The organism is uncultured Allobosea sp. (genome assembly GCF_945957345.1).
In the GTDB taxonomy this organism is placed as follows: Bacteria; Pseudomonadota; Alphaproteobacteria; order Rhizobiales; family Beijerinckiaceae; genus Allobosea.
Window position 1 is genome coordinate 55,258 of record NZ_CAMFKW010000002.1, and the last position, 55,367, is coordinate 110,624.

At 66.5% G+C, this 55,367-nt stretch carries 51 protein-coding genes and 1 pseudogene (2 of these 52 only partly in view); 30 read left to right on the forward strand and 22 right to left on the reverse strand.

The window, feature by feature from the left end:
• On the forward strand, nucleotides 1–2,028 hold the 3' portion of the coding sequence (locus tag Q0Q36_RS01215) for a bifunctional [glutamine synthetase] adenylyltransferase/[glutamine synthetase]-adenylyl-L-tyrosine phosphorylase (RefSeq protein WP_293794977.1). 927 nt of this gene lie to the left of the window's left edge; the window shows 2,028 of its 2,955 coding nt (coding positions 928–2,955); its start codon lies off the left edge, out of view; it ends in the stop codon at nucleotides 2,026–2,028.
• A 3-nt stretch (nucleotides 2,029–2,031) separates the two neighbouring features.
• On the opposite strand, the gene Q0Q36_RS01220 is transcribed toward Q0Q36_RS01215, so the two are convergent.
• The 3 genes from Q0Q36_RS01220 to Q0Q36_RS01230 form a co-directional block, all read right to left on the reverse strand.
• Nucleotides 2,032–4,326 (reverse strand): PAS domain-containing sensor histidine kinase, encoded by a 2,295-nt coding sequence (locus Q0Q36_RS01220; RefSeq protein WP_293794979.1) that lies wholly within the window; start codon nucleotides 4,324–4,326, stop codon nucleotides 2,032–2,034.
• A gap of 225 nt (nucleotides 4,327–4,551) precedes the next feature.
• Nucleotides 4,552–7,197, reverse strand: coding sequence for an aminopeptidase N (pepN, locus tag Q0Q36_RS01225; RefSeq protein WP_293794980.1), 2,646 nt, complete (start codon nucleotides 7,195–7,197; stop codon nucleotides 4,552–4,554).
• A gap of 77 nt (nucleotides 7,198–7,274) precedes the next feature.
• Nucleotides 7,275–8,720, reverse strand: coding sequence for a cation diffusion facilitator family transporter (locus Q0Q36_RS01230; RefSeq protein WP_293794982.1), 1,446 nt, complete (start codon nucleotides 8,718–8,720; stop codon nucleotides 7,275–7,277).
• 104 nt (nucleotides 8,721–8,824) lie between these two features.
• Between Q0Q36_RS01230 and Q0Q36_RS01235 the strand changes: the two genes are divergently transcribed.
• From Q0Q36_RS01235 to Q0Q36_RS01260, 6 genes are all read left to right on the forward strand, one after another.
• The gene (locus tag Q0Q36_RS01235; protein ID WP_293794984.1) at nucleotides 8,825–9,274 is read left to right on the forward strand and encodes a VOC family protein; all 450 of its coding nucleotides are present in this window, start codon (nucleotides 8,825–8,827) and stop codon (nucleotides 9,272–9,274) included.
• A 4-nt stretch (nucleotides 9,275–9,278) separates the two neighbouring features.
• Nucleotides 9,279–10,175: a PfkB family carbohydrate kinase gene (locus tag Q0Q36_RS01240; protein WP_293794986.1), complete on the forward strand. Its 897-nt coding sequence runs from the start codon at nucleotides 9,279–9,281 to the stop codon at nucleotides 10,173–10,175.
• Between the two features lie 107 nt (nucleotides 10,176–10,282).
• Nucleotides 10,283–10,600 (forward strand): hypothetical protein, encoded by a 318-nt coding sequence (locus tag Q0Q36_RS01245; protein ID WP_293794987.1) that lies wholly within the window; start codon nucleotides 10,283–10,285, stop codon nucleotides 10,598–10,600.
• 179 nt (nucleotides 10,601–10,779) lie between these two features.
• The gene (locus Q0Q36_RS01250; RefSeq protein ID WP_293794988.1) at nucleotides 10,780–11,667 is read left to right on the forward strand and encodes a DUF1003 domain-containing protein; all 888 of its coding nucleotides are present in this window, start codon (nucleotides 10,780–10,782) and stop codon (nucleotides 11,665–11,667) included.
• 73 nt (nucleotides 11,668–11,740) lie between these two features.
• Nucleotides 11,741–12,778 carry an ABC transporter substrate-binding protein gene (locus tag Q0Q36_RS01255; protein WP_293794989.1) on the forward strand — a complete coding sequence of 346 codons (1,038 nt, stop codon included), beginning with the start codon at nucleotides 11,741–11,743 and terminating at the stop codon, nucleotides 12,776–12,778.
• A gap of 110 nt (nucleotides 12,779–12,888) precedes the next feature.
• Complete coding sequence (locus Q0Q36_RS01260) at nucleotides 12,889–13,590, forward strand: urease accessory protein UreE (RefSeq protein ID WP_293794990.1); 702 nt, start codon at nucleotides 12,889–12,891, stop codon at nucleotides 13,588–13,590.
• 57 nt (nucleotides 13,591–13,647) lie between these two features.
• Here the strand turns inward: Q0Q36_RS01260 and uxuA are convergent, their stop codons facing one another.
• Together uxuA and Q0Q36_RS01270 are read right to left on the reverse strand one after the other, a co-directional pair.
• The gene (gene uxuA / locus Q0Q36_RS01265; protein ID WP_293794992.1) at nucleotides 13,648–14,844 is read right to left on the reverse strand and encodes a mannonate dehydratase; all 1,197 of its coding nucleotides are present in this window, start codon (nucleotides 14,842–14,844) and stop codon (nucleotides 13,648–13,650) included.
• Between the two features lie 45 nt (nucleotides 14,845–14,889).
• A complete protein-coding gene (locus Q0Q36_RS01270; protein WP_293794993.1) occupies nucleotides 14,890–15,585 on the reverse strand; it encodes a GntR family transcriptional regulator in 696 nt (231 codons plus the stop codon).
• 162 nt (nucleotides 15,586–15,747) lie between these two features.
• Here Q0Q36_RS01270 and Q0Q36_RS01275 point away from each other — a divergent pair, with 162 nt between their 5' ends.
• From Q0Q36_RS01275 to Q0Q36_RS01290, 4 genes are all read left to right on the forward strand, one after another.
• Nucleotides 15,748–16,938, forward strand: coding sequence for an extracellular solute-binding protein (locus Q0Q36_RS01275; protein ID WP_293794994.1), 1,191 nt, complete (start codon nucleotides 15,748–15,750; stop codon nucleotides 16,936–16,938).
• A gap of 91 nt (nucleotides 16,939–17,029) precedes the next feature.
• On the forward strand, nucleotides 17,030–18,097 hold the full coding sequence (locus Q0Q36_RS01280; RefSeq protein WP_293795102.1) for an ABC transporter ATP-binding protein: 1,068 nt from the start codon (nucleotides 17,030–17,032) through the stop codon (nucleotides 18,095–18,097).
• Nucleotides 18,094–18,984, forward strand: coding sequence for an ABC transporter permease (locus Q0Q36_RS01285; RefSeq protein ID WP_293794996.1), 891 nt, complete (start codon nucleotides 18,094–18,096; stop codon nucleotides 18,982–18,984). Before Q0Q36_RS01280 ends, Q0Q36_RS01285 begins: the two co-directional genes overlap by 4 nt.
• A gap of 4 nt (nucleotides 18,985–18,988) precedes the next feature.
• Complete coding sequence (locus tag Q0Q36_RS01290) at nucleotides 18,989–19,819, forward strand: ABC transporter permease (protein ID WP_293794997.1); 831 nt, start codon at nucleotides 18,989–18,991, stop codon at nucleotides 19,817–19,819.
• 39 nt (nucleotides 19,820–19,858) lie between these two features.
• Here the strand turns inward: Q0Q36_RS01290 and Q0Q36_RS01295 are convergent, their stop codons facing one another.
• Nucleotides 19,859–21,682: an ABC transporter ATP-binding protein/permease gene (locus Q0Q36_RS01295; protein ID WP_293794998.1), complete on the reverse strand. Its 1,824-nt coding sequence runs from the start codon at nucleotides 21,680–21,682 to the stop codon at nucleotides 19,859–19,861.
• A gap of 285 nt (nucleotides 21,683–21,967) precedes the next feature.
• Between Q0Q36_RS01295 and dusA the strand changes: the two genes are divergently transcribed.
• Together dusA and Q0Q36_RS01305 are read left to right on the forward strand one after the other, a co-directional pair.
• Nucleotides 21,968–22,981: a tRNA dihydrouridine(20/20a) synthase DusA gene (dusA, locus tag Q0Q36_RS01300; RefSeq protein WP_293795103.1), complete on the forward strand. Its 1,014-nt coding sequence runs from the start codon at nucleotides 21,968–21,970 to the stop codon at nucleotides 22,979–22,981.
• A gap of 331 nt (nucleotides 22,982–23,312) precedes the next feature.
• Entirely contained in the window at nucleotides 23,313–23,996 is a 684-nt protein-coding gene (locus Q0Q36_RS01305) for a hypothetical protein (protein WP_293794999.1), read from the forward strand.
• Between the two features lie 24 nt (nucleotides 23,997–24,020).
• Here the strand turns inward: Q0Q36_RS01305 and Q0Q36_RS01310 are convergent, their stop codons facing one another.
• The 6 genes from Q0Q36_RS01310 to Q0Q36_RS01335 all read right to left on the reverse strand — a co-directional run bounded on the left by Q0Q36_RS01310 (nucleotide 24,021) and on the right by Q0Q36_RS01335 (nucleotide 30,088).
• On the reverse strand, nucleotides 24,021–24,926 hold the full coding sequence (locus Q0Q36_RS01310) for an RDD family protein (protein ID WP_293795000.1): 906 nt from the start codon (nucleotides 24,924–24,926) through the stop codon (nucleotides 24,021–24,023).
• Nucleotides 24,910–25,866: a stage II sporulation protein M gene (locus Q0Q36_RS01315; RefSeq protein WP_293795001.1), complete on the reverse strand. Its 957-nt coding sequence runs from the start codon at nucleotides 25,864–25,866 to the stop codon at nucleotides 24,910–24,912. The genes Q0Q36_RS01310 and Q0Q36_RS01315 overlap by 17 nt, the downstream gene beginning before the upstream one ends.
• 98 nt (nucleotides 25,867–25,964) lie before the next feature.
• Nucleotides 25,965–27,278: a DUF58 domain-containing protein gene (locus tag Q0Q36_RS01320; protein ID WP_293795002.1), complete on the reverse strand. Its 1,314-nt coding sequence runs from the start codon at nucleotides 27,276–27,278 to the stop codon at nucleotides 25,965–25,967.
• Nucleotides 27,275–28,231, reverse strand: coding sequence for a MoxR family ATPase (locus Q0Q36_RS01325; RefSeq protein ID WP_293795003.1), 957 nt, complete (start codon nucleotides 28,229–28,231; stop codon nucleotides 27,275–27,277). Before Q0Q36_RS01325 ends, Q0Q36_RS01320 begins: the two co-directional genes overlap by 4 nt.
• Nucleotides 28,200–29,435 carry a DUF4350 domain-containing protein gene (locus tag Q0Q36_RS01330; RefSeq protein WP_293795004.1) on the reverse strand — a complete coding sequence of 412 codons (1,236 nt, stop codon included), beginning with the start codon at nucleotides 29,433–29,435 and terminating at the stop codon, nucleotides 28,200–28,202. Before Q0Q36_RS01330 ends, Q0Q36_RS01325 begins: the two co-directional genes overlap by 32 nt.
• Nucleotides 29,435–30,088 carry a hypothetical protein gene (locus tag Q0Q36_RS01335; protein ID WP_293795005.1) on the reverse strand — a complete coding sequence of 218 codons (654 nt, stop codon included), beginning with the start codon at nucleotides 30,086–30,088 and terminating at the stop codon, nucleotides 29,435–29,437. The genes Q0Q36_RS01330 and Q0Q36_RS01335 overlap by 1 nt, the downstream gene beginning before the upstream one ends.
• Before the next feature lie 556 nt (nucleotides 30,089–30,644).
• Here Q0Q36_RS01335 and Q0Q36_RS01340 point away from each other — a divergent pair.
• The gene (locus Q0Q36_RS01340; protein WP_293795006.1) at nucleotides 30,645–31,736 is read left to right on the forward strand and encodes a patatin-like phospholipase family protein; all 1,092 of its coding nucleotides are present in this window, start codon (nucleotides 30,645–30,647) and stop codon (nucleotides 31,734–31,736) included.
• 14 nt (nucleotides 31,737–31,750) lie between these two features.
• A complete protein-coding gene (locus Q0Q36_RS01345; RefSeq protein ID WP_293795007.1) occupies nucleotides 31,751–32,497 on the forward strand; it encodes an acetoacetate decarboxylase in 747 nt (248 codons plus the stop codon).
• A gap of 234 nt (nucleotides 32,498–32,731) precedes the next feature.
• On the opposite strand, the pseudogene Q0Q36_RS01350 reads toward Q0Q36_RS01345, so the two are convergent.
• From Q0Q36_RS01350 to nhaA, 4 genes and pseudogenes are all read right to left on the reverse strand, one after another.
• Nucleotides 32,732–32,821, reverse strand: a pseudogene (locus tag Q0Q36_RS01350) (oxidoreductase); the annotation flags it as partial.
• 5 nt (nucleotides 32,822–32,826) lie between these two features.
• The gene (locus Q0Q36_RS01355) at nucleotides 32,827–34,605 is read right to left on the reverse strand and encodes an ABC transporter ATP-binding protein/permease (RefSeq protein WP_293795008.1); all 1,779 of its coding nucleotides are present in this window, start codon (nucleotides 34,603–34,605) and stop codon (nucleotides 32,827–32,829) included.
• Nucleotides 34,606–34,639: 34 nt separating this feature from the next.
• Nucleotides 34,640–36,808 (reverse strand): glycoside hydrolase family 3 N-terminal domain-containing protein, encoded by a 2,169-nt coding sequence (locus Q0Q36_RS01360; protein ID WP_293795104.1) that lies wholly within the window; start codon nucleotides 36,806–36,808, stop codon nucleotides 34,640–34,642.
• Between the two features lie 263 nt (nucleotides 36,809–37,071).
• Nucleotides 37,072–38,973 (reverse strand): Na+/H+ antiporter NhaA, encoded by a 1,902-nt coding sequence (gene nhaA, locus Q0Q36_RS01365; protein ID WP_293795009.1) that lies wholly within the window; start codon nucleotides 38,971–38,973, stop codon nucleotides 37,072–37,074.
• Between the two features lie 296 nt (nucleotides 38,974–39,269).
• Here nhaA and Q0Q36_RS01370 point away from each other — a divergent pair, with 296 nt between their 5' ends.
• From Q0Q36_RS01370 to Q0Q36_RS01400, 7 genes are all read left to right on the forward strand, one after another.
• Entirely contained in the window at nucleotides 39,270–40,151 is an 882-nt protein-coding gene (locus tag Q0Q36_RS01370) for a PhzF family phenazine biosynthesis isomerase (RefSeq protein ID WP_293795010.1), read from the forward strand.
• 82 nt (nucleotides 40,152–40,233) lie between these two features.
• Nucleotides 40,234–40,578, forward strand: a complete 345-nt coding sequence (locus Q0Q36_RS01375; protein WP_265058558.1) for a metalloregulator ArsR/SmtB family transcription factor — start codon at nucleotides 40,234–40,236, stop codon at nucleotides 40,576–40,578.
• Nucleotides 40,579–40,633: 55 nt separating this feature from the next.
• Nucleotides 40,634–41,068: an SRPBCC domain-containing protein gene (locus Q0Q36_RS01380; RefSeq protein WP_293795011.1), complete on the forward strand. Its 435-nt coding sequence runs from the start codon at nucleotides 40,634–40,636 to the stop codon at nucleotides 41,066–41,068.
• Between the two features lie 84 nt (nucleotides 41,069–41,152).
• Nucleotides 41,153–41,905: a thioredoxin family protein gene (locus tag Q0Q36_RS01385; RefSeq protein ID WP_293795013.1), complete on the forward strand. Its 753-nt coding sequence runs from the start codon at nucleotides 41,153–41,155 to the stop codon at nucleotides 41,903–41,905.
• A gap of 94 nt (nucleotides 41,906–41,999) precedes the next feature.
• On the forward strand, nucleotides 42,000–42,722 hold the full coding sequence (locus Q0Q36_RS01390) for a DUF1428 domain-containing protein (protein ID WP_293795015.1): 723 nt from the start codon (nucleotides 42,000–42,002) through the stop codon (nucleotides 42,720–42,722).
• Nucleotides 42,723–42,823: 101 nt separating this feature from the next.
• On the forward strand, nucleotides 42,824–43,657 hold the full coding sequence (locus Q0Q36_RS01395; RefSeq protein WP_293795016.1) for a sulfite exporter TauE/SafE family protein: 834 nt from the start codon (nucleotides 42,824–42,826) through the stop codon (nucleotides 43,655–43,657).
• Between the two features lie 12 nt (nucleotides 43,658–43,669).
• Nucleotides 43,670–44,152, forward strand: coding sequence for a GNAT family N-acetyltransferase (locus Q0Q36_RS01400; RefSeq protein ID WP_293795017.1), 483 nt, complete (start codon nucleotides 43,670–43,672; stop codon nucleotides 44,150–44,152).
• A 135-nt stretch (nucleotides 44,153–44,287) separates the two neighbouring features.
• Here Q0Q36_RS01400 and Q0Q36_RS01405 read toward each other — a convergent pair whose 3' ends face one another.
• Together Q0Q36_RS01405 and Q0Q36_RS01410 are read right to left on the reverse strand one after the other, a co-directional pair.
• Nucleotides 44,288–44,464: a DUF1289 domain-containing protein gene (locus Q0Q36_RS01405; protein WP_293795018.1), complete on the reverse strand. Its 177-nt coding sequence runs from the start codon at nucleotides 44,462–44,464 to the stop codon at nucleotides 44,288–44,290.
• Complete coding sequence (locus Q0Q36_RS01410) at nucleotides 44,461–45,306, reverse strand: adenosylcobinamide-GDP ribazoletransferase (protein WP_293795019.1); 846 nt, start codon at nucleotides 45,304–45,306, stop codon at nucleotides 44,461–44,463. Before Q0Q36_RS01410 ends, Q0Q36_RS01405 begins: the two co-directional genes overlap by 4 nt.
• Nucleotides 45,307–45,409: 103 nt before the next feature.
• On the opposite strand from Q0Q36_RS01410, the gene cobT reads away from it, so the two are divergent.
• Complete coding sequence (cobT, locus tag Q0Q36_RS01415; RefSeq protein ID WP_293795105.1) at nucleotides 45,410–46,441, forward strand: nicotinate-nucleotide--dimethylbenzimidazole phosphoribosyltransferase; 1,032 nt, start codon at nucleotides 45,410–45,412, stop codon at nucleotides 46,439–46,441.
• A 127-nt stretch (nucleotides 46,442–46,568) separates the two neighbouring features.
• On the opposite strand, the gene Q0Q36_RS01420 is transcribed toward cobT, so the two are convergent.
• Together Q0Q36_RS01420 and Q0Q36_RS01425 are read right to left on the reverse strand one after the other, a co-directional pair.
• Entirely contained in the window at nucleotides 46,569–47,687 is a 1,119-nt protein-coding gene (locus Q0Q36_RS01420) for a D-alanine--D-alanine ligase family protein (RefSeq protein WP_293795020.1), read from the reverse strand.
• Nucleotides 47,688–47,774: 87 nt separating this feature from the next.
• On the reverse strand, nucleotides 47,775–49,298 hold the full coding sequence (locus tag Q0Q36_RS01425; protein ID WP_293795106.1) for a HAMP domain-containing sensor histidine kinase: 1,524 nt from the start codon (nucleotides 49,296–49,298) through the stop codon (nucleotides 47,775–47,777).
• Between the two features lie 87 nt (nucleotides 49,299–49,385).
• On the opposite strand from Q0Q36_RS01425, the gene Q0Q36_RS01430 reads away from it, so the two are divergent.
• The 5 genes from Q0Q36_RS01430 (at nucleotide 49,386) to Q0Q36_RS01450 (ending at nucleotide 52,202) form a co-directional block, all read left to right on the forward strand.
• Nucleotides 49,386–49,937, forward strand: coding sequence for a thermonuclease family protein (locus tag Q0Q36_RS01430; RefSeq protein WP_293795021.1), 552 nt, complete (start codon nucleotides 49,386–49,388; stop codon nucleotides 49,935–49,937).
• 96 nt (nucleotides 49,938–50,033) lie between these two features.
• Nucleotides 50,034–50,645: a glutathione S-transferase gene (locus Q0Q36_RS01435; protein WP_293795108.1), complete on the forward strand. Its 612-nt coding sequence runs from the start codon at nucleotides 50,034–50,036 to the stop codon at nucleotides 50,643–50,645.
• Nucleotides 50,645–51,112: a hypothetical protein gene (locus Q0Q36_RS01440; protein ID WP_293795022.1), complete on the forward strand. Its 468-nt coding sequence runs from the start codon at nucleotides 50,645–50,647 to the stop codon at nucleotides 51,110–51,112. The genes Q0Q36_RS01435 and Q0Q36_RS01440 overlap by 1 nt, the downstream gene beginning before the upstream one ends.
• The gene (locus Q0Q36_RS01445; protein ID WP_293795023.1) at nucleotides 51,112–51,579 is read left to right on the forward strand and encodes a hypothetical protein; all 468 of its coding nucleotides are present in this window, start codon (nucleotides 51,112–51,114) and stop codon (nucleotides 51,577–51,579) included. Before Q0Q36_RS01440 ends, Q0Q36_RS01445 begins: the two co-directional genes overlap by 1 nt.
• Nucleotides 51,576–52,202 (forward strand): uracil-DNA glycosylase family protein, encoded by a 627-nt coding sequence (locus tag Q0Q36_RS01450; RefSeq protein WP_293795024.1) that lies wholly within the window; start codon nucleotides 51,576–51,578, stop codon nucleotides 52,200–52,202. Before Q0Q36_RS01445 ends, Q0Q36_RS01450 begins: the two co-directional genes overlap by 4 nt.
• A gap of 9 nt (nucleotides 52,203–52,211) precedes the next feature.
• Here the strand turns inward: Q0Q36_RS01450 and Q0Q36_RS01455 are convergent, their stop codons facing one another.
• Nucleotides 52,212–52,595 carry a hypothetical protein gene (locus tag Q0Q36_RS01455; protein WP_293795025.1) on the reverse strand — a complete coding sequence of 128 codons (384 nt, stop codon included), beginning with the start codon at nucleotides 52,593–52,595 and terminating at the stop codon, nucleotides 52,212–52,214.
• Nucleotides 52,596–52,947: 352 nt separating this feature from the next.
• A complete protein-coding gene (locus Q0Q36_RS01460) occupies nucleotides 52,948–54,033 on the reverse strand; it encodes a TRAP transporter substrate-binding protein (RefSeq protein WP_265058573.1) in 1,086 nt (361 codons plus the stop codon).
• 187 nt (nucleotides 54,034–54,220) lie between these two features.
• Between Q0Q36_RS01460 and Q0Q36_RS01465 the strand changes: the two genes are divergently transcribed.
• Nucleotides 54,221–54,733 carry a GNAT family N-acetyltransferase gene (locus Q0Q36_RS01465; protein ID WP_293795026.1) on the forward strand — a complete coding sequence of 171 codons (513 nt, stop codon included), beginning with the start codon at nucleotides 54,221–54,223 and terminating at the stop codon, nucleotides 54,731–54,733.
• An 18-nt stretch (nucleotides 54,734–54,751) separates the two neighbouring features.
• Nucleotides 54,752–55,367 carry the 5' portion of an agmatinase gene (speB, locus tag Q0Q36_RS01470; RefSeq protein WP_293795110.1) on the forward strand. 443 nt of this gene lie beyond the right edge of the window, so only the first 616 of its 1,059 coding nucleotides appear in the window; the start codon lies at nucleotides 54,752–54,754; the stop codon falls past the right edge of the window.

Here is a 55,367-nt window from a genome sequence, read left to right on the forward strand (position 1 = left end):
TATTTCGACTTCGCCACCATCGCCGACATCCACGCGATGAAGCGCCAGATCCAGACCGTGAAGGGCCACGAGACCATTGCGGTGGCCGGTCATAACGTGAAGCTTGGCCGTGGCGGCATCCGCGAGATCGAGTTCTTCGTCCAGACACAGCAGCTGGTCTTCGGCGGTCGCCGTCCGGCCCTGCGCGGCCCGCGCACGCTGGACATGCTCGGCGAATTGACGACGGAAGGCTGGATCACGTCGCAGGCGCGCGACGAGCTCTCCGAATCCTATCGTTGGCTGCGCACCATCGAGCACCGCCTGCAGATGCAGGCCGACGAGCAGACGCAGACCCTGCCCAAAACGGCGGGCGATCTCGAAGCCTTCGCCCGCTTCTGCGGCTATCCCTCGACAGCCGCCTTCGGCAAGGCGCTGACGGCGCATGCGAAGCGTGTCGAAGGGCATTACGCCCTTCTGTTCGAGGAGGGGCCGAGCCTCGCCTCCGAGGCGGGCACGTTGAGCTTCACGGGCTCCGAGGCCGATCCCGAGACGATCGAGACGCTGGGCAAGCTCGGCTTCCGCGATGGGACGACCGCGGCGGAGACCGTGCGCGGCTGGCATTTCGGCCGCCGGCCCGCCGTCACCAGCGCCCGCGCCCGCGAGGTGCTGACGGAGCTGACTCCGGCCTTGCTCGTCGCGCTCGGCCGCACCGCCGATCCCGATGGCGCGCTTGCCCATCTCGACAATGCCTTCGTCCGCATGCCGGCGGCGGTCGAACTGCTGACGCTGCTGCGCTCGCATGACTCGCTGCTGACGCTCTTCGCCGAAATCCTCGGCAGCGCGCCGCGCCTTGCCAAGGTCGCGGCCCTGCATCCGCATGTGCTCGACGGCGTCATCGATCCCGCCTTCGGGCAGGCGGTGCTCGATGTCGCGGCGCTGGAGCGCCGCATCCGCAACTATGTCGGCTCGCCGCCGCCGAGCGTCGAGGACGGGCTCGACCGCCTGCGCGACGCGGCCCGGCAGGAGAATTTCCTGGTCGGGGCGCGGCTGCTCTCCGGCGTCTATCCGGCGCAAGGGGCGGGACAGGCCTATTGTGCGGTGGCCGAGGCTTGCCTGCGCGTCGCTTTCGCCGACACGCGCCGCTCCTTCACGGAAGACCATGGCGTGATCGAAGGGGCGCAGACTGTCGTGCTCGGCCTCGGCCGGCTCGGCGCGGGCGAGCTCACGCCCTCATCCGATCTCGACCTGATCCTGCTTTACGACCGGCCGGAGGACGCCGGCCCGAGTGACGGCGCCAAGAGCCTCGATCCCGTCACCTGGCATGTCCGCTTCACCCAGCGTCTCGTCGCGGCGCTGACCGTGCCGACACGACGCGGCACACTTTATCAGGTCGACATGCGCCTGCGCCCGACCGGCAACAAGAGCCCGGCCGCGACCCAGTTCGCCGGCTTCGAGGCCTATCATCAGGGCGAGGCCGAGATCTGGGAGGAGATGGCGCTGACCCGCGCGCGCGTCGTCGCCGGCGATGCCGAGTTGGCGAAGCGGGCGGAAGCCTCGATCCGCGCGATCCTCGCGCGCAAACGCGAGCCGGCCAAGGTCGCGGCGGCCGTCGCCGAGATGCGCGCGCTGATCGCCAAGGAGAAGGGCGAGAAGGACCCCTGGGACCTGAAGCTCGCGGCCGGCGGCATCACCGATCTCGATTTTCTCGCCCAGTTCCTGTTGCTGGCCTACGCCAGCGAGCATCCCGGCCTGATCGTCAACGACACGGCCTCCGTCTTCACGGCGGCAAAGGCTGCAGGATTGTTGTCGCAAGGGGATGCCTCGGCCTTGCTGGAGGCGCATCGCCTGATTGGCGACGTCCAGCTCTGGCAACGCTTCACCGTGGAAGAGGCTTTCGATCCCAAGGCCGTGCCGCCCCGGGTACTGCGCCGGATCGCGACCGCGGTCGGCCGGCCCGATGCGAAGGTTCTGAAGGCGGAGCTGGACGAGGTCCGCTCCGGCGTACGGGCGATCTTCACCCGCATCCTGGCGAAGGCGAAGGCTGGTTGAGCCTCACGCCGCCTGCGCGGTGACGCGGCTGGCGCCGCCGTCGAGCGGCAGGTGGACCATGACGATGGTGCCGGCGCCCATCGCCGAGCGGAGCCGAAGCGAGCCGCCATGCAGCTCGGTGAGCGAGCGGGCGATGGCGAGACCGAGCCCCGAGCCCTTGTAGCTGCGCACCAGATCGCCCTCGACCTGCTCGAACGGCCGGCCGACGCGGTCGAGCTTCTCCTTGGGGATGCCGATGCCGGTATCCTCGATGAAGATGTTGAGCGCGCCGGGAACATGGCGGGTGCGGACCGCGATCCGCCCGCCTTCCGGGGTGAACTTGGCGGCGTTGTCCAGGAGATTGCCGAGGATTTGGTAGAGCGCGTGCGGATCGGCCTCGATATGGGTGTCGAGCGGGCCTTCGATGGCGAGCACGAGCTGCTTGCGCTCCACTTCCGGCTGGACTTTTTGCAACGCCTGGTCGAGCACCGGACCGAGTGCGATTTCGGCCTTTTCCAGCCGCATCCGGCCGGATTCGATGCGGGACATGTCGAGGATGTCGTCGATGATCCCGAGCAGGTAGCCGCCGCTGGTGCGGATGTCGCGGACATAGTCGGTGTACTTCTCGCCGAGCGGGCCGAACAGGCCGTTCTCCATGATCTCGGAGAAGCCGATGATGGCGTTGAGCGGCGTGCGCAGCTCATGGCTCATATTGGCGAGGAACTCGGACTTGGCGCGGTTGGCGCTCTCGGCGACGGCCTTCTGGTCCAGGTAGCGCTCGGCCAGTTCGGCGAGCTGCTGGGCCTGGGCCTCGAGCTTCTGGCGCGAGGCCTTGAGATCGGTGACATGCATCAGGAGCTGGTGCTCGGACTGGGTCAGCCGCTCTTCCTGCTGCTTGAGCTTGGTGATGTCGGTGCCGACCGAGACCGAGCCGCCATCCTTGGTGCGGCGGCCGTTGATCTGCAGCCAGCGGCCATCGGAGAGGCGGGCCTCGTAGGAGGCGCCGGAGGTGCCGCGCTGGACCCGCATCGGCTCGCGGTCGATCTGCGGCTGGGCGGAGCGCTCCATGATCTCGTCATAGGAGGCGCCGGATTGCAGGGCCTCGGCGGGGAGCTGATGAAGCTGCTGGTACTTGGCGTTGCAGAGCACGAGGCGATTGTCGGCATCCCACAGCACGAAGGCTTCCGAGATCGCCTCGACGGCGTCGCGCAGGCGGGCATCGGCGGTGGCGGTGCGCTCGGCCATGCGGCGCTGCTCGGAGATGTCGACGACGATGCCGACGAGATGGCGCGAGCGGGTGCGGCGGTCGATCACCAGCTCGGCGCGGGCCTTGAGCCAGATCCACTCGCCGGTGGCGGAGCGGACGCGGAACTCGCGGTCGAGATGGTCGGCCTCGCCGCGGCTGACCGCGTCGGCGAGCGCATAGAGGTCGACATCCTCCCGGTTGATGAAGCTCGAAACCTCGCCGAACGACATGTACTCGCCGGCGCGATCGTAGCCGAGCAGCGCATACATCGAGTCCGACCAGTAGATCCGGCCGCGAGCGAGGTCCCAGTCCCATAGGCCGCAATGGCCGCGGTTGAGGGCCGTGTCGATGCGCTCGCGCACGCAGTCGCAATCCTGGTCGGCGGCGCTCGCCCGCTTCGACTGGAACATGAAGGCGAGCGTGGTGACGCAGAGCACGAGACCGGCGGCGCCGAACAGCAGGATCAGGCCGGAGCGGCGAAGCTGCCAGGTGGAGAGCGCCTGCGAGATCGGCTGCAGCACGGCGACCTGCCCGAGCGGGGCGGCAAGATTGCGCACGCTGGCGAAGACATCGGCGCCGTTCGGCAGGGTGATGCGCATCACGCCTGCGCGGTCGCCGAACACGGTGAGCGGCTGTGTCTGGCCCAGGAAGTCGACGAGCGTGCGCTGGGTCTGGCCGATCACCGGCTCGCTGGCGATGACGCGGCCATCGGCGCCGCTGACATGGACGAAGCGACCATGCGCGGCAAGGTGGCGGGTGGTCAGGGCGGCGAGGACGGCCGCCGGTTCGCGGCCTGCCAACGTCGCGGCATCGAGCTCGCGGGCGACCAGCGCCGAGACGAGGTCCATGTCGCCGGCCGCGTCAGCGAGGGCATCCTCGCGCATAGCCGAGGACTGCATCAGCGCGCCGGCGCCGAGCAGGATCAGGAAGAGCCCGACAAACGCGGGGATAACGGTGCGAAAGGCGGGTTCGAAGCTTTCGAACCGATGATACAACGGGTGCGTCAGCGACCGCGCTACACCCAGAATCGTATCGGCGCGCACAGGTGCGCAGCCCGCGTTGGCACGCGACATGCCCGGTCCCCCTTCGGAACATTACCGTCAGTAAGATCGGGAGACGTGCCGCATCCCCGCGAATCACTGTCAGTTGAATCCGAGCGCCTCCGTTTGTCTAGCCCTGAGTTGAGTCAGGAGTGTCGAATTCTCCTTTAGGTTGTAGTGCTTATCGCGATGAATCCTGCGCGGGTAATGAAACGTTAATCTTTTGGACAGGTCGGCGTTAACCATTCCGGAGAGCGCTCAGGCGAGCGCTCTTTCGGCGATGTCGGCGACGTCCCGCGACAGGTTCGGCAGGCGCGCGACAGTGCTCAAAGCCTCCTGCGCGAGGCGCTTGCGGCCGGGTTCCAGCATGCGCCAGCTCTTGAATGAGCCGAGCAGGCGCGAGGCGACCTGCGGGTTGGTCTTGTCGAGCGCGACGACGATATCGGCGACGAATTCGTAGCCCGCGCCATCGGCCCGGTTGAACTGGGTGAGGTTCGCCGCGAAGCCACCGATCAGCGCCCGCACCCGGTTGGGATTGCCGAGCGAGAAGGCCGGGTGCTGCATCAGCTTCTTGACCCGCTCCAGCGTGCCGGGCTCGGCGATCAGCGCCTGGGCCATCAGCCACTTGTCGAGCACCAGAGGCTCGCTTGCATAGGTCTGGGCAAAGCGCGCGATCAGCGCCTCGCGGCGTTCGCCGGGGATGAGTGTCATGGCTGCCAGCGCCGCAAGCCTGTCGGTCAGGTTGTCGCCGGCCGCGAACTGCTCTTCGCAAAGATCGGCAGCGTCTCCCGGAGCGGCAAGCGCCGCAAGCCCCAGCAGTTCGTTGCGTAGCGCCCGCCGCCCGGCCGAGGCCGCATCGGGACGATAGGCGCCGCTTGCCGCGAGAGCCCCGCGCAGGCCCGGCAGATCGCCGAGCAATGCCTTGCCGATCGCGCTCGACAGTTTGCGATGAGCGGCGAAGATCGCATCGGGATCGACATCCCCGCCGATCTCGCGGGCGATGTCGGCAGGCGCCGGCAGCCGCAGGACCTGTGCGGCGAAGGCCGGGTCGGACAGGGCATCGGCCGTGAGGAAGCCTCGCAGCGCGTCGCCGAGCTTGCTGGCCGTCGCTGTCAGCGCATTGGCATCGGCGCCGGGCTTGCCGGCGGCCACGAGCACGCGCGTCGCGACGCTCTGGAGAGATTGCCAGCGATTGAAGGAATCGCTGTCGGCCGAGAACAGCCGCAGCAGGTCGCTGTCGGACAGGTCGAGATCAAGCCGCGCCGGGGCCGAGAAGCCGCGCATCAGCGAGGGGATCGGCGCTTCCGCGACATCCTCGAAGGTCACCGACAGCGACGGCTGGTCGAGCACGACGAGCCCATCGCCTGCATAGGCGTTCGAGGCCGTCTTCAGCGGCAGGTCGCCCTTCGCGCCGACGAGGCCGAGCTTGATGGGCAGCACGACAGGGTGCTTCTCCGTCTGACCGGGCGTCGGTGGCGTGCTCTGCGCCAGGTCGAGCGTGTAGCGCTTCGCCGCGGCATCATAGCGCCCGGAGGCAACGATGGTCGGTGTGCCCGCCTGTTCGTACCACCTGGCGAAATGGTCGAGGTTCTGGCCGGAGGTTTCGGCGAAGCAGGCGAGGAACTCCTCGATCGTTGCCGCCGTGCCGTCGCAGCGTTCGAAATAGAGGTCCATGCCGCGCTTGAAGGCGTCGTCGCCGATCAGGACCTTGAGCATGCGGATGACTTCCGCGCCCTTCTCGTAGACGGTCGGCGTGTAGAAGTTGTTGATTTCCTTATAGGCGCGCGGCCGGACGGGATGGGCGAGGGGACCGGCATCCTCCGAGAACTGGGTCGAGCGCAGCGTGCGGACATCGGCGATGCGCTTCACCGGGCGCGAGCGCTCGTCCGAGGAGAATTCCTGGTCGCGGAAGACGGTGAGGCCTTCCTTCAGGCAGAGCTGGAACCAGTCGCGGCAGGTGATGCGGTTGCCGGTCCAGTTGTGGAAATACTCATGCGCGATGATCGCCTCGATCGAGGCGTAGTCGCCGTCGGTCGCGGTTTGCGGATCGGCCAGAACGTATTTGTCGTTGAAGATGTTGAGACCCTTGTTCTCCATCGCCCCCATGTTGAAGTCGGACACGGCGACGACATTGAACACGTCGAGATCGTAGTTGCGGCCGAAGACCTGCTCGTCCCAGCGCATGCAACGCACCAGCGAATCCAGCGCCCAGCCGGCGCGGTCGGCCTTGCCGGGCTCGACATAGACGGCGAGCTCAACCTTGTGGCCATCAGCGGTGAGATAGTCCTGCCGGACATGGTCGAGCGCGCCGCCGACCAGCGCGAAGAGATAGGCCGGCTTGGGATGCGGATCGTGCCAGACGGCGAAATGCCGATCGCCGCCGGGCAGTTCGGCGGCCGCGACGAGGTTGCCGTTGGAGAGCAGCACCGGCGCGTCCGCCTTCGCGGCCTCGAGCCTGACGGTATAGACGCTCATCACGTCCGGCCGGTCGAGGAAATAGGTGATGCGGCGGAAGCCGTCCGCCTCGCATTGCGTGCAATAGACCTTCGACGAACGGTAGAGCCCCATCAGCTTGGTGTTGGCGGAGGGGTCGAGTTCGGTCTCGATCGTCAGGGTGAAATCGTGCGGCGGCGGATTCGGGAACGTCAGCGCCTGTGGCGTTACGGTATAGGCGCCGGCGTCGAGCGGCTTGCCGTCGATGGCGAGCGATTTCAGCACCAGTTCGTCGCCGTCGAGCTTCAGCGGCGCGCCGGGCTGCCCCTCCGGATTGGGGCGTAGCGCCAGCAGGGCGCGGACCCGCGTCTTCTGCGGATGCAGGCTGACATCGAGATCGACCGTGTCGATCAGCCAGTCGCTGGGGCGGTAATCCTCGAGGCGGATCAGCGGGGCGTCTTCGGTACGCATGGAATCCCTGATGGCAAAGGTCAGGGAGCGTATGTAGCCCTTGCCGGGCGCCGTCGGAAGCCTCGCCGGCTTGGGCCTCAGTTGCCGGCCGGAACCGCGGGCTCCGCATGGCTCACGAGCCGGCAGACCTGCGGGCGGGCAAGGCGCACTGCGCGCTCGATCGCGTCGACCGCATCATGCACGGCGGCGACGTTGAGCGCCGGGTCAACGCGGCAATGGTAGTTGACCACGAGCCCCTTGGCGGTCTGTCGCACGCGCACGCTGTGGATGTCGTGGATCGGCCCCGCGACCTTCGCAGCCTCGCCCGCGAGCGCCTTGCCGATATCCTCGACGGTTTCCCAGGCGGCGTTGTGTCCATGGGGCTGGCCGGTCTCCATCGGCTCGATATGGGTCTCGACCTCGGTCTCGCCGCCGAATTCGGCCCGGATCGCGCTTTCCAGTCGGGTCGCGATCTCATGGGCGTCGCCGAGCGGCAGGCTCTGGTCGACCTCCATGTCCAGGCTGACCGAGAGCTTGTCGCCGATCGAGTGGACGGTGACGTGATGCACCGGGATCTTCAGTTTCAGCGCGATCAGCAGCACGCGCTCCAGTGCCGTTTCGTCGTCGACCTGCACGGGATCGGCGGTGATCGTGATCTCGGCCCCGGGCTCGGCCTTCAGCAGGGCGTCGGCAAGCTGGGCCTTGATCGCGACCACTCGGTCGAGCGGCAGCGTCCGTGAGACGCTGATGCCGATCTCGCCATGGACGCGCCCTCCCGCCGGGCGCACGCGCAGCCAGTTGATGCCGACGACGCCGGACACGCCGCGCGCAACCTCGCGCAGGGTCTCGCTGACACCTTCGGGCGCTGCATCCATCAGCGTATCCAGCACGCGCCGGGCGAGGCGATAGGCCGAGAAGGCGGTATAGGCCGCAATGGCGAAGGCCGCGGCGGTATCGGCGCGCTCGAAGCCGTACCAGATGCCGACGAGGCCGACGAGCACCAGTGTCGAGCCGATGAAATCGGCCGAGAAATGCGTGGCCTCGCCGGCAAGCGCCTCGCTGCCGGTCTCCTTGGCGACCTTGGTCAGCGAGCGCCAGCGGATGGCGTCGACGATCATCGAGAGCACGAGCACGCCGATGACGAGCGGCGTCACCTCGACATGCGCGATGACATTGGTCCAGAGCCGGTTGCCGGCCTCCCACAGGATCGCGCCGGCGAGCGTGAACAGGATGGCGGTTTCGACCAGCGCGGCGAGCGCCTCGACCTTGCCGTGACCGTAATGGTGTTCCTCGTCCGCCGGCTTGTCGGAAACCCGCACGGCGAACCATGTGAACAGCGTCGAGCCGACATCGACCAGCCCTTGCAGGGCGTCGGTGAGCAGGGCGAGCGAGCCGGAAATGATCGCACCGACGATCTTCGCCGCCGTCAGCAGGATCGTCGCCATCACCGAAAGGATCGCGGCGCGCTGCTTGATCTGCGCGATCTGGGCGGGCGTGGCGCGCACGGCCGATGCCGTCGCCGGCCCGTCTTGCGTTGTCGTCATGGCGCGTCCTGTTCAGATGGCTTGGCGAGTTGGTCTGGAGTGCCGATGCTCTTGCCTGATTTGGGAAACGGATCAACCCTGCCGCCCCTCAACGAGGAAAGACGATGCGATATCTCCACACCATGGTGCGCGTGACCGATTTGGATCAGGCGCTGGATTTCTACGTCAACAAGTTCGGGCTGGTCGAAACCCGCCGCATCGAGAACGAGAAGGGCCGCTTCACGCTGGTCTTCCTCGCGGCTTCCGACGATCTGGCCGAGGCGAAGGCCGGCGCTTCGCGCGGCCGGCCGACGCTGGAGCTGACCTATAACTGGGACCCGGAGAACTACACCGGCGGCCGCAATTTCGGCCATCTCGCCTATGAGGTCGACGATATCTACGCGACCTGCGACAAGCTGATGAAGGCTGGCGTCACCATCAACCGCCCGCCGCGCGACGGCAACATGGCCTTCATCCGCTCGCCCGACAACATCTCGATCGAATTGCTCCAGAAGGGCGATCCGAAGCCGCCGGCCGAGCCGTGGGCGAGCATGCAGAACACCGGGAGCTGGTGAGGTCTTGGTCGGCGTCTTCTGCCTGGGCATCGCGACGCTGGACTATGTCTACAGCGTCGAGACCATGCCGACGCGCGGCGAGAAATACCGCTCGCGCGGTCTTGCCGTCGTCGGCGGCGGCTGCGCCGGCAATGCCTCGGTCGCGATCGCGCGTCTCGGCGGTGCCTGCTGGCTGGTGACGCGCCTTGCCGATGATCTGACCGGCGACCAGATCGTCGCCGATCTCGAATCGGAAGGCGTCGACACGGCCTTCGCCCGCCGCGTCGCGGGGCTGACTTCTCCGGTCTCGGCCATCCTCGTCGATGCCGAGGGCGAGCGCATGGTGATCTCGCATTCCGACCCGGCGATGCCTGAGGATGTCGACTGGCTACCTGCAAGCTTGCCGAAAGGCGCAGGCGCCGTGCTTGCCGATACGCGCTGGGGGGAGGGGGCGCTCGCCGCCCTGAAGCTCGCCCGCGCTGCCGACGTGCCGGGTGTGCTCGACGGAGACCGCCGGCCGCCGCATCCCGATCTGGTGGGCACGGCGAGCCATGTCGCCTTCAGCCAGCAGGCCTTGCGCGAGATCTCTGGCGAAGAGGACCCGCGCGCCGGCCTTGCCAAGGTCGCGGCCGGTGTCCCGAGTTGGCTTGCGGTCACGCTCGGCAAGGAGGGCGTCCTGTTCATGGACGGCGGCGAGGTCCGGCACAGCCCGGCTTTCGCCGTCGAGACGGTGGATACGCTCGGCGCCGGCGATGTCTGGCACGGCGCCTTCGCGCTGGCGTTGGCCGAAGGGCAGGCCGAGCCGGCAGCGATCCGCTTCGCCTCCGCGGCGGCTGCGATCAAATGCACACGCTTCGGCGGCCGCAGCGGTGCGCCGAAACGTGACGAGGTCGAGCGTTTCCTGGCGCAGGCCGGCTCCTAGCCCGTTCAAAAGCTCTGCTCTCTCCAACGTCGCGCAGTCGTCATGCGCGTCGGGCATCTGACCCGGCGCGCGCTGCCGCGCATCGGTCGAGCTCAGGAGAGAGCATCATGCTGGCGATCCAGGGTCTGAAGTGCATCTATGATACCACGGGGAAGGGTTGGTCGATCGAACTCGTCCTGCGGGCCGATGGTGAGGAGGCCGTGCGCCGCTTCGATGTCGAGGGGGCCGAGGATGCCGAATTGCTGATCGAGGCCTTCGAGGATTCCTCGGCCAGCGCCTTCGATCCGGAAACCGGCGAGATCGTCTTCGGTTACGAATATCTCGACCTCGACGAAGTCGATGAAGAGGACGAGGACGGCGAGGAAGCCGACGAGGATGAGGAAGACGAGGCGGAGTCCGATGAGGATAACAAGCCCAAGGCTTGACGCGTAGGCTTCCTGCCGGGCGGTTTCGCTCCGGCTATGACGATGAGCCCGGAGAGGTGGCTGCCTCGCCGGGCGAGCACGTTGCGGCGGTTGCCATAATTCGGACTTTTGGGTGCTGGTATCCGCGCAAAGATCAGATGCAATCTGCACGATGTGCTGGACGCGAAGACGGACAGGGAATGACACAGGAACAGGATGAAGATCAGGTCGCGGAGGCGCCATCGGCCGCTCTCGCGACCTTGGCCGAGAAGGCGAGCGTCAACGGCGCGGCCAGCAAGAAGCGCGGCGTCTGTGCGGTAAGCGGCCAGGAGATGGCGCGAAAAAACCTCATCGAGATCGGCACCTTGCGCCCGGCTCTCGTCGACCATATCCGCGCCGACTTTCCCGATCTGCCGGACCACGCGCTGATCAGCCTGAAGGAGCTCGCGCGCTACCGCACACGTTATGTCGAGGAGATCCTGCGCGAGGAGCACGGCGAATATTCCGACCTCGACCGCGAGGTCGCCGAGAGCATCGCCCGGCAGGAAACCATCGCCGAGAACACCGAGGACGATTTCGAGGAGCACCGCACGCTCGGCGAGAAGCTCTCCGATCATCTCGCGAGCTTCGGCGGCTCCTGGGCCTTCCTGATCAGCTTTGGTTTCGTGCTGGTTATCTGGATGGCGATCAATGCCCTGATGGGCGAGGCCAAGGCCTTCGATCCCTATCCCTTCATCCTGCTGAACCTCGTGCTGTCCTGCCTCGCGGCGGTGCAGGCGCCGATCATCATGATGAGCCAGAAGCGGCAGGAATCGAAGGACCGCCTGCGCTCGCTCAACGACTACCAGGTCAATCTCAAGGCGGAGCTCGAAATCCGGCACCTGCACGAGAAGATGGACCATCTCGTCACGCGGCAATGGCAGCGCCTCGCCGAAATCCAGCAGGTTCAGCTCGAAATGCTGCAGGAGGCGCAACTGCCGAAGGTGCGGGCGAAGCGGCGCAAGAAGCCCGCGGTGAAGAAGAAGCGCACGAAGCCGGTCGAGGCGCTCGCCGCTCCCGCGCCCGACAAGCCGGAGGGCGAGGCTTAGCCGCCCTCCGCTTGACTCGCCTCCCGCGCGCCGGTCTTTTCGTCGGCAAACGAATCTGCCCGGGAGGATGAGGATGATTGCTCCGCGTTTTGTGCCGATTGGCGCGCTTTTCGCAGGTCTGGCGCTCACGGCGGCCGCGCAGCCGGCCTTCGCTCAGGGCCAGGTGACCGTCTATTGCTCGATCCTCGAGGAGCAGTGCCGCGAGGGTGCGGCGATGTTCGAGAAGGCGACCGGCATCAAGGTCGCGATGATCAGAAAGAGCACCGGCGAGGTCTATGCGCAGGTGAAGGCCGAGGCCAGCAATCCGCGTGGCGACGTCTGGTGGGGCGGGCCGGGCGAGCCGCATCTCCAGGCGGCCGACGAAGGCCTGCTCGACGAGTACAAGTCGCCGAAGCTGCCGGAACTGCATGACTGGGCGCAGCGCCATGCCGAGCAGTCGAAGTTCCGCACCAACGGCATCTATCTCGGCGCGCTCGGCGTCGGCTACAACACCGAAGTCCTGAAGAAGAAGGGCATCGCACCGCCGAAATGCTGGGCAGACCTGCTCGATTCCAAGCTGCGCGACGAAGTCCAGATCGCCGATCCCAGCTCCTCCGGGACGGCCTATGTCTTCCTCGCGACGACGGTGCAGCGCCTCGGCGAGGAGAAGGGCTTCGAGTTCCTCAAGAGCCTGCACAAGAACATCAGCCAGTACACCAAGTCCGGCATCGCCCCGGTCAAGGCCGCGGCACTCGGCGAGACGGCTGTCGGCATCGCCTTCATCCATGACATGCTGACGCAGAAGCTGCAGGGCGCGCCGATCGAAACGGTCGCTCCCTGCGAAGGCACCGGCTACGAGACCGGCTCGGTCTCGATCATCAAGGGCGGCAAGAACCCCGAAGCCGCCCGCAAATTCGTCGATTTCACACTCTCGCCCGATGCCCAGAACATCAACGCGAAGCTGAAGATCAATTCGATCCCGTCGAACAAGAACTCGCTGCTTTCGCCGGACGCGCCGAAATTCGCCGAGATGAAGCTGATCGACTACGACACCCCGCGCTGGGGCTCGCCGGCCGAGCGCTCGCGCCTGCTCAAGAAGTTCGACACCGAGGTCAAAGCACTGCCGCGCTGACCGTCTCTGCGACATTCGAGCTTGGTAGCACGGCCCCCGGTTTGTGCTACTAAGCTGCGATCCGGGCTCGGGCGCGTCGCGCTCGGCCTCAAGCCATGGGATCGCCACCGATGCTCCGCGCCACCTCCGTTCTCCGCAAGGCCGCCGTCAAGGCCGAGCGCGTCGTCGATACGCTGCCGCTGGGCCATCGCGATCGTGCGATCAATGGCGTGAGCGTCCGCGCGACGGGCGGGCTGGAATTCGCGATCTCGCTCGACAAGGCGACGATGCTGAACGACGGCGACGCACTGAAGCTGGAAGATGGCACGCTCGTCCAGATCAAGGCCGCGCCGGAAAGCCTGCTGGAAATCCGCGCCGAGAACCCGCTGCGACTGGTGCGCCTCGCCTGGCATCTCGGTGGCCATCACGTCCCCGCCGAGATGACGGCGGATGCCCTCTATGTCCCGAACGATGCCGCGCTTGGCGAATTGGTGCGGGGGCAGGGCTGCGCGATGACGGTGGTCGAGCGTCCGTTTCAGCCGGAGGCGGAGGTGCATCACCACGCCCACGGCGACGATTGCGGCTGCGGGCACGACCATCATCATCATGGCCACGACCATCACGATCATCATCATCATGGTCATGACCACGGTCATCACGACCACGGTCATGATCATGCGCACAAGCACGACCATGATCACAAGCACCAGCATATCCATGGCGAGGGCTGTGGCTGCGGCCATGACCACGACCATCACGGCCACGGCCACCACGATCATGGGCACGGTCATGGTGCCGCGCATGGCCACAAGGGCCACTCCCACGATCACTGAGCCAGCAAGCGTCGCGGAATTATTGCAAAGGCGGGCCTGAGGCCCGCCTTTCGCGTCTCAGGCCGCGTAGCCCTTGACCTGCGCCAGTGCGGTCATGACGCCGCGGAGTTCCGCGAGGCCGCGCAGGCGCCCGACGGCCGGGTAGCCCGGAAAGCTGCCCTTGCCGACATCGTCTAGCAACTCATGGCCGTGGTCCGGCCGCATCGGGATCTGCCAGGCGGCAAGGCCGGCAGCCTTGCGGCGCTGCTCCTCGGCCATCAATGCATCGACGAGCGCGACCATGTCGGTATCGCCGCCGAGATGTTCGGCCTCCATGAAGGAGCCGTCCGGGTCCTTGGCGACGTTGCGCAGATGCGCGAACCAGATCTTGTCGGCAAAGCGGCGCGCGATCTTGGGCACGTCGTTCTTCGGGTTGGCGCCGAGCGAGCCCGAGCACAGCGTCAGCCCGTTCGCCGGCGATTCGACCGAGCCGAGGATGTAGGCGATGTCGTCCTCGGTCGAGCAGATGCGCGGCAGGCCGAACAGCGAGCGCGGCGGGTCGTCCGGGTGGATGCACATGCGGATGCCGACTTCCTCGGCGGTCGGGATGATCGCCTCCAGAAAACGCTTCAGATTGGCGCGCAGCTTGTCATGGGTCATGCCGGCGTAGCGCTCGAGGATGCGGGCGAGGCCAGGCAGGTCGTAGCGGTCGAAAGCGCCGGGCAGGCCGGCCATCACGCTGGATAGCAAGCGGTCGCGATCGGCCTGCGAAGACTTCTCGAACCAGGCCCTGGCCTTGTCCATCACCTCGGCGGAATGGCCCTCGTCGGCGCCCTTGCGCTTCAGCATGAAATGATCGAGCGCGACATATTCATGCAGGTTGAAGCGCAAAGCCGTGCCGCCGCCCGGCAATTTGTGGGCAAGCTCGGTGCGGGTCCAGTCCAGCACCGGCATGAAATTATAGCAGATTACCTCAAGGCCGCAGGCGGCGAGGTTGCGCATCGACTGGCGATAGTTCTCGAAGATGGTTTCGAGATCGCCTTCGCCGATCTTGACGCTCTCATGGATCGGCAGGCTCTCGACCACCTTCCATTCCAGGCCAAGGCTCTTGTCGGCGCGGACGATCGCCTGGCGCTTCTCGATCTCCTCGACGCTCCAGACCACGCCATAGGGGATCTGGTGCAGCGAGTTGACGATGCCGGTCGCCCCGGCCTGCCGGGCCTGCGCCAGAGTCACGACATCGTCCGGCCCGAACCAGCGCCAGCATTGTTCCATGGTCTAATATCCTTGTGAGAGATGTCGCTGTGCCGGAGAGCGGTGTCAGGGGTCTTCGTGGGCGAGGCGGGAATCGTCGAAGGCGTCCGCATGGTCCTTCGCGATCGTGTCGATCGTCGCGAAGACGGTGCGCAGATGCGCGCGCATGGCGGCCTCCGCGCCTTTGGCGTCATGCTTCATCACGCAGGCGGCGATGATCCTGTGCTCGTTCAGGATCACCTCGGACCAGGATGGCGTCTCCAACGAGAGGCAGCGGACGCGGTCCATCTGGGCTTTCATGCCCTCGATCATGCTCCAAACGGCGCGGTGCCCCGCGATGCGCGAGATCTCGGCATGGAACACCTCGTCTAGGCGGAAGATCTCGGAGCGATCCCCGCGCCGGACAGCCTCTGCCTGCTGCTCGACCTGCGCGGCGAGCCGGCGGCAATCGGCTTCGCCGATGCGTTGCGCGGCCAGCACCACGGTGCGGCATTCCAGTGTCTCGCGCACGAACTGGCTGTCATGGACGGCGGCAAGGTCGATCGGCGCGACGAAGGTGCCGACCTGCGGGACGGCGACGAGGAAGCCCTCGTCGACCAGCCGCTTGAACGCCTCGCGGACCGGCGTGCGGCTGACGCCGAAGCGCAGCGCCATCCGCGCCTCCGACATCGATTCGCGCGGTTTCAGCGCGCCACTGATCACGTCGCTGCGCAGAACACTGTAGATCTGGTCGGTGCTATGTCGGGTTGCAGGGTGGGCCATTGCCAAGCTCTCGACGACTAGTATACTAGGATACTGATCAACCGGGGGCTGCGTCAACTTGGCAGGTTTCCGGTGCGAGGGGCGGGGCCGGATCGGAACGGTCGAGCCAGCGCAACATAACAATAAGCTCGCAAGCGGGCATCCGCATCTGGAGGAGAAATCATGACTCACGACAGCATCAATCGGCGTCATTTCATCGGCGGTGTCGCCGGTCTCGGCGTCGCAGCCCATGCACCGGGTGTGTTCGCGCAGCAGCTCAAGCTGCCGGCGTCCCCGCTCACGATCAGCGTCATCGACGTCGGCGGCGCGCTCGCTCTCGTGCAGACGCCGCTGGAGAACTACCCGAAGGCCAATCCCAAGGCCGTCTCGCGCATGGTCTTCACCAAGGCCCCGGCGCCCGAACTGCCCGCGAAGATCAAGGCCCAGCAGGCTGCCGGCCGCCTCGACATCGACATGGTCATCGGTGGCCTGGACGTGCTCTCGGCCGGCATCGAGCAGAAGCTCTGGGTCGACCTGCTGCCGCGCCTGCAGGCCGAATTGCCGAAGCCGGAAGATATCTATCTCAAGCCGGCACTCGCCATGCACAATCTCGGCCAGGGCCAGGGCATGGCGATGGTCTATTATCCGTCCGGCCCGCTGCTCGAATACATGCCGGACCGCGTCAAGCAGGTGCCGACCACGGCGGAAGAGCTGCTGGCCTGGACCAAACAGAACAAGAACCGCTTCTTCTACGGCCGTCCGGCCAATTCCGGCCCCGGCCGTACCTGGATCATGGGCTTGCCTTATCTCCTGGGTGACAAGGATCCGAAGGATCCGGAGAAGGGCTGGGACAAGACCTGGACCTATCTCAAGGAGCTCGGCGAGAACATCGAGTATTACCCTGCCGGCACCGGCCAGACGATGAAGGAGCTCGGCGACGGCTCGCGCGACATCATCATCTCGACCACCGGCTGGGACATCAATCCGCGCGTGCTCGGCATTGTGCCGAAGGAAGCCAAGATTCAGGCGCTCAAGGGTTTCCACTGGGTCACCGACGCTCAGTACATGATGATCCCGAAGGGCGTCTCCGACGAGAAGCTCAACGTGCTGCTCGACGTGATCCGCCACATGCTGACGCCGAAGCAGCAGGCCTACACCTATGACGAGGGCTATTTCTATCCGGGCCCGGCGGTGAAGGATGTGCCGCTCTCGATGGCGCCGGAATCCAGCCAGAAGGCCATCGCCGAGTTCGGCCGGCCTGAATACGACAAGCTGATCGCCGACAACCCGATGGAAACCCCGCTCAACCCGGACAAGATGGTCATCGCCTTCCGCATCTGGGACGAGACGGTCGGCGGCGCCAAGAAGAAGTAAGTCCGGTTGCGGCGGCGGGCTTGTGCCTCGCGCCCAGGCCCGCCGCCGGTTCCTTCGACCCCGTTCTCAGATCCATCCGGAAGCCATGACCATCAACGCAGCCTCGTTCCGCGAGCTCAAGCTCGATCGTCTGAGCCGTGACTTCGGCACCCATAACGCGCTCAAGGACGTCTCGCTGACGATCGGCAAGGGCGAGTTCATCGCGCTGCTCGGCCCGTCCGGCTGCGGCAAGTCGACGACGCTGAACCTGATCGCGGGCCTGCTGCCGGCGACCGGCGGCGGCATCTGGCTCGACGACAAGCGCATCGACCCGCTGCGGCCCGAAGAGCGCGGCTTCGGCATGGTCTTCCAGAATTATGCCCTGTTCCCGCATATGAGCGTGAACAAGAATATCGGCTTCGGCCTGAAGATGCGCGGCATGCCCAAGGCCGAGATCGACAAGCGCGTCGCCGAGGCCGCGGCGCTGGTGCGCCTGCAGGGCCAGACCGAGAAACTGCCCGGCCAGCTCTCCGGCGGCCAGCAGCAGCGCGTCGCCATCGCCCGCGCCATCGTGGTCGAGCCGCCGCTGGTGCTGATGGACGAGCCGCTTTCGAACCTCGACGCCAAGCTGCGCCTCGAGATGCGCGCCGAAATCCGCCGCATCCACAACACGCTAGGCGCCACCACGATCTACGTCACGCACGACCAGGAGGAGGCGCTTTCGCTCGCCGACCGCATCGTCGTGCTGCGCGACGGCCAGGTCCGTCAGGTCGGCACGCCGGAAGACCTGTTCATGCGGCCTGACCATCTCGACGTCGCCGAGTTCATGGGCTTCCGCAACAAGGTGAAGGGCAAGATCGCCGCGACCGCGGACGGCAAGGCGACGGTCGCTGTCGGCGATGCCCAGCTCTCCGGTCGTGCGCGCAACGCGGTTTCCGCCGGCACTGAGGGCTATCTCGCGATCCGCCCGGAGGACCTGCACCCGGTCGCGGCCGGCCAGCCCGGCCTCAAGGCGCAGGTCGTCTCGACCGAGTTCCGCGGCCGCGAGTTCGTCGGTTTCGCCCGCATGGCCGATGGCACGGATCTGTCCTTCCTCGCCCATGACAAGCTCTCGCCCGGCGAGGCGGTGACGCTCGCCGCCGATCCCGACCGCGTCCTCGTCTATGGAGCGGCGGCGTGAGCACGGACACCTCCTCCATTCCGCTGAAGCAGCGGCTGGCGGCGAAGGGGCTCGATGGACTGACGCTGCTCGTCGTCCCCGCGATCCTCTTCCTGCTGGCGCTGTTCATCTACCCGTTCCTCTACGGGCTCGTGCTCTCCTTCGAGCCGAAGCAGGGCGGCATGTTCGCCAATTACCAGCGCTTCTTCTCCGATCGCTTCCTCTACGGGACGATCGCGACGACGCTCTGGCTTGCTCTTCCCGTCACGGTCGCTACGCTCCTGCTGGCGATCCCGATCGCCTTCCGCGTCCGCCTGATGCAGAACCAGCGTCTGCTGACCACGATCCTGGTGATCCCGATCACGCTCGGCACCGTGCTCGTCGCCGAGGGCCTGTTGAACTACTTGGGGCCGCAGGGCTGGTTCAACCGCGTGCTGATGACCTTCGGCATCATCTCCTCGCCGGTGAAGCTGCTCCACAACTACTGGGGCGTGATGCTCTCGCTGGTCATCACCGGCTTCCCCTTCACCTTCCTGCTGACGCTGTCCTATCTCTCCGGCATCGATCCGGCGCTGGAGCAGGCGGGCGCGACGCTGGGCGCAGGTCCCTGGGAGCGCTTCAAGCACATCCTCTTCCCGCTGCTGCTGCCGGGGCTCGCGATCACCTTCTGCCTGAGCTTCGTGCAGGCCTTCTCGGTCTTCCCCTCGGCGGTGCTGCTCGGCGCGCCCTCGGGGCCGACCCGCGTCATCTCGATCGCGGCCTATCAGGCGGCTTTCGAGGAATACGACTACTCCATGGCTTCGGCCGTCGCGATGATCATGGGCGTGGTTCAGCTCGCCATCGTCGTCGTGGTCCTGGCCGCGCGCGGCCTGCTGTATCGCGGCCCTGCCGGCGGCGGAAAGGGCTGATCCCATGGTGAAAGACACCCGTCTCTCGACGAAGCTCTGGGCGGCCGCGAACTGGACGCTGATCGGCTTCTTCGTCGTCAACCTCTTCGCGATGATCGCGACGGTGGTGACCTCGTCCTTCTCGACGCGCTGGCTCGGCACCTGGCTGCCGGCCGGCTGGACGACGCGCTGGTATTCGGCCGCCTGGTCGGAGTTTCAGCTCTATGACGTGCTGCTCGTCACCTTCCAGATCGTCTTCCTGGTGGTGGCGCTCTCGGGCCTTATCGGCGTGCCCGCAGCCTATGCGCTGGCCCGCCGCGATTTCCCGGGCAAGAAGCTCGTCATGCTGCTCTTCCTGCTGCCGCTGCTGGTGCCGCCGATCACCTTCGGTATCCCGCTGGCGACGGTGCTCTACCAGACCGGCTTCGCCGGCCAGATGTCGGGTGTCGTGCTGGCGAACCTGGTGCCGACCGTGCCCTTCGTCATCCTGGTAATGATCCCGTTCATCGAACAGATCGACACCAAGATCGAGTCGGCCGCGCGCGTCTTCGGCGCCAACACTTTCAAGCTCTTCATCCATGTGCTGCTGCCGCTGCTCATGCCCGGCATCCTCGCGGCGCTGCTGCTGGTTCTGGTCAGGACGCTCGCGATGTTCGAATTGACCTTCCTCACGGCCGGCCCGACCAGCCAGACGCTCGTCGTCGCGCTCTATTACGCGGTCTTTGCCGCCGGTGTCCGCGCTGTGCAGTCGATCGACGCCATGGCGGTGATCTACATGGTCACGACACTGATCTGGCTGATCATCGCGCTGCGCTTCGTCAACCCGACGCAGATCGTCGCCCGCGCCAAGAAGTGATGGGGATCGGCGGCGCTCCCGCGAGCGCCGCCGCCACTTTCATGGGACGTCCGCGCGCTCGTCCTCATTGGCGGCGCTGCGGCTCCTGAACACCCGCCACAGCGATTTCTTGAGCCGCCGGGATGTCAGGTGTGCGCCGGCGGGCCGGCGCTCCAGCGTGATCTTCTGGTCGTGGTAGTCCTCGAGGCCGGGCCGGTGGCCGACGCTGATCAGCGTCGCCTCCGCCAGTTCTTCCTCGAACAGGCTGAGCAGCGAGGCCTGGCTCTCCTCGTCGAGTGCCGAGGTCGCCTCGTCCATCACGATGATATCGGGCTTTTGCAGCAGCAGGCGGGCGAAGGCGACGCGCTGGCGCTCGCCGCCGGAGAGGACGCGGTCCCATTCCTCCTCTTCCAGGTCGAGCTTTTTGGCGAGATAGCCCAGGCCGCAGCGTTTCAGCGCCGCGACGATCTCGTTGTCCGGGACGGTGCGGTCCGAATCCGGATAAAGCAGGATGGTGCGCAGGGTACCGTGCGGCAGATAGGGCTTCTGCGGCACGAAGGCGATCGACTGGCCGGCCGGCACGCGGATCGAGCCGGAGCCCCAAGGCCAGATGCCGGCAAGTGCACGGATCAGCGTGCTCTTGCCCGAGCCGCTCTCGCCCGCGATCAGCACCTTCGCGCCTTGCGAAATGGTGACGGTGGCATCGGCCACGACGACGCGGCCATTACTGTGGGCGATCGACAGGTTGTCGAGATGGATCGCGCCGTCATCGCTCTCGCCGAGCGCGATCCGCTCGTCCTTCTCCATGATCGTGCCGATATCCAGCGCCTCAAGCTCTTCCATCAGCTCGTCGACGCGAGTGACCGAGGCGAACCACTCGGCCAAGCGCACGAAATTGTCGACGAACCAGATCAGAGCCGCCTGGACGGCGCTGAACGCTGCGACGACCTGCACGACGGCGCCCATCGTGATGGCGCCCGTCAGGAATTTCGGCGCGATCAGCAACAGCGGTACGATTGGGAACAGCGCGCTGTTGGTATTGAGCACGAGCGCGATCACGCCCTGCTGGCGCACGATCCTGAGCCAGGCGGCGACGACCTTCCCATAGCTTTCGCCCACCGAGTTGCGCTCGTCGGCATCGCCCTTGATCAGCGCGATGCTCTCGGCATTCTCGCGCAGCCGCGTCATCTCGGCCCGGAACTGCGCCTCCATCTCGTTCTTGTGCGCGACGCGCGCGACCAGCGGCCGGCCGGCGAAATAGGCGCCGAGCGAGGCGATGGCCGCATAGATCACCGCGGCGATCGCCATGTAGCTGGGGATCACGATCATCGTGCCACCCAGCATGAACTCCGCCGAGCCCGCGACCTGCCAGAGGATCGCGGCGAAGGTCGCGGCTGTGACGAAGGCGGTGATCAGGCCGATGGCAAGCTCGACCAGCGGCTCGATCGCGAGGCGGACATCCTCGGCGATCCGGTATTCCGGAGCGGTCATGTTCCTGGCCAGGAATCCGAGGCGGTAGTAGCGCTGATCCGCGATCCACCAGCCGGAGAGGCGGCGCGTCAGGTTTTCGCGCCAGCGCACCTGCAGCAGCATGCGGCTGATGACGAGGCCGCACATCGACAGGGCGGCAGCTCCCAGCAGGAAAGGCAGCCAGCCGGTCGTTGCCCAGACGGCGCCGACATCACGCTTTTCGAGCGCATCGAAGAACCAGCGGTTCCAGCGGTTGATGCCGACGGCAGCGGCGGTCTGGGCCGCGATGAAGACGAGGACGGTGATCGTCAGCGCCCAGGCGCGCCAGCGTGTCCTGCCGCGCCAGTAGCGCAGCGCGACGCGGAAGAATTGGCGCATGCGGGAGCGTCGCGAAACGCGCGGAGCGTCGGCCATGTCCTATCCGTCTTGTCCTGAGGTCGGTACCGTCTTCATCGGCGTCAAAGCCATGGCTTCCAACGACCGGGCCGGGGGCGCGGTTCCATGGCGTCCGTGTCGGGCGGGACTTGCTCAGGGTGGCGGGACTCGAAAATCGTGCCGTGCCCCTCGCGTATCGCGGCGATTTGCTCCATATACGCCGCAGTTTCGCCGCTTCGGCAGCGTTTGACGGCACGGGTGCCCGGCGGCGACCCGGCATCACCGAAACAAGGCACCGGCAGGTCACCCGCGTTGAGCACGGATATTAAGACGACAGCAGACCGCGTCGAGGCGCGCTTCTGGCGCTTTTCCGTGGCGCCTATGATGGATTGGACCGACCGGCATTGCCGCGTCATCCATCGGCTGATGTCGCGCCATGCGCTGCTTTATACAGAGATGGTGACGGCGCAGGCCGTGATCCGTGGCGACCGCGAGAGGCTGATCGGTTTCGACACCATGGAACATCCCGTCGCGCTCCAGCTCGGCGGCAACGACCCGAAGCTCCTGGCGGAAGCCGCGAAGATCGGCGCCGATTTCGGCTATGACGAGATCAACCTGAACTGCGGCTGCCCCTCGGACCGCGTGCAGGGCGGAGCCTTCGGTGCTTGCCTGATGCGCGAGCCGGCGCTGGTCGGCGATTGCGTCGCGGCGATGAAGGCGGCGGTCAAGGTCCCCGTCACGGTGAAATGCCGCATCGGCGTCGACGATCAAGACCCGGAGACGGCGCTCGATGCGCTGACGGCTTCGGTGCGTGCAGCCGGCGTCGATGCGCTGATCGTCCATGCCCGCAAGGCCTGGCTGCAGGGGCTCTCGCCGAAGGAAAACCGCGAGATCCCGCCGCTCGACTATGAGCGCGCCTATCGCCTGAAAGCCGCCAATCCGGACCTGCCGATTGCGATCAATGGCGGCATCAAGGCTGCGTCCGAGTGGCCGGCGCATCTGGAAAAGCTCGATGGCGTGATGATCGGCCGTGAGGCCTATCAGAACCCCGAGATCCTGCTTCAGGTCGACCCGCTGCTCTTCGGCCGGGAGGCGCCGGTGACGGACGCCTTCGCGATGCTTGAAGCGCTGGAGCCGTATATCGCTGCACATCTGGAGCGGGGCGGGCGCGTGCATGCCTTCACCCGCCATCTCGTCGGCCTGTTTCCCGGCCGGCCGGGCGCGCGCCAGTTCCGCCGCCATCTCGCGGAGCATTGTGTCGGCGCCAATGCGACGCTGAGAGACCTTCGCGCGGCTATCGCACATGTCTCGCGCCGCGAGGCCGCTGCGGCCGCCTGATCGCGCGGGCCGTGCAGCTTCGACGGAATGGCCGGGCCATCGCTACGGTCCCCGTCCGATTACGATCATGCGGCCGCGCCGCGAGGTGGGAATGCGCGGTCGTTCCCAGATCAGCGCCGGTCCAGGTCCAGGCTCGCACGCCGTTTCAGGATATCGTCAAGCCGCTCGGGGTGGGATCGCCAAGGCGTCCCGGGCGAGATTGATTGCAGCATGGGTTGTTGTATGAATTGATCGATGCCATGTTTTGGCCATAATTCAGGGAGGGGAAATGGACGGCGTCTCACCCAGCGGTTTTGCCGTTGCACCAGGTCAATTCCGTATTGGCTCGGTGATGAACAAGACCTTCGCAATCCTCGGGCGTCAGTTCGGCAAGTTCGTGCTGCTGACGCTGGTGCCGATGATCCCGGTCTTCCTCGTGACGCTGGGGGCGTTGTCGTCGAGCGCACCTTCGCCGTCCGGCATCGCCATCGGTGCCATGCTGACCGCGCTCCTGACCTTCGTGCTTCAGACCGTGGCACAAGCGACAAGCCTCTATGGCGCCTTCCAGGAAATGCGCCAGCAGCCCTTCACCATCAGGGATTCCCTGAGAATCGGGTTCTCGCGTACGATTCCCGTCATCGGCGTCGGCATCATCGTTGGCCTCGCGACAGGGCTCGGCTTCCTGCTTCTCATCGTGCCGGGCGTCATCATCGGCTGCATGCTCTATGTCGCAGTCCCAGCCTGTGTGATCGAGAAGCTGGGCGTGACTGCCAGTACGAGCCGCAGCGTCGCACTGACCAAGGGCTATCGCTGGCAGATCTTCGGGCTGTTCCTGCTCGTCGTGGTGATCGCCCTTGTCGGCGCCTTCGTGCTCGCGAAGATCGGGGGCGTCGGTCTGGTGGGGCAGACGCTGAGCTTTGCCTGGCAGGTCGTCTCGACTGCCTTCGGTGCCGTCCTCTCCGCAGTGATCTATCACGACCTGCGCATGGCGAAGGAAGGCATCGACCTCGACACGCTGGCGAGTGTCTTCGACTGATCGATCCCCGTCCGCGCCGATCCTTCACGGACCGGTCGCGGCCGGCTCGTTCTTGTCGGCGCGGTAGCGCCCGAATTGCTGCTCGCGTTCGAGATGCGCCCGCTCCGCCGTGTAGAATGCTTTCAGGAAATCGAGCGTCTCAGCCGGCGGAACCGGCTCCGCCCAGCCGATCTTGCGGCAGATCTTCTCGCAGACCTGCCGCTGCATGCTGTGCGTATCGGGCGATGAGGGACGCCGCAGCAGCTCCTCGAGCACCTGCAATTCGAAGGCGCCATAGGCATCGAGCTGCTTGCGGCTGAAGACGAAGCGGCTCTGCGCTTCCGCGAGCTCGGCGAGCAGCGTCCGTCGCGGCACTGAGATGACCATGGTCCCGGCGATGAGATCGCCGGCGCGCAGATGGTCGCGGTTGAAGAAGGGCAGGGCCGAGAGCGCGACCGCCCAGCCGAAATAGCTCGCCGCCGTCCAGAACTCGGCACCGGCTCCGATCTTCGGCACGGCGAAGAACAGTCCGAGCGGCAGGAAGATCTCGACCTCGCGCGTCAGGTTGCGGGCGACGATCGCGCCGGGCAGGAGCGGGCCGCCGCTGCGGTCGATCACCTTGAGGTTGACGATGCGCTTGCCCGGCGTCGCGCCCTGACTCTGCAGCTCGAAATGAATGAAATAGAGGTTCCGGAGCAGGAAGGACAGGAACAGCACGACCGTGAACGTCACCGAGCCGGTGACGCCGTGCAGCACCGTCAGGCCGAGCACTAGGAAGAGAAGGACCGTCGCGAGCATCCAGAACAGGAAGTCGATCAGGAAGGCGACGAGCCGCTCGCCATGGTTCGCGATATCCACCTCCAGCATGACGCCTTCCGGCGTGATGATCTCGCGCCGGTTGCGGGTGATGCCGTCGAGCAGACGGTTGATGCGGTCAAGTCGCTGAGCCATGGCTTCCACGCTTGCCGATCGAGAGGAAATAGGCCGCCCACAGCACGCCGGTCGCGCCGCCGATCGCGAAGCGCCAGGGCGTCGAGGCGACGAGCTGGCGCAGTCCGCCCTCGATGATCCCCGCGACGAAGAGCATCAGCACGGCTCCGCCGGCGAGTCCCGCCGCCGCCTTGCCGGCCATGGCGAGGCTGTCGAGGCGGTTGTAGCGGCCGGGAAACAGCACCTTCTCGGCGATGACGAGCCCACCCGCGCCGCACAGGATGAGCGCGCCGATCTCGGTCACGCCATGGATCGAGAGCCAGCCGATGAAGTCGACGAGCAGGCCGCGATTGTAGTGCAGCGCCAGGAAGGCGCCGAGGATGAGGCCCTGGTAGCCGAGCAGCAGCAGTGTCGGGACGCCGCCGAGCACGCCGAGCCCGAAGGTCATGATCCCGATCGTCGCGTTGTGGCGGAACAGGAAATTGGCGAAGACCACGAAGGAATCGACGAAGCCGGGCCAGGGCGCGAAGATTTCGGTCCGGCGCAACTGGTCGGCCGTGTTCGCCGGGCCGCGCCCGCCCGCCATGCTCTCGGGAACGAGCAGGCTGAACCAGGCCTCGTTCGGCAGCACCATCAGGTAGCCTATGGCGATCCCGGCTGAGACGGCGAGCGTCGCCAGCAGGATATGCCAGCCGGCCCCGCGAACCGCCTGGGGAAAGCCGCGCTTCAGGAAGCCACCGAGCGCCTCGAGGATGCCGACGCGCGGCCCGTAAACGACGAAAAAGGCCCGCAGCACCAGTCCTTCGAGATACAGGATCAGGTTGCGGTCGAGCGCGATCGAGCGCGCGACGGAGAGCGAGGAGGCGGCCGTCCGGTAGAGCAGGGGCAGTTCCTGCAATTCCTCGGCGGAAAGGCGCGACAGGCCCTTCTTCTCGACACGCGAAACGAGGCTGTCGAGCATTCGCCAGGCGGTCTCGCGATTCCGGCGGAATTCGGCGCTGCGCAGCGTGATGGTCGCGACCGGGGTGGGTGGAGCGGCGATTGGGGCGCTGTTCGGTTCTATAGCAGCCCCCTCTGCTTGATGGTGAGGTAGCGGTTGACGAGGCCGACAGCGAGGCCGCGCGGCGGGATTTCCAGGCAATGCACACCCATGCGCGCCAGCCGCTCCAGCACGACCGCGCGCTCGCGTTGCAGGTCGCGCGCGACGACCGCCTCGGCGACCGGCCGGAAGCCGGCGGGCTCGGCATCGACGATATCGGCCAGCAACGGGTCGCGCAGCGTGACGAAGATTACGGCATGGCGGTTGGCCATGCGCTGCAGGCTTTCCAGCAGCAGCCCGGCCGTGGTCGTGTCGATGAACTCGGTGAACAGGACGACCAGCGCCCGGCGCTTCAGGCGGGCGTTGAGCTCGGCGAGGCCCAGCGTGAAATTGGTCTCCTCGGCCCGGTAGCCGAGCTGGCCTGAGGCGTTCTGGAGCCGGGCGAAGGCGCTGCGGCCGGGCGAAGGCTGGACATATTGCCGGATGCGGGAATCGAAGCCGAACGAGCCGACATGGTCGCCGCTGCGCAATGCGACCCAGCCCATCAGCAAGCCGGCATGGATGGCGTGGTCGAGCCGCGGCCGCCCATCGATCGGCTCGGCCATCAGGTAGCCGGTGTCGAAGGCCAGCACGATCTGGTGGTTCCGCTCGATCCGGAATTCCTTCGACAGGAGCTTCAGGTGCTTGGCCGAGTGCTTCCAGTCGATGAAGCGGTTGTCGAGCCCCTGGACATGATCGCGCAGGGACTCGAATTCCGTACCCTCGCCCTTCTGGCGCTGGACCTTGATGCCGTCGATCGCATCGCGGCTGAAGAACTGCACGGCAGCCGAGGCGATGCCGCGGATATCGGGCACGACGTCGATCGTGAGCGCCAGCGGCCGGCGCAGGCTCCGTCCGGCGAGACCGAGCGGCCCGCGCCAGCGCAGCCAGAGCGCTTCGATGGTGATGCGCCCGCGCCGCAGCGGCCGGATCGGCAGCGCGGCCGAGCCCACGGCTGCGCGCGGGACATCGAGCCGGGCGGGCTCGGGCGGCGCGGCGTCGCCGCTCTGTTCCGGCAGGGCCTCGATGGACATCGGTCGCGACGCCCCCTCGATGGCGGCGCTCACGATCAATTGCCCTTCGCTGCCGATATAGAGGCGCGGAGGCGCATCGACCGTCAGGGCCAGACGCGAAGGCCGGACGCAGAGCACGGCATCGAGCCCGATCAGGGCCAGCACGAACAGGCCGAGATCGAGCGCGATCGGCCAGAGCGTGGCGTCGTGGATCAGCAGGCCGATGGCGACCGGCACGGTCGCCGCGAAGAGGAGGACGGCGCGCGGGGTCGGCCTGATCATCGCGGCACGGCGACTTGGTCGATGAGTTCGAGGATCACCTTGTCGGCGACGAGCCCGTCGATCTCGGCATTGGGTGCGAGCACGATCCGGTGACGGAGCAGGGGCAGGGCGATGTCCTTGACGTCGTCGGGGATGACGAAGTCGCGCCCTTGCGTCGCCGCACGCGCCCGGCTGGCCGAGGCCAGCATGGTCGCGGCGCGCGGCGAGGCGCCGGTCTCGATAGCCGGATGCTCACGCGTCGTGCGGACCAGGTCGACGATATAGCCGACCAGCGGCTCGCCGAGGGCGATCCCTCCGACCAGGGCGCGAGCCGCCAGCAACTGCTCTTCCGAGACCACGGAGGCGAGACCGAACTCCGCGAGCTTCGGCATGGCGGCGCGATGCCCATGGCGCGCGACGATGGCGAATTCCTCGTCGCGGTTGGGATAGGCGAGGTTGATCTTGAACAGGAAGCGGTCGAGCTGCGCTTCCGGCAGCGGATAGGTTCCCTGCTGCTCGATCGGGTTCTGCGTCGCGACCACCATGAAGGCCTCGCCCAGCGGATGGGTCGTACCGTCGATGGTGACGTTGCGCTCGTTCATCGCCTGCAGCAGCGCGGCCTGCGTCTTGGGCGGTGTACGGTTGATCTCGTCGGCGAGCAGGATGTCAGTGAAGATCGGGCCGCGCGTCAGGTTGAAGCTGCTGGTGCGGAAATCGAAGAGATTGGTGCCGAGCAGGTCGCCCGGCATCATATCCGGCGTGAACTGGATGCGCCCGAAGCGCAGCGACAGCCCCGCCGCGAAGGATTGTGCCAGCAGGGTCTTGGCCGTGCCCGGCACTCCCTCCAGCAGCACATGCCCGCCGCAGAGCAGGCTGACGAGCATCAGGTCGACGACCTCGTCCTGGCCGACGACGGCCTTGCGGATCTCGCCCCGGAGACCTTCAGTGATCGTCGAGACGTCGCGGAGTTCCATGCGGCAGATCCTTGCGCCAGTGATGGAGGGCCTGCGCCGCGGCTAGCAGCGAGGCGAGATTGCGGAAACCGGCAGCGGGGTTGTCACTCAGCCCTGCGAGCGGTTTCGGGTCGATGCCGCGCGCCTCGGAGGCCTTTGCGAGCCATGCGGTCAGCGCGGCGCCTTCGAGCCCGGCCGGTGCCCGCAGCGCCCGTCCCGCGTCTTGAAGCGTCATGGCGATATAGCGTTGCAGGATCGCGGCATGGTGGCCGGCATAATCGACCAGCGCCGCGGCATTGCCGATCAGCGCATGCCGGCCGGCATCGAGCCGGCGCGGTGCCGGCAGCGGCGCGCCGAAGCGCCCCATCGCCGCCCAGAGCAGCAGTGCCACCGCCACAACGATCTGGGCAAGGACGAGATTGAGCGGAAATTCATAGAGGAATTTCAGCAGGTTCGGCGGCGATCTGCGGAAGCCGTGGATGGTCTCGTCGAAGACCAGCGTGCGGTTCCTGCCGTCGAGCAGGGCCGCGATCACATCGCGCGCGAAGGCAGCGTTCGCGCCCTTGCCGATGCCGTGATTCTCGATCGGATCAGGATCGGCCAGCACGAGGGTCCGACGGCTGCCCTGCCGCAACTCGCCGAGCAGGATACCGTCCGGGGTGGAGATCAAGGGCGTCAGGTTGGAGCCCTTGATCAACTGGATATCGCCCTGCACGGTCGGATCCGCCGCCGCGATCGTCTTCGTATAGGAGGCCGGCGGCTTGGTCCGGATGATATCGCCGCCACTGACCGCGGCGCTGAGCGCCGACTGGACCCGCAGCGGTGAAGCAAGCTCCGCCTGGCCGATCCAGTCCTTGCGCCTTTCGCCGGGTCGCACGGTCCATTTCGGCAGGACGAGCAGGATGCGGCCTGCGGTCGAGAGCTTGTTGCGGTTCTCGTCGCTCGTCAGACTCCCCGCCGGTTCGGCCAGGATGAGGACACCCGTCTCGCCGACCGCTTCGAGCGGTCGATCCTCGGCCCGCACTGTCCGGTAACCCGATCCGCGCAGCAGATCGTAAAAGGCGAGATGGCCGACGGCCGAGTTCGAATGGCTGTTGGCGCCGGAGGCGAGGCCCTCCGCCTCGCGCCCGCCCATCCCGGTCAGTAGCAGCGAGGCGGCGAACAGCGCGCAGAGGGCCGCGGCAAGCGCTGCAAGGACGCGCGGTTGGAAGGTCGCTGCCCCCATCAGGCCGCGCCCATCGCCAGCGAGCGTTTCAGCGTCTCGAATTCCCGCCGGCAGCCCAGATAATCCTCCCGCCCAGCCGAGCGTCCGCCGAAATAGGTCTGCTCGACCGATTGGACGATCGCCCCGAGCGCGCCGGTGCCCGCTTGCAGCAGCGAGACTTTGCGCAGGATCTCGCGACTCGTCAGCGAAACCGCGAAGCTGGTGCCGAGCCGCAAGCGGATTTCGCCGAGGCTCTTCAGCAGCAGCACATGCATGGCTTCGCCATATTGCCCGCGGCTGGCGAGATCATCCGCTTCGAGCTGCGCTTCCTCCATCCGGGCGGACGGGTTGGAGAAGCCGGATGTCGTCTCGGCCGCCTTGATCCGCCGCGAGCGGCTGAAGCCCGGCAGGCTGTCGCGCAGGGACCAGATCGTCACGGTCACACCAAGGATGACGGCGCCCCAGAGCAGGAGGCGCAGGGTGTCGGGGGAGATGTCGAATTTCAGCCAGTCGAGCCAGCTCGCGGCCTTCGGCTCGGGCACGGGCATGTCCGTCTGGATGTCATGGCGGCGGATGCTCTGCCTGACGATCTCGCCGGCATCCGTGGCCGCCCGCGCGGCGCCGCCCAACGCGGAGGCGCAGAATGCAACAAGCAGGAGAGGCAGTCGCTTCACAACCTTCGAATCCGTAGGCGGCCGAAGGCACTATGGCGAAGAAACGAACGCTGCCATAGCCTGAGAATGCGCAAGGGGCTGAGCTTGTTCTATCACGGCTTGCTCGTCGCCGACCTCGTGTCGGCGGTGCATGGGCTACGCCGTCTCCGGTTTCATGAAGCACCCAAGCTCGAAATCCGCGATGCCGGCCGCGGGCCGCACGCCGGGGCGATAGGCCCGGGCTTGGCTGAACTGACTGCGATCGCGAAGCGGCCGCATCGGGATCCTCGGGTCGTTGGTCGACGTACCCGGACGTATTGCCTCACCGAGCCGTGAATGGCCAAAAGCAGGTGAATCCGGCTCATGATCATCGTAAGACCTTCCGGCCCTGACCGAGAAACCTCCAGCTATGGACCACATCCTCGAGCCCTTCACATCGTGAGTGGGCAACCGCCCTGGGCTCACCCCCGACCAGCCAGCCGGAACGCACCAGCGGGCCCGTTCCGACATTGCCGTGCTCCATGCGGGGCGCGCACAGGAGAACGAGGCGATGGTGTCTAACAATAGCGGGGACGGAATGAATGTCCTCGTGCTGCAGGGTGGAGGGGCGCTTGGCTCCTATCAGGGCGGTGTCGTCCAGGCGGCCTTCGAGGCGGAAAACCATGTCGATTGGGTCGCAGGCGTCTCGATCGGCGCGATCAACTCGGCCCTCGTCGCAGGCAACCCCATTCCCCGCCGCGTCGAGCGCATCCGGGCGTTCTGGGATCTCGTCTCCTCCGGCCCGGAGTTACCCTGGCAGCCGACCGACGGCCTTCATGCCGCCATCAACGAGTTCAGCGCGGCCCTCGTGACCGTGACGGGCGTGTCCGGCTTCTTCCAGCACCATTTCCCGCCGCGCGCACTCTATGGCGCGGGGCTGCCCGGGCCGATCAGCTACTACGATACCTCCCCCTTGAGGGAGACACTGCTCAAATTGGTCGATTTCGACCTCATCAACTCCAAGCAGACGCGCCTCAGCGTCGGCGCCGTCGATGTCGAGACCGGGAACGTCGTCTATTTCGACAACTTCAAGGAGACGATCCGGCCCGAGCACATCATGGCGTCCGGCGCCCTGCCGCCGGGTTTTCCGCCGGTCGAGATCGATGGTCGCCACTACTGGGACGGCGGCCTCGTCTCGAACACGCCCCTGCAATATGTGCTCGACTGCGCCGTCGACGAGGACATGTCGATCCTGCAGGTCGACCTCTTCCCGTCGCGCGGCCCGATGCCGGCGACCATGGACGAGGCGAGCGTGCGCGAGAAGGACATTCGCTATTCGAGCCGCACGCGCCTCAACACCGATATGCAGGTCGACCTGCACCGCTCCAAGGAGGCGATCCGGCGCCTCCTGCAGAAGCTGCCGCCGGAGCTGCGCGACGACCCCGACGTCAAGCACCTCGCCGAGCGTTCCAAGGAGCCGGCGATCGCCGTGCTCCAGCTCATCTATCGCAGCCGCCCTTATGAAAGCAGCGCGAAGGACTACGAGTTTTCGCGCACGACCATGCTGGAACATTGGACCGCCGGCCTCGCTGACGCGCAACGGTCCCTGGACCATCCCGATTGGAAGAACCGCAAGCGCCACGAGCGCGGCATCGCCGTCTACGACCTGACCCGCCCGGGCGGGCAATAGCGAGAGGACACGTCATGACAAGAGACGAAATCCTAGCCGCAGGCTCGATGCCGGTCGCAAGCCCGAGCTATCCTCGTCCGCCGAACCGCTTCATCAAGCGCGAATACCTGATCATCTACTACGAATGCGACCCGCAGATCATCCGGCAAGCCTTGCCCGAGCCGCTGGAGCCCGCGCCTGGAAACCTCGTCTATTACGAGTGGATGAAGATGCCCGATTCCTCGGGCTTCGGGGATTACGAGGAATCCGGAACCGGCATTCCTGCCCTCTACAAGGGCGAGCCTTGCAGCTTCTCGGTCCAGATGTATCTCGACGACGAGCCGCCCATTTCCGGTGGCCGCGAGATCTGGGGCTTTCCCAAGAAATGGGGCGTGCCGCGCCTCAAGGTCATCAAGGACACGCTGACCGGCACCCTCTTCTATGACGACATTCCCGTCGCCATCGGCACGATGACCTACAAGCACAGGAGCCTCGCCGACCAGCTCGACAAGGTTCGCGACGGGATCGGCGGGCTGCAGATCAATCTCAAGCTGATCCCGAAGGCCGACGGGACCGGCCTCGATGTCGCTCAGCTCGTCGGCTACAACCTCACCGACATCACCGTCCACGGTGCCTGGGAGGGCGATGCGCGCCTCCACCTCATCCCGCATGTGAACTGCCGCGTCGCGGATTTCCCCGTCGGGAAGGTCGTGCGGGCTCGCCACCAGGTCGTCGACTTCACGCTCCCCTACGGCCGCATCCTGCACGATTACCTGGCCTGAGATTACCTGGCCTGAAAGGCTCGCGTGGGAAAAGCAGCGGCCCTGTCGCGAACTCCGGGAGCATCGCAGATGCGCCCGGAGGGTGCTGCGTGTGTCCTCGTCAAACCATCGTTGGAACGATGTCGCGATCGGCGCCTAGATCATCGCGCGTCCCATCGGACGGCGGCGATGATCTATCATATTGTTATCGCAGCGGATTTGCCCGAAGACTGGATTCCACTTTTCGGTCCGATGCTATAGCGCCGCTCCATTCGTGGCGGCGGAAAGCGGGCTGGCGACGTAAGAGACCAGGGACGCGATCTCTCCGGGCTCGATCATGCGCTGGGTTCCTATATGGCAGCTGCCGCCTTGAGTTGGCTGCGACGGGCGTGCCGGAGGTGGATGGTCCGGCGGAAGAAATGGTGGCCGATATCGCCGCCGGTGCTGACGATGGTGCATTCGCCGAGCTTCGCCACGAAGTCCGCCAGCAGTGCGGCGCGCTTCTTTTCGGGAACGGCGCCCAGTGAATCGTTGAGGAAGACCCAGCGGGGCGTGTGAAGGAAGATGCGTCCGAAGCCGAGGATCTGCTGTTCCTCAAGCGACAATCGCCGGTCCCAGTCGTGGGCGAGCTCAAGGTCCTCCGCAAGGTGGTCGAGGCCCACGGTGCGCAAGGCGTCGGCATAGTGCTCGTCGGTATAGTCGGACGCGTCCGCCGGATAGGCGAGGGCGGTGCGCAGCGGTCCGCGCGGAAAATAGGGGCGCTCCGGCAGGAACAGCATATCCGCCCGCGGCGGCAGGCCGATACGGCCGTCGCCCCAGGGCCAGAGTCCGGCCAGGCTCATGAAGAACGTCGTCTTCGAAGCCGCGCTGTCGCCCTCGATCAGGACGTGCTCACCGGCCTTCAGCTCGATCCAGCTCTCTTCCGGCGCGGCGCATTCGATCGACGATCCCGGCAGATAGGCCTCCACGCTTTCAAGGATCAGGGAGCCTGCCGGTGCCTCATAGAAGTCGATCCGATGCTGCTCGCCGTGCAGACGCTCGATCTGCTGCAACTCGTCGCGCAGGGCCATGATTCGCAGCAGCGTCGCCCGCCAGTCGGCAATCTTCGAGAAATTGTCGACGAACCAGCGCAGCGCATACTGCACCTGGTTGAAGGCGCCGACCGCGACCATCAGCGAGCCGAGAGAGAGCTGGCCGCCGAAATAGCCGGGAGCGGCGATGAGGAACGGGGCAGCCATGGCGAGCCAGCCATGGCCCGATGTCACCCAGGTCAGCGAGACGATACCGTTGGCGAGCTGGCGCGCCAGCGACTGGACCTTGTGAAAGGTCTGGTCGAGATGGACGCGCTCATCGCCTTCGCCCTGGTAGAGCACGATGGCTTCCGATCGCTCGGCGACCTTGATCAGGGAGGCCCGGAAATCGGCCTCGCGCGCATAGCGCTCGGCGTTCAGCCTGATCAGCGGCCGGCCGACCCGCCAGGCCAGCCAGGAACCGATGGAGGCGTAGGCGATCGCGCACCAGACCATGTAGCCGGGGATGGTGAAGGCGCCGTGGCCGAAATCGAACACGACCTGCTGCGAAAGGATCCAGAGCACCCCGATGAAACTCAGCAGCATCAGAGAGGCCTGCAGAAGCCCGTTGCCGAGGTCGACGGAGAGCTCGGTCAGGTGACGGGCGTCCTCATGGATGCGCTGATCGGGATTGACGCCGGTCTCGCCGGCGAAGGCCAGCAGATAGGCGCGCTTGGGCTTCAGCCACTCCTCGAGCAGGTCCCGCGTCAGCCAGCCCCGCAGCCTGACCTTGCCGACCTCGGTGAGCCAGGCCTGGGCGACGACAAGCAGGAGCAGCACGCCGATGAGCGACAGGAACACCAGCAGTTGATGGCCGAAGGCCCCGAGATCGTGGTTCTGGAGGGCGTCGTAGAGCGCGCCCTGCCAGTTGTTCAGCCGGATCTGGAACACGGCATTCGTCGCGATGACGACGACGCTGCCCATCGGCAGGAACAGGAGCGCGGCCCGGCGCGGCGACGTGCTCATCGCCTTGATCAGGATCCAGAGCTGCTGCAGGACACCGCTTGCCGGAACGTCCAGCACGGAAACGGCTGCAGGCGGTGCGTGGCGGGCGTCCATCGCGGGGCTCAAGGCTTGGCCGGGGCGCTGGACATCAGGCGACGCCAGCGGCGGGGCTCACCTTCAATTCGAGCATCTGCAACTGCGCAGGATCGGCGCCTGGTCCGACGAAGACCTGGAAGGCGCCCGGTTCGAGCACCGGTTCGAGATCAGGCCCGAGGAAGCGAAGCTGATCGGTGGAGAGCGGGAAGCGCACCGTCTTCATCTCCCCCGGCGCGAGGGCCAGCTTGGTAAAATCCACCAGTTCCAGACTAGGCCGCGTGATCGAGGACGCGACGTCGTGAATGAACTGGAACAGGGTGTGCTCGCCGGCCATCGTCCCGGTATTCCTGACGTCGATCAGAATCTCGGTCGCCTCGCCAGGCGCCAGCGTCCATTTGGTCGCGCGCGGATTGGTCAGGAGGAAGCCGGTATAGGATAGGCCGTGACCGAAGGCGAAGCGGGGATCGTTCGGGATATCGAGATACTTGCTGGAAAAATGCTCGTTCTCCAGTCGCGGGCGGCCCGTCGGGCGCTCGGCGAAGAAGATCGGGATCTGCCCGATATCGGCCGGCCAGGACATCGAGAGCCGGCCGCTCGGGTTATGGGCGCCGCTTAGCACGTCGGCGATGGCGCCGGCTCCCTCCGATCCCGGATGCCAGACTGCGAGGATCGCCTTGGCGCCGGCCACCAGCCAGTCCGGCAGGATCAGCGGCCGGCCGGAAAACAGCAGGACGACGACCGGCTTGCCGGTGTCGAGTATCGCCCGCGCCAGTTCCTCCTGTGCTTGGGGAATGCCGGGATGGGCACGGCTGCTGGCCTCGCCCGCCATGTCGACCCGTTCGCCGAGGCAAAGCACGATCACATCGCTTGGTTGCGCCGCCTGTCGCGCGGCTTCGAGGCCCCCTGCGATCGGCAGCTCGACCTCGCTTCCGGCCGCGACCGCTATCGCAGCCTCCGGGAAGGCCTCCTTGCAGCGATCGACCAGCTCGGCGACGCGCTGGGTTGCATCCGGCTCCGAATTTCCGCCGACGATCTGACCGAAGGGACCGATGACCGCGAGCGATCTCAGGCTCTTCCCGAGCGGCAGCATCCCTTCCGTATTGGTCAGGAGAACGATGGATTTCCGGGCGGCCTCCCGCGCCAGGGCGCGCCGTGCCGGCTGGGCTGCAACAGCGGCGACGGCTTCCGGCGACCCGCAGCGGCGATAGGGATCGTCGAACAGGCCCAGCCGCAGCTTGAGCAGCAGGACGCGCCGCACGGCTTCGTCGACGGTCGCCATGGTGACGAGACCGCGGTCGAGAGCTTCCGGTATCCCGTCGACATAGGCACCCTTGCCCATCATGTCGATGTCGACGCTTGCGTTCAGCGCAAGCGCTGCGGCTTCGGGCTTGCCGGCGACACCGTGCAGCAGCAGCTCGGCGATGGAGCTCCAGTCGCTGACGATCACGCCGTCGAAGCCCCAGCGCTCGCGGACCAGGCGCCGCAGGAGCGGCACGTGGATCGACATCGGCGTGCCGTTGAGATCGATGAAGGCCGGCATGAGGCAGGCGACGCCGGCCTCCACCGCCGCCTGGAACGGCGGCAGGTAGACTTCGTGCAGCAGTCGCTCCGACATGTCGACCGAGGCGTATTCCCGACCGGCGAGGACGGCTCCGTAACCGGCGAAATGCTTGGCCGTCGCGGCGATCGCCGTCGGTCCGGCGAGATCGGCCATCTGGTAGCCGCGCACCTTGGCCCGGGCGACCCGCTGGCCGACGAGGGGGTCTTCGCCCGGTCCTTCCAGCGTGCGGCCCCAGCGCGGATCCCGCGCGATATCGATCATGGGCGCGAAGGTGAGGTCGATGCCCTCGACGGCGCATTCTTCAGCGGCCACGCGTGCCGTCGCCTCCCACAACGCCGGGTCGAAGGCCGACGATTCCCCCAGCGGGATCGGGAACATCGTCCTCAGCCCGTAGAGGACGTCGAGGGAGAAGAAGAGCGGGATCCCGAGGCGCGAGCCCTCGACCGCGTGCCGTTGCGCATCCCGGATGCGCTCAGGCCCGACGAGGTTGAGGAGGCTGCCGACCTCGCCGTTCTGGATGGCGGCGGAGGTGACGGGCGCGGAGGTCGGGCCGGTCTGGACCAGTTCGCCGCTCAGCATCGTGAGCTGTCCGACCTTCTCCTTCAGCGTCATGGTGCCGATGAGCTTGTCGATTCCCTGACGGTCCCAAGGCGCTTTCATCACCGGTCCCTCCGAAGCAGGCACATCTCGAAGCCACCCATCAAAACAAATCGAGCGGGAGGCCGCTAGGGGCCGTATTCCATTGAACGATCACACAATTGAGGTGAGATCGAAGATTTCATCCGCGCGATCAAAATCATCTCTGGCCAAGGCTCCCACGTCAGCGCCGGAAAGCCTCGAAGGGGGCAGGGCAGGAACGGTCCGGCCATCATCGACCGCGGACGCTGCGCTCCCGAAGCGCTGCCCTGACCATGGTTGAGTGCCTATCGTGTGCCGATATTCGTCCATCGCGGGCTCTTCCCCGGCTCGGAAGCCGGGATGCCGCCATCATCGGGCGCAAGGTCGAGCTTTCCCGCGGCTCGGAGCAGGCTTGCGCCAATCAGTGCGGCGATGATCGAGGCCGTGAAGACCGCGACCTTGCCGGCTGCGAAATCCCCCGGGTCGGCGAGAGCCTGGCCGGCGATGAAGAGCGACATGGTGAAGCCGATGCCGGCAAGCGCGCTTGCGCCGGCAAGTTGAGGCCAGGAATACTCCTCGGGCTTGACGGCGATGCCCAGCCGTACCGCCAGCGCGGTGGCGCCCAGCATCCCCAGCGGCTTGCCGAGGACGAGTCCGGCCATGATCGCCAGCGCCAGCATGCCGCGCCCGTCGAGCACATGCGGCGAGAGGGAGACGCCGGCGTTGGCGAGGGCGAAGAGCGGCAGGACGAGATAGCTCGACCGCGCGCCGGCATGCCTCAGCAGCCGATCCGCGGGGGATTCCAACCGGTCATGGATCGCGTCGAGCGCGCGCAGTGCCGGGGCGGAGGGGCCGTGGCGCAGCACCTCGCCGCCATGGGCGGCCTCCGCTTGCATGATCGAGCTGGCCTGCGCCGTGAGCGCGGCGAGATTGGCCGGCGGACGTGTCGGGATGAACAGGGCGAGCACGACGCCGGCCAGCGTCGCATGCAGCCCGCTGGCGAAGATGCAGCCCCAGAGCGCGATGCCGAGCAGCGCATAGGGTACGACGCGATAGATATGGGCGCGGTTGAGCGCCGCGAGCCCGGCGGTGAGGACGAGTGCGGCCGCCAGATAGCCCGGATGCAATTCGCCCGAATAGAACAGCGCGACCACGACGATCGAGCCGATATCGTCGACGATCGCGGCGGCTGTCAGGAAGATGCGCAGTTCGATCGGAACCCGCTGGCCCAGCATTACGATGATCGCGATGGCGAAGGCCGTATCGGTCGCCATCGGGATGCCCCAGCCATGCGCCCACGGGCCGCTGGGCAGGATCAGAGCATAGAAGGCCGCCGGCATCACCATGCCGCCGACCGCGCCGGCGATCGGCAAGGCGGCGGAGCGACGTCCGGCGAGATGGCCGACGGTGAATTCGCGCTTGATCTCCAGCCCCACGACAAGGAAGAAGATCGTCAGCAGGCCGTCATTTACCCAATGTTGAAGTGACATCCCGAGACGGGCTTCGCCCAGTGATAGCGCCAGCTCGCGATGCCAGAACGTCTCGAAGGCAGGCCCCAGCGGCGAATTCGTCAGGGCGACGGCCAGGATCGTCGCCAGCAGCAGCAGGATGCCGGCCGAGGGGCTCCAGCTTGCGAAATCGAGTGCGGCGGAGCGAAAACGATGACCCAGCGTCCCCAGCATTGCGTCGAGCAGAGAGCTCTCGTCCCAGGGGCCGTCATAGCGCCGCTCATTGATGAAGAAGGTCGGCGTGAAGCGCACGCCGCTCGCATGGGAGCTGACGATATCCGCTTCGACGCGCGCGGCAGCGCGCTGGATGTCCTGGGCATCGCGTTCCGGATCGTCCCTGCTGAGGCCGAGATCCTCTGCGACCGCCACGAGATCGTCTTCGGTGAGCTCCTGCGAGCGCGTCATCAGCTTGACGTGGGCATTCCAGAATTGCTCGGCCGTCGAGGCTCGCTCGACGAGCTCAGCGGCGCGCAGCGCCAGGTTGCTGCCGGTCAAAGGGCGATGGCGGAAGACATAGAGCAGCCTCTCGCCAAGCGCGTCGCGGATCTCGGCGATGCGCTCATTGGCTGCGCGGCAATAGGGGCAGGCATAGCTGCCATATTCGACGAGGGTGACCTGCGTACGGTCGGGGCCGAGAATGTGATCGGCATCCCTGTCGACTGGACGATCGAGGCGGTTAGTGATGGCAGCCTGCGACATCTCCCTGACCCGTGCTCCTTCCGGCGACCCCTTGAACCTAATGCGGCATTGGGCGCGGCGTAAGCTCCGGCGCAGAGCGAGTGGCCTCCGGCTCGAAGCGGCTAGTTTCACCGCCGTTGGGCGTCCGGTTCGCCGCGAGCGACCTTCGTGCGGCCATCGCCCATGGCGCGCCTCAGGAGGCTGCCGCCGCGGCCTGATCGCGCCGGTTTGTTGCGACGTCAGCGATTTACTGCCAAGCCGTTCCTGTCCCTGCACGCAGGGTATGTGACGGTAGCTTCGACGGGACGGGCTGGGTGATGGCGCAGGACGGGATCAGGCTGGTCAATGTGTTCACGCATCAGGGGCAGGGCGGCAATCCTTGCCCGATCGTGATCGATGCAGCCGCGCTGCAGGATGAGGATATGCGGGCGATCGCGGCCCGCTATGGCCATGAATCCGGATTCGTAAGGCCGCCCTCCGGCACCGACGCCGACTTCACCTTCCGCTTCTGGGTGCCGCGCCACGAGATGGAGATGTGCGGCCATGCCACGATCGGCGCGCTCTGGTGCCTGGCGACGGCCGGCCGCCTCGATGCCGAGCAGATGCGGATCGAGACGCGCAGCGGCCCCGTCACCGGCTATGTCGAGAACCGCTCGTCCGAGAACCCGTCGGTCGAGATCAGCCAGCCGGTCGGGAAGGTCGTCGATCTGACCCGCGCGCAGGAGGACGACGTGCTCGCGACCCTCCGGATCTCGCGGGACGATCTGCTCGACCTGCCGATCCAGAATGCGGTGACCTCCCGCGTCAAGACGCTGATCCCGATGAAGAGCGTCGCGCATCTGCAGGCGCTCACGACCGACATGGCCCTCACCGAGAAATGCTGCGATCGCATCGCCTCGACCGGGCTCTACCCCTACGCTGTCGCCGATCGGGCCGAGCGGCGCTTCGAGGCACGGCAGTTCCCCAAATCCTCAGGCTATCCCGAAGATGCCGCGACCGGCATCGCAGCAGCAGCACTGGCCTTCGGCCTGCTCAAGAACGACCTCGTCCCCCGTGACAGTGGCCGCATCACCATCCTGCAGGGCCGGGCGATGAACGCGCTCTCCGAAATCCGGGTCAGGATCGGCTTCGCCGACGGCCGGCCCGTCGGCTGTCTCCTCGGCGGCGAGGTCATGCCGGCGGACGACCACGCGGCCTAAGCGCGATCTCCAGATTATTGCCGGCAGGGGCGCCAGTGCCCCTCCTTGACACGCGCGTTCGCAACTACTTACACTTAACTCAATGGTTAAGTTTCAGGATGCGCAGCTCGACCGGACGTTCTCCGCGCTGGCGGACCCGACGCGGAGGGCCTTGCTGGCACGTCTGGAGCGGGAGGACGGGCTCTCGGTCAGCGAGCTGGCGAAGCCGTTTCCAGTCTCGCTCCCGGCCATCATGAAGCATCTCGACGTCCTCACGGATGCCGGTTTGCTGACGCGGACCAAGGCGGGGCGCACCGTGTCCTGCCACCTGAATGCGGAGCCGATGGAGGAGGCGATGGGCTGGCTGGCGCGCTATCAGCGGTTCTGGACCGAGAGGCTCGATGCGCTGGAGGCGCTGCTGGAAGCGCGGCGCAAGGGCCAGGACTAACAGTCCGAGTACTGACGGGCCAAGAGTCTCAAGGGCGGGAGAGGGAAGAGGGCGCATGCATCAACCGGTGACACCCAGCCTCACGATGAAGCGCCGCCTCAATGCCTCGCCGGCCGAGGTCTACGAAGCCTGGACCAACCCGGACCTGCTCGTGCGCTGGTTCGGCCCGGAGAATGTCGTGGCGCAGGAGGCGGAGATCGATCCGCGCGTCGACGGCGCTTATCGCGTCGTGATGATCGAGAACACCGGCGAGCGCCACGAGGTTCTCGGCCGCTATCTGGAGGTCGTCGAGAACGAGCGCCTCGTCTTTAGCTGGTCCTGGATCACGACGCCGGAGCGCGTTTCGCGTGTCACCGTGACGCTCAAGCCGGATGGCGACGGCACGATCCTGACGCTGTTGCATGAGAAGCTCGCCGACGATGCCGCCGTCCGCGGCCATACCCATGGCTGGACGGGAACCATGGTCAAGCTCGAGGCCTATTTCGCCTGAGCGATGGCGTGCCGCGGCGCGATGCCGGAGCACGCCGAAGCAGCCGCCGGCATCGCGCCGGCGGACATTGGAGGAGAGGAGACGATGGAACACAGGATCGTATCCCGTGAGGAATGGCTTGCCGCGCGCAAGATCCACCTCGCCAACGAGAAGGAGCTGACCCGCCGGCGCGACGCGCTCTCGGCCGAGCGGCGCGCGCTGCCCTGGGTCAGGGTCGAGAAAAGCTACACCTTCGAAGGCTGGGACGGCGGGCTCGCGTTGGGCGATCTCTTCGCCGGCAACAGCCAGCTGATCATCTACCACTTCATGTTCGGGCCGGGCGCTCGTGAGGGCTGCCCGAGCTGCTCCTTCCTCGCCGATCATTTCGACGGCGCCAACCGGCACCTCAGGCATCACGATGTCAGCCTCGTCGTGGTCTCGCGCGCTCCTTACGCCGAGTTCCAGGACTTCCGGCACCGGATGGGCTGGGATTTCCCCTGGGTGTCCTCGGCGAACAGCGACTTCAACTACGACTTCCACGTGTCGCCGAGCCCCGAGGAGAAGGCGGCCGGCCGCTACGAATACAATTACGCGATGCATGACGGGCAGGGCGGCGAGATGCCGGGCTTCAGCGTCTTCTATCGCAACGAGGCGGGCGAGATCTTCCACACCTACTCGACTTATGCCCGCGGCGGTGACCTTCTGATCGGAACCCATAACTTCCTCGACATGACCCCGAAGGGGCGCAACGAGGTCGGGACCATGGATTGGGTTCGCCATCACGATCGCTACCCCGCCAAACCGCTGGGCGCGGCAAGCTTCCAGCCGGAGCTTGCGGTGAGCTCCTGCTGCGATTGAGAGCGGTTTCAGGGATCCAAGGCCGTTCCATAAAGTTGATATCAACATTTAACGGTGCGAGCGCCGTCGGCGGTCGCAGGTAAGGAGAGATGCAATGGCCTATATCGATGGTTTCGTCCTCGCAGTCCCGGCTGCGAACAAGGAGGCCTACCGTAAGCAGGCTGCCGATGCGGCGCCGCTCTTCCAGGAATTCGGCGTCCGGCGCCATGTCGAGACCTGGGGCGACGATGTCCCGGACGGCAAGGTGACGGATTTCAAGGGAGCGGTGAAGGCGACGCCGGACGAAGTGGTGGTCTTCTCCTGGTTCGAGTATCCGGACCGGGCGACGCGCGACGCCGCCAACGAAAAGATCATGAGCGATCCCCGCATGAAGGCGATGGGCGAGGCGATGCCCTTCGACGGCAAGCGCATGATCTATGGCGGCTTCGCTCCGATCCTCGACGAGGGCGAGGGCGGCGCGATGGGTTATGTCGACGGCGTCCTCGTCGCGGTGCCGGACGAGCGCAAGGCCGATTACCGCGACTTTTCCGCTGGGCATGCGGCGCTGTTCAAGGAATATGGCGCCCGCCGGGTCGTCGACGCCTGGGGCGACGACGTGCCCGACGGCAAGCTCACGGATTTCAAGGGGGCGGTGAAGGCGCAAGCCGGCGAGACCGTGGTGTTCAGCTGGGTCGAGTGGCCGTCCAAGGAGGCGCGCGCCACCGGCTGGGGCAAGATCATGGCGGACCCGCGCATGGCCGAGCTCAGGATGCCCTTCGACGGCAAGCGCGTCGTCTATGGCGGCTTTGCGCCGATCTTCGACACCGGGCGCGGCTGAGGCCGCCTGCTCCGATATACGCAACGGCCATGCGGGGGCGGCATCTTGCCCCCGCCGTCCAAATGACCGAGAGATCGGGCGGCTTCACCGGATCTCTCGTCATGTTTGCTGGCATCCCCATCGGCGATCTCGCCTTCCTCGCCGTCTCGCTCGTGCTGGCCGGCGCGGTGACCGGCCTTCTGGCGGGCGTCTTCGGCGTCGGTGGCGGCGCGGTCATCGTGCCCGTGCTCTATGAGGTCTTCCGCGTCATCGGCGTCGTCGACGAGGTGCGCATGCCGCTCGCGGTCGGCACCTCGCTCGCGGTGATCATCCCGACCTCGATCCGCTCCTTCAACGCGCACCGGGCCAAAGGGCTCGTCGATCTCTCGATCCTGAAGATCTGGGCCGTGCCGGTCGTGATCGGCGTGATCTTCGGGAGCTGGATCGCACGCTATGCTCCGGCCGATCTCTTCAAGATCATCTTCGTCATCGTCGCGACGATCTCGGCCATCCGCCTGCTCTTTGCCGCCGATCGCTGGAAATTCGGCGAGGACATGCCGGGCAAGCCGCTGATGGTGGCATATGGCGGCGTCATCGGCGTGCTCTCGGCCCTGATGGGCATCGGCGGCGGCCAGCTCTCCAGCCTGTTCATGACCTTCTATGGCCGGCCGATCCACCAGGCGGTCGCGACTTCGTCGGGCCTGGGTGTGCTGATCTCGATCCCCGGCGCGCTCGGCTTCATCTATGCCGGCTGGCCGAAGATGGCGATGCTGCCGCCGCTCTCGCTCGGCTATGTCTCGCTGATCGGCATGATCCTGTTCATCCCGACCTCGATCTGGACCGCACCGATCGGCGCAAGCCTTGCGCATCGGCTCTCGAAGCGCCGTCTCGAAGTCGCCTTCGGCCTGTTCCTGCTCGTCGTCGCCGGTCGCTTCGTCTGGTCGCTGATCCACTGAGATGGAAGGGCCATGAGCGAGATCGCGATCCGGCTGCTCCAGCCCGCAGACCAGGAGGCGCTGGCGGCGCTGATGGTCGAGATGCAGGGTCACTACAGCGTGCCTTGCCCGCCGCTGGCGGAGGTTCTCGGCGGTCTGGCGGCCTTGCCGGCTGGCGTCGACATCCTGATCGCGGTGAAGGGCGAGGCGGTTCTCGGCTTTGCCTCGGCCTGCAATCTCTACCCGGGGCCGGGCCTGAAGACCGGCTTCTTCCTCAAGGAGATCTACGTTGCCGATGCAGCGCGGGGCGCCGGCCTCGGTCGCAAACTGATGGCAGCGCTCGCCGAACTGGCACTGGAGCGCGGGCACCGCCGCATCGACTGGACGGCCGATGCCGACGATGCGGCGCTTCTGCGCTTCTATGACGGTCTCGGCGCGACTCCATACCCGAAAAAAGTGTTCTACCGTCTAACCGGGGATGCTCTGGTAAATCTGGCGGAAACAGAAGGCTCCTGAAACACCCCGTCATCCCGGGCTTGACCCGGGATCCATCGTAGAGCGCCGCGCTCTCCGATGGATTCCGGATCGGCGCCGCTTTCGCGGCTTGTCCGGAATGACGCAGGTGGGCAGATCACCATCGCCCTCCGCCGCTCAGCCTTTGCGATCGGACAGCCTCTCCGGCAACACCGCCATGATCGCCAGCCGCTCGGCCTCGTTCAGCCGGCCCCATTGCGCGATCTCGGCGAGCGTTCGCCCGCAGCCTTCGCAGAGCTTGCTCACGGGATCGATCACGCAGACCTTGATACAGGGCGTCGAAACCCCGCTCATCGCACCGGCCACCCGATCGCGAGCGCAAGGCCGAGATAGATCGCGATCTCGGCGAGTTGCTGGGCCGCGCCGAGGATGTCCCCGGTCTGCCCGCCGATCAGGCGCCGCGCCATCCGCGACAGCACCGCCGCCACTCCATGCGCCAGCGCGAAGCCGATCAGCAAGCCGGCGATCGGCAATTGCGCGGCCAGTCCGATCCCGGTCGCGAGAAAGAGGCTGAGGCCCAAAGCGATCCGCGCCGTCAGCGCCGTCGGCTGGCCGACGGCCGCCGCCGCTCCGGTGCTGCGCGCCGCCGGCTGGGTCGCCAGCATGAACAGCCCCTCGGCGCGAGACCATGGCGCCGCGACCAACACGGCGGCCGCCGCTGCCCAAGCGCCAGAGCGCTCGAGGATCATGGCGATCAGGCTCGCGCGCAGCATGAGCGAAAGCCCCAGCGCCAGCGCGCCATAGGAGCCGACGCGGCTGTCCTTCATGATCTCCAGCCGACGCTCGATCGTATGGCCGCCGAACAATCCGTCAGCGGTGTCGGCAAGCCCGTCCTCGTGGAAGGCGCCCGTCGTCAGGGCGAGTGCCGTCAGCGCCAGCGCCGCGACGACGAAGCCGCTCAGCCCCGCAAGGCCAGCCCCCAATGCAATGAGCGCAGCCGGCGCGGCGATGACGAGCGCGGCGAAGGGCAGGGCGCGCGGCACCTCCCGGAAATCCGGAACGGCATGGCCGTCGCTCTCGCCCGGCAGCAAGGGCACCGGCAGGCGCGACCAGAATCGCAGGCAGATCGCGGTCGCGATTCCCCAGCCCGGCCAGTCCGGCGGGGGCGCCTCGCTCGTGGTTTCGGCCTCTGCCATGCCTGCCGCGTCGTCTCGCTCGATTGTCTTCACGCTCCCGACCCTATAGCAGCAGCGTCAATCCTGCCGCCATGCCGATGCGCTGATGCGGCGCCCTCGCATGATGGATTTGACCATGGCCGCCTCCGGATTGCCCTTCGACGATATCCGCGACCTCATCGCCGCGATGCCCGGCCCCGACATGGCGGCGGCGAATGCGGTGCGTGCCCGCGACGCCAACCTGACCAAGCCGGCCGGTAGTCTCGGCCGCATGGAAGAGATCGCCGAATGGCTCGCCGCCTGGCAGGGCAAGGCCCCGCCGGAAGTGCGGCGCCCGCTGGTCTGCGTCTTCGCCGGCAACCATGGCGTGGTGGCGCAGGGCGTCTCGGCCTATCCGCAGGCGGTGACGCGGCAGATGCTGGAGAATTTCGCGGCCGGCGGCGCGGCGATCAACCAGATCTGCGCAGCCTATGATCTCGGCTTCAAGGTCTTCGACCTCGCGCTCGACCTGCCGACGGGTGATTTCACGCAAACCGATGCACTCGACGAGCGCGCCTGCGTCGCCACCATGGCCTTCGGCATGGAAGCGCTCGTCGGCGGGACGGACCTGCTCTGCCTCGGCGAGATGGGCATCGGCAACACCACCTCGGCGGCAGCGATCTACGCGGCGCTCTATGGCGGCGACGCAGCGCATTGGTGCGGTCGCGGCACCGGCGTCGATGACGAGGGCCTGAAGCGCAAGGTTGCAGCGGTGGAGGCGGGGCTGGCGCTGCATCGCGCCCATCTCAAGGATCCGCTCGAAGTGCTGCGCCGGCTCGGCGGGCGCGAGGTCGCCGCGATCTGCGGCGCGATCATCGCCGCCCGCTCACAGCGTATCCCGGTGATCCTCGACGGCTATGTCGTGACCGCCGCCGCGGCGATCCTGCACGCGATCGAGCCCTCGACCATCGACCACTGCATCGCCGGCCATCTCTCGGCCGAGGGCGCCCATGCCGACGTGCTCGCCCGTCTCGGCAAGGTGCCGTTGCTGGCGCTGGACATGCGTCTCGGCGAGGGTTCGGGCGCAGCGCTCGCCGCTGGCCTCGTCAAGGCGGCGGCGGCGGTCCACTCGGGCATGGCGACCTTCGAGCAAGCCCAGGTCGCGCGGAAGGATTGATTCCAGCCGTCATGCTCGCCCTTGTGGCGAGCATCCACGTCTTGAACACCGCTCTGCATCGGTGAAGACGTGGATGGTCGGGACAAGCCCGACCATGACGGGCAGCGTCGGACCGGGGTAGGGGCTTCTACCCCGCGTAATCTGTCTTCAGGCCCGCCCGCTCGGAATGGCGCTCCTGTGCCAGCTCGATCAGGCGGGTGATGAGGGCGGGATAGGGCAGACCGGAGGCCTCCATCATCTTCGGATACATGCTGATCGCGGTGAAGCCCGGCAGCGTGTTGATCTCGTTGAAGTAGAAGGCGCCGCTCTGGCGGTCGAGAAAGAAGTCGACGCGCGCGAGACCGCTGCATTCCAGCGCGAGGAAGGCATCGATCGCGAGCTGCCGCACGCGAGCCATCTGCTCGGCGTCGAGGCTGGCCGGCAGGTCGACGCTGGCGCCATCCTGGTCGATATACTTGGCCTCGTAGGAGTAGAATTCGTGCTGCGGGCCTGCATTGAGCTCGCTGGCGACGCTCGCCACCGGCGGATCGCCATCGAGCACTGCGACCTCGATCTCGCGGGCGTCGATGCCCTGCTCGACCAGCACCTTGGTGTCGTACTGGAAGGCGTCGTTGAGCGCGACGCCGAGAGCCTCCCAGCTCTTGACCTTATGCACGCCGACACTGGAACCCATGTTGCAGGGCTTGACGAAGACGGGGAGCGTGAGCCGTCCCTGCGCCGCCTTCGCCGCCCCTTCCGGATCGCGCCGCCAGTCCCGTCGCGACAGGGCGAGATAGGGCGCGACCGGCAGGCCGGCCAGCGCCGCCAGCCGCTTGGCGATGTCCTTGTGCATGCCGACCGCCGAGGCCAGCACGCCAGAGCCGACATAGGCAGCGCCGGCGAGTTCCAGCAGGCCCTGCATCGCGCCGTCCTCGCAGAGCGGGCCATGGATCACGGGGAACACGACATCGACCGGCGCGATCGCGGGGGTTGCGCTGTCTGAGGGCAGGATCGCGGTGTGCTCGCCATGCGGTTCCAGCCGGATCATCGGCGAATCCGCCGGGATCGGCAGGCTCTCGGTATTGGCACTCTCGATCCGGCGCAGATCGTGGCACTGCCAGCGTCCCTGCTTGTCGATGCTGATCGGTACCGGCTCGAAACGCTCCCGGTCGATATAGCGCAGGACGGAGGCAGCCGATTTCAGCGACACCTCATGCTCCCCCGACTTGCCCCCATAGAGCACGGCGACGCGCGTTTTCCGGTTCATGATCCGAGGGTCCGAGAGGCTGGAGGAGATGTCTGGGCGAGATGGCGAGGTGTCGCCGAGCGATGGGGCGAGATTCGGGCGGAAGGATCAGGCCGCCCGCGGCCTTGGTTTTGGCTCGGGAAGGGCGGCGAGCGTGTCCATCACGCGCTCGGCCGGCAGCGTGATCGTGACCTCGGTGCCGGCGCGCGGCTTGGATTTCAGGTGGAAGCCGCCGCCATGCAGGTCGATCAGGCCCTTGACGATCGGCAGGCCGAGACCCGAGCCCTGCTCGGCGGTCTTGATCGCAAGAGAGCCACGCCCGAAGCTCTGCATGACGATCGGGATTTCGTTCTCGGGGATGCCGGGGCCGGTATCGCTGACCGAGACATATTGGCCGCCTGTCGCGGTCCAGCCGACCTTGATCGTGATCTCGCCGCCCTGGGGCGTGAATTTGATCGCGTTCGAGAGCACGTTGAGCACGGCCTGCCGGATGGCGCGTTCGTCGGCCCAGACGCGCGGCAGGTCCGGTTCTGCCAGCGCGCGGACGCTCTGGCCCTTGGCCTTGGCGCGCAGCGCCAGCATGTGCTGGCTATCCTCGACGATGCTGGAGAGCGAGAGCGCCTCCTCGTTCAACTCGTATTTGCCGGCCTCGATGCGCGAGAGGTCGAGGATCTCGTTGATCAGGTTGAGCAGGTGCTGGCCCGAGCCGTGGATATCGGCCGAGTACTCCTTGTAGGCGGCATTGGCATGCACGCCGAAGATCTCGTTCTTCATCACCTCGGAGAAGCCGAGGATCGCGTTGAGCGGCGTGCGCAATTCATGGCTCATCGTCGCCAGGAAGCGCGACTTGGCGAGATTGGCCTCTTCGGCCTTGCGGCGGGCCTCGTCCGAATTGGCGTTCGCGGTTTCCAGCTCCGCGATCAGCGCATCCTTCTCGGCGCGGAAGGTGATCGAGGCGACCGAGCTGGCATAGAGGCGGTTGGCGAGGAAGATGAAGAAGAGCTGGGCCGAGGCCGCCATCAGCGCCATGGTGACGCTGTCCATGTCACGCCGGTCCCAGAAGAAGACCATGATCCCGACGATGATCGGCGTCAGCCCGGCATAGACCGCCATCGGGATCGTGGCGGAAAGCATGACGGTGAGCGCGCTGACGATCAGCAGCGCAGTCGTGACGAAGACCTTGGCGCCGGGCGCGTCGACCGGAACGAACAGCAGCAGCAGGAACGACCAGGCGAGGCCGTGCATGCCTTCGGCGGCGGCGAAGAGCCTGCGCCAGAGCTTTAGCCGGACCTCGTCGGGAGCCTTCGCGAGGAAGCGCCGTGCCGTCAGCACGATGATCATCGCCGTGAGCAGCACCGCGCCGCTCCAGACCGCGACGAGCGGGGTCGGCAGCCAGAGGCAGGCGCCGGCGGCGATGCTGAGCACGAGCACCAGCGTGCCCGCGGTGCCCGCGATGCGGTATTGCGCGAAGACGCGCAGCAACTCGTTGTCGAAGGCGCGTTCCAACCCCGTCGAGGAGGTCAGCCGTTCGCGCGCGGATTTGACCTCGCGCGTGACCAGCTTCCGGCGGGCCACGGCCGAGGGGTCGGGTCCGCGCCCGCGCTGCACCTGTTCGGCCGTCACTTCCGCCATGATCGAGAGCGTGTATCCTCGTTCGGTCGCTGCGGCATGCAGGGACCGGCTCGCCATCATGGACACCAAATCGTTAAGCTCTTCCTGATGGCACCCTTCGGATTTGGTCGCTCACGCTATGGACCCTTCGGCTGGCGCCGCGTCGGCCGGCCGGTCGACTTCGTCGTGGCGCTGGGCCTGCTTGGCTTTCTCGCGCTGGCGGGCGCGATTCTGCAATATCGTCTCGGCCCGGCGCGGGAACTGATGGGGGCGGCCCAGGCGATCGACGGCGATTCCGTGCGCCTGCTCGGCGAGGAGTTGCGGCTGGAGGGCATCGGCGCGCCCGAATATCGCCAGAGCTGCACCGCGCGCGACGGCAGGCCGGTCGCCTGCGGGCGCGAGGCGCGCCGCGCCCTGCAGGCGATGCTGGCGCGCGGCGTGACCCATTGCGAGATTGGCAAGGCCGACCGCTACGGCCGCGGCCTCGCACGCTGCCGGCAGGGCGACACCGACATCAACGCGACTTTGGTGCGCGAGGGCCATGCGGTCTCCTACGGCGCCTATCGCGCCGAGGAGGACGAGGCGCGGGCCGCCGGCCGCGGCATCTGGGCGACGCAGTTCGAGCGCCCGGAAGCCTGGCGCCGCAGCCATCCGCGCTGAGGTCCTCCGCCATGCTCGCGTCATGAAGCGCCGGCAATCCGGTTGACCTTCCGGCGTGGGCCGTGATCGGGTACGGCGGAAGACGGAGAGGACATGATGAAGCTCTATGACGGCGGGCGGGCGCCGAATCCACGGCGGGTCCGCATCTTCTTCGCCGAGAAGGGGGTGCCGCTGCCGGAACTCGTGCCGGTCGACATCGTCAAAAAAGAGCACAGGACCGAGGCCTTCACCCGGATCAATCCCGCTCAGCGCCTCCCCGTCCTCGAACTCGACGACGGCACGGCGCTGGCCGAGACGATCGCCATCTGCCGTTATATCGAAGCCCTGCATCCGCAGCCGGCGATGTTCGGCCGCGATGCGAAAGAGCAGGCGACCATCGAGATGTGGAACCGGCGTGTCGAACTTGGTCTCTTCGCCAGCGTTGCCGCCGTCTTCCGTCACAGCCATCCGTCGATGGCGGAGCTGGAGGATCAGGTTCCCGAATGGGCCGAGGCCAATCGCGACCAGATGGACGACCATCTCTGGCTGCTCGAATTGCAGCTCGCGGCCAATCCCTTCATCTGCGGCGAGGTCCTGACCGTCGCCGACATCACCGCTGGTATCGCCATCGACTTCATGAAGCCGTCGCGCATTCCGCTGCCAGAGGATTTCGTCAATATCCGCCGCTGGCATGGCGAGTTGTCCGGCCGTCCGAGCTGGAAGGTCTGATGCGCCGCCTCGTCCTGGCCCTGCTCGCCGTTCTGGCCCTTCCAGCGCTCGCGCCGGCGTCCGAACGGCTGAGCGGCGAGGCGATCGAGCGCGCCTTCCGCGGCAACACGGTCTCCGGCCGCTACACCAATGGCGGCTTCTTCACGGAGTATCACGATCCCAATGGCCAGGCGCTCGGCCATAACGGCTGGCAGCCCAACACCGACGCTTGCTGGATCACCAAGCCGGACCGCATTTGCTATTATTACGGCCCGCCGAGCGACCGGACGGTGCATTGCTTTTCGGTCGAGATGAGCGGCGATCTCTATGTTCTGCGCAACAGCGGCAACGGCATGGTCAACGCGCTGGCCAAGGTCGAGCTCGGCAACCCTCGCAACCACACCGATAACGGCACGCCCTGGTACTGCGACGGGCTGATCTCGCGGGCGCCCGGACCGCCGATGAGCCGGAAGCTGGCACAGCGTTGATGGCCCGGCTGGTAGGCATAGCAGCCGTTGCGCTGGGACTGATCGCAGCGACGCCGGCGATGGCAGTCGAGCGGTTGACCGGCGATCAGATCAAGCAGCTTTTCGAGGGCAACACTGTCTCGGGCCGCTATTCCCGTAGCAACCTGCCGTTCAGCGAATATCATCACCCAGACGGCCGGGCGAGCGGGCATAATCGCCATGTGACCAACACCGACGCCTGCTGGATCACGACGCCGGATGCCGTATGCTACTATTACGGTCCGCAGGAGACGCGCCGCACCTATTGCTTCACCATCGAGACCAGCGGCGACCTGATCGTCATCCGCAACCGCCCGAGCGGACGCATCAACGGCCTGGCGCGTATCGAGAAGGGCGATCCCAACAATTACGCCGCGAAGAAGTCCGACTGGGTTTGCGACGGCCTGATCTCGCAGGCGCCGGGTCGATCGCGTCTGGCGCGTCGATGAGCCCGGAGGAGACGCTTGACGAGGTGCTGGCGGAGCTGCGTGCCTGCCGCATCTGTCGCGATGCGCCGCTCTACCTGCCCCCGCTGCCGCATCAGCCGCGCCCGGTCATCCAGGCTTCCGCGACGGCACGGATCTGTATCGCAGGTCAGGCGCCGGGCACGCGTGTCCATGCCAGCGGCCGACCGTTCACCGATCCGTCCGGCGTGCGCCTGCGCAACTGGCTCGGCATGGACGAGACGGTCTTCTACGATGCGGCGAAGGTCGCGGTCGTGCCGATGGGCCATTGCTTCCCTGGCCTCGATGCGAAGGGCGGCGACAAGCCGCCGCGGCGGGAATGCGCGCCGGCCTGGCGAGAGCGCGTCTTCGCGGCGCTACCCCGGATCGAGCTCGTGCTGGCGATCGGGCGCTATGCCCAGAGCTGGCATCTCGGCCCGAAAGAGGCGGCCAATCTCTCCGCGACCGTCGCGAACTGGCGCGAAATCCTCGCCCGGCCGGTCTTTCCGCGCGTCCTGCCGCTGCCGCACCCGTCCTGGCGCAACAATGCCTGGCTCAAGCGCAACCCCTGGTTCGAGGCTGAGCTTCTGCCCGTCCTGCGTCAGGAAGTGGCGCGATTGCTGGGATAAACCGGGCGATCAGTAGCGGAAGGGGCTGGAATCGAGGCCGCGATTGACCTGGCCGCGCACGCTGAGCACCGAGCGGACAGGGCCCATCGTGGTCTCGCCGCGGCTTTCGAGATAGACCATGCCGTCGGTCCGGGTGCCGGTGCCGTTATGCGAACTCTTGCCGAACTCTGCGCGAACCGCTCCGCCGGCCTTGACGCAGAACTGGGAGCCCTCCACCCGGACGAAGCCCGCGCCATATTCGGGGCAGGGGCGGGCGGCGGAGCCGGATTTCGCGGCAGGCTTCGCCGGGGAGGCGTAGGGCTCTGTCTTCCGTGGCAGCGGCTGGCCGATCGACTGCGCCGAGGCTGCCGTCGCAAGGCCGGTCAGGAGCAAGGCAAGAGTGGTGCGGAGCATTGGCTGAAATCCGTGGCGACGGTTCCCGATACTGAGCCAGCAAGGCGCAGTTATGGCAAGATCGAACGGCCCGGCCGCCCTACGGAAAAACCCCGGCTTGCGCCGGGGTGAGTATCCCTCGCGCTGCAGGCTCCGTTGGATCGGAGCTGGTTCGAAACGCGCAAGCGGATCGGGAAACTCTCGGCCTGCGCTGTGGTCAGCGCAAGCTCTATCCACATGGCGATCATGCAGATTTGTCATGATTCGGCTGGGGGTTTCGCCGCAACGCGATCGATGGCGTTGTCGGCATCCACCATTGACGAAAAAGGCCCGGCTCGCGCCGGGCCTCATGCAGAAATCGCGGCGCGCGCAATCAGCGGGCGCGCGTACGGACCTGGAACACGTCGAAGCTGAGTTCGGCGACCTGCCACCAGAGATACTGGTCGGATCGGAAGGCGGCCATCGCCTCGATCGCCTTCTTGAAGTCCGGGTTCTTGGCCGAGATTTCGGCATAGAGCTCGTTGGAGGCCTTGAGGCTCGCTTCCATCACGTCCTGCGGGAAGGGGCGCAGCTGTGTGCCGGCGGCGACGAGGCGCTTCAGCGCGGGCGGGTTCACCACGTCGTACTTCGCCGCCATCTGCGTGTTGGCATAGGTGCAGGCGGCAGTCAGCGCGGCCTGGTAGGCCTTCGGCAGCGAATTCCACTTCTCCAGGTTGACGAAGGCGTGGACGGTCGGCCCACCCTCCCAGAAGCCTGGATAGTAGTAATACGGCGCGACCTTGGCGAAGCCGAGCTTCTCGTCGTCATAGGGGCCGACCCACTCGGCGCCGTCGATCGTGCCCTTCTCGAGTGCCGGATAGATGTCGCCGCCGCCGAGCTGCTGCGGCACGAGGCCGAGCTTCTGCAGAACCGAGCCGGCGATGCCGCCGATGCGCATCTTCAGGCCCTGGATATCGGCGACCGACTTGATCTCCTTGCGGAACCAGCCGCCCATCTGCGCGCCGGTATTGCCGCAGGGCAGGCCGTAGGCGTTGAACTTCTTGTAGAACTCGTTGAACAGCTCGTTGCCGCCGTTCTGGAACAGCCAGGCATTCTGCTGGCGGGCATTGAGGCCGAACGGCACGGAGGCGGCGATCGCGAAGGTCGGATCCTTGCCGACATAGTAATACGAGACGGTATGGGCCATCTCGACGGTGTTGTTCGAGACCGCGTCGAGAGCCTGAAGCGCCGGGACGATTTCGCCGGCCGCGAAGACCTGGATCTGGAATTTGCCGTCGGTCAGCTCGGAAACCATTTTCGCCATGATCTCGGCGCCGGCATAGATCGTGTCGAGGGATTTCGGGAAGCTCGACGCCAGGCGCCACTTGATCTCCGGATTCGACTGGGCGACGGCCGGCATGGCGACGGCGGTCGCGGCGGCACCGGCCGCAGCGGTCTGGATAAACTGACGGCGCTTCATCTAGGCACTCTCCTCGGATGTTGGCGGGTGCGGGCGTTTCGAAACAGCTTCTGCCGCCCGGCGTTCGGAATCGGGTTGTAGCGAATGGATTTTCGAAGCGCGAGGGATTTCATCGCCGATTCTTGCGACTTTCGGCTAGTTTTGGCCGCTGTCTTGGCGTGCCTCTGCATGGGTGGTTAAAGCGGTCATGATCGAGACACCGAATCTCAGCCTGCGCCGCCCCGAGATCGACGATCTCGACGCCATCCACGCGATGCGCAGCGACCTTGCGGTGGTCCGTTTCCTCGGCGGCCGGGCGCTCAGCCGCGAGGAGGCCTGGCATCGGCTGACCCGCATCGTCGGCCACTGGACGCTGCGTGGCTACGGCCTGTTCGCGGTGGTCGAAAAAAGCAGCGGCGCCCTGGTGGGGGAGGTCGGCCTGTTCGACGGTTGCCGGGGCCTGTCTCCGGATTTCGACAATGCGCCGGAGGCTGGATGGATCCTGGCGAGCGGAGCGCACGGCAAGGGCTACGCTGGGGAGGCTGCCGCCGCCGCCCATCGCTGGTTCGCCGCGACCCATGGCGAAAGGCGCAGCGTCTGCATCATCGCGCCTGAGAATCTCGCCTCCTTCCGGGTAGCGCAGAAGCTCGGCTACAAGAGCTTCGGGCAGGTCGATTACCAGGACAGACCGGTCACGATGCTCGAGCGCGTTCCCGGCTGACGGACCGGTGTAGGGAGAATTCGCATGGACCAGGACAAGCTCGCCAAGCTGCGCCAGCGCTATGTCGGCACCGGCGGCGGCGACATTCATGATCCGCATTTCGCCCGGGTGGCCGCGGCCCAATTCACCGGCGACAAGCGCAAATGGCCCTTCGCCGATGTCGCGACCTTCCTCAGTGCGCCCTACCGCCCCGATGCCCTGACGGCGTCCGGCCTCGGCGGCCTCGATGTCGCGATCATCGGTGTGCCCATGGATCTCGGCGTCACCAACCGCGCCGGCGCGCGCCTTGGCCCGCGCGCGGTGCGCGCCATCGAGCGCATGGGGCCGATGGATCATGCGCTGGGCACCGCGCCCTTCACCATGCTCAAGGCGGCGGATATCGGCGACGTGCCGTTCCGCTCGCGCTATTCGCTGGAAAGCTGCCACGAGGATATCGAGGCGACCTTCAGGACGATCGTCGAGGCCGGCGTCTCGCCGCTCGCCGTCGGCGGTGACCACTCGATCACCTATTCGATCCTGAAGGCGGTGGGGGCGAAGCGCCCGGTCGGCATGGTTCATATCGACGCTCATTGCGATACGTCGGGCCCCTATGAAGGCTCCAAGTTCCATCATGGCGGGCCGTTCCGCCAGGCCG

Excerpts from the sequence above, each read along its gene's own strand:
- Q0Q36_RS01325 (WP_293795003.1), bottom strand. The coding sequence starts at position 28,231 with ATGGAACTCCGCGACGTCTCGACGATCACTGAAGGTCTCCGGGGCGAG.
- Q0Q36_RS01220 (WP_293794979.1), bottom strand. The coding sequence starts at position 4,326 with ATGTCGCGTGCCAACGCGGGCTGCGCACCTGTGCGCGCCGATACGATT.
- Q0Q36_RS01315 (WP_293795001.1), bottom strand. The coding sequence starts at position 25,866 with ATGCTCGACAGCCTCGTTTCGCGTGTCGAGAAGAAGGGCCTGTCGCGC.
- Q0Q36_RS01310 (WP_293795000.1), bottom strand. The coding sequence starts at position 24,926 with ATGGCTCAGCGACTTGACCGCATCAACCGTCTGCTCGACGGCATCACC.
- Q0Q36_RS01320 (WP_293795002.1), bottom strand. The coding sequence starts at position 27,278 with ATGATCAGGCCGACCCCGCGCGCCGTCCTCCTCTTCGCGGCGACCGTG.
- Q0Q36_RS01355 (WP_293795008.1), bottom strand. The coding sequence starts at position 34,605 with ATGGACGCCCGCCACGCACCGCCTGCAGCCGTTTCCGTGCTGGACGTT.
- Q0Q36_RS01400 (WP_293795017.1), top strand. The coding sequence starts at position 43,670 with ATGAGCGAGATCGCGATCCGGCTGCTCCAGCCCGCAGACCAGGAGGCG.
- Q0Q36_RS01380 (WP_293795011.1), top strand. The coding sequence starts at position 40,634 with ATGCATCAACCGGTGACACCCAGCCTCACGATGAAGCGCCGCCTCAAT.
- Q0Q36_RS01230 (WP_293794982.1), bottom strand. The coding sequence starts at position 8,720 with ATGACGACAACGCAAGACGGGCCGGCGACGGCATCGGCCGTGCGCGCC.
- uxuA (WP_293794992.1), bottom strand. The coding sequence starts at position 14,844 with ATGGAACAATGCTGGCGCTGGTTCGGGCCGGACGATGTCGTGACTCTG.
- Q0Q36_RS01440 (WP_293795022.1), top strand. The coding sequence starts at position 50,645 with ATGCGCCGCCTCGTCCTGGCCCTGCTCGCCGTTCTGGCCCTTCCAGCG.
- Q0Q36_RS01465 (WP_293795026.1), top strand. The coding sequence starts at position 54,221 with ATGATCGAGACACCGAATCTCAGCCTGCGCCGCCCCGAGATCGACGAT.
- Q0Q36_RS01340 (WP_293795006.1), top strand. The coding sequence starts at position 30,645 with ATGAATGTCCTCGTGCTGCAGGGTGGAGGGGCGCTTGGCTCCTATCAG.
- Q0Q36_RS01295 (WP_293794998.1), bottom strand. The coding sequence starts at position 21,682 with ATGGCCGACGCTCCGCGCGTTTCGCGACGCTCCCGCATGCGCCAATTC.
- Q0Q36_RS01425 (WP_293795106.1), bottom strand. The coding sequence starts at position 49,298 with ATGGCGGAAGTGACGGCCGAACAGGTGCAGCGCGGGCGCGGACCCGAC.
- Q0Q36_RS01270 (WP_293794993.1), bottom strand. The coding sequence starts at position 15,585 with ATGGCCCACCCTGCAACCCGACATAGCACCGACCAGATCTACAGTGTT.
- Q0Q36_RS01255 (WP_293794989.1), top strand. The coding sequence starts at position 11,741 with ATGATTGCTCCGCGTTTTGTGCCGATTGGCGCGCTTTTCGCAGGTCTG.
- pepN (WP_293794980.1), bottom strand. The coding sequence starts at position 7,197 with ATGCGTACCGAAGACGCCCCGCTGATCCGCCTCGAGGATTACCGCCCC.
- Q0Q36_RS01410 (WP_293795019.1), bottom strand. The coding sequence starts at position 45,306 with ATGGCAGAGGCCGAAACCACGAGCGAGGCGCCCCCGCCGGACTGGCCG.
- cobT (WP_293795105.1), top strand. The coding sequence starts at position 45,410 with ATGGATTTGACCATGGCCGCCTCCGGATTGCCCTTCGACGATATCCGC.
- Q0Q36_RS01445 (WP_293795023.1), top strand. The coding sequence starts at position 51,112 with ATGGCCCGGCTGGTAGGCATAGCAGCCGTTGCGCTGGGACTGATCGCA.
- Q0Q36_RS01430 (WP_293795021.1), top strand. The coding sequence starts at position 49,386 with ATGGCACCCTTCGGATTTGGTCGCTCACGCTATGGACCCTTCGGCTGG.
- nhaA (WP_293795009.1), bottom strand. The coding sequence starts at position 38,973 with ATGTCGCAGGCTGCCATCACTAACCGCCTCGATCGTCCAGTCGACAGG.
- Q0Q36_RS01435 (WP_293795108.1), top strand. The coding sequence starts at position 50,034 with ATGAAGCTCTATGACGGCGGGCGGGCGCCGAATCCACGGCGGGTCCGC.
- Q0Q36_RS01460 (WP_265058573.1), bottom strand. The coding sequence starts at position 54,033 with ATGAAGCGCCGTCAGTTTATCCAGACCGCTGCGGCCGGTGCCGCCGCG.
- Q0Q36_RS01385 (WP_293795013.1), top strand. The coding sequence starts at position 41,153 with ATGGAACACAGGATCGTATCCCGTGAGGAATGGCTTGCCGCGCGCAAG.
- Q0Q36_RS01330 (WP_293795004.1), bottom strand. The coding sequence starts at position 29,435 with ATGGGGGCAGCGACCTTCCAACCGCGCGTCCTTGCAGCGCTTGCCGCG.
- Q0Q36_RS01260 (WP_293794990.1), top strand. The coding sequence starts at position 12,889 with ATGCTCCGCGCCACCTCCGTTCTCCGCAAGGCCGCCGTCAAGGCCGAG.
- Q0Q36_RS01390 (WP_293795015.1), top strand. The coding sequence starts at position 42,000 with ATGGCCTATATCGATGGTTTCGTCCTCGCAGTCCCGGCTGCGAACAAG.
- Q0Q36_RS01290 (WP_293794997.1), top strand. The coding sequence starts at position 18,989 with ATGGTGAAAGACACCCGTCTCTCGACGAAGCTCTGGGCGGCCGCGAAC.
- Q0Q36_RS01235 (WP_293794984.1), top strand. The coding sequence starts at position 8,825 with ATGCGATATCTCCACACCATGGTGCGCGTGACCGATTTGGATCAGGCG.
- Q0Q36_RS01305 (WP_293794999.1), top strand. The coding sequence starts at position 23,313 with ATGAACAAGACCTTCGCAATCCTCGGGCGTCAGTTCGGCAAGTTCGTG.
- Q0Q36_RS01420 (WP_293795020.1), bottom strand. The coding sequence starts at position 47,687 with ATGAACCGGAAAACGCGCGTCGCCGTGCTCTATGGGGGCAAGTCGGGG.
- Q0Q36_RS01250 (WP_293794988.1), top strand. The coding sequence starts at position 10,780 with ATGACACAGGAACAGGATGAAGATCAGGTCGCGGAGGCGCCATCGGCC.
- Q0Q36_RS01245 (WP_293794987.1), top strand. The coding sequence starts at position 10,283 with ATGCTGGCGATCCAGGGTCTGAAGTGCATCTATGATACCACGGGGAAG.
- Q0Q36_RS01405 (WP_293795018.1), bottom strand. The coding sequence starts at position 44,464 with ATGAGCGGGGTTTCGACGCCCTGTATCAAGGTCTGCGTGATCGATCCC.
- Q0Q36_RS01360 (WP_293795104.1), bottom strand. The coding sequence starts at position 36,808 with ATGAAAGCGCCTTGGGACCGTCAGGGAATCGACAAGCTCATCGGCACC.
- Q0Q36_RS01395 (WP_293795016.1), top strand. The coding sequence starts at position 42,824 with ATGTTTGCTGGCATCCCCATCGGCGATCTCGCCTTCCTCGCCGTCTCG.
- Q0Q36_RS01450 (WP_293795024.1), top strand. The coding sequence starts at position 51,576 with ATGAGCCCGGAGGAGACGCTTGACGAGGTGCTGGCGGAGCTGCGTGCC.
- Q0Q36_RS01375 (WP_265058558.1), top strand. The coding sequence starts at position 40,234 with ATGGTTAAGTTTCAGGATGCGCAGCTCGACCGGACGTTCTCCGCGCTG.
- Q0Q36_RS01345 (WP_293795007.1), top strand. The coding sequence starts at position 31,751 with ATGACAAGAGACGAAATCCTAGCCGCAGGCTCGATGCCGGTCGCAAGC.
- Q0Q36_RS01275 (WP_293794994.1), top strand. The coding sequence starts at position 15,748 with ATGACTCACGACAGCATCAATCGGCGTCATTTCATCGGCGGTGTCGCC.
- Q0Q36_RS01370 (WP_293795010.1), top strand. The coding sequence starts at position 39,270 with ATGGCGCAGGACGGGATCAGGCTGGTCAATGTGTTCACGCATCAGGGG.
- Q0Q36_RS01455 (WP_293795025.1), bottom strand. The coding sequence starts at position 52,595 with ATGCTCCGCACCACTCTTGCCTTGCTCCTGACCGGCCTTGCGACGGCA.